Genomic DNA, 53,989 nt, shown 5'->3' with positions numbered 1-53,989 from the left:
GCAGTCCGGTCGAGGCGGCCAGCCGCTCGCGCAGCGCCACATCCTTCCAGCCGGTCATGGTGGTCGGCCCGACAAAGCTCATGGACTCCACGCCGAACGGTCCGGGCAGCGCCATGCCAATGCCGAGAACGCGGCCACCGGGCCGCAATGCCGTCAATTCGAGCACCATGGCGCCGATCAGCTCGAAAGCGTGGTCGGGCGTTGCATTTGGGGCTTCGCGGTAGGTGCTCTCGATAACATCGCCGCTTAGGTTGATCAGGGCGGCATTGATGCCCAGCGGGGTGACGTGGATGCCGACGGCATAGCCGCCTTCCGGATTGATGCGCAGCGTTGCCGGTGGCAGGCCGCGCCCCTTGGGCTCTTCGCGCAGCGACAACACGTAACCGTGCTCTTCCAGCTCGCGAACGATGGTCGACACCGTCTGCACGGTGAGTCCGACCCGCCTGGCAATGTCGCCGCGGGCGATCGGTCCGTGAAGGCGGATGGATTCGAGCACGATACGCCGGTTATACGGCCGCCCGAACTCCTGATTGGTCCCGCGCAATGCCATGTCTGGCGCCCTCTCGAGAGAGCAGAGGTTCGCACCGAATATTTATTAAGTCAAATGGAATTCAAAAATAATTCGCCTGTGGCCAAGGTCCTTCTAACGCCGGCGAATTCGCGCCCGCCGGCGGATGGGCCAACTCAGGCAATTTTCCAGCATGAAGCGCCAGCGGCTGGACGGACGCCAGGCATGACCTTGGCCGGCATTCCGATCAGCGCCCTGAAGCCCATTTCGGAACCGGTTGTGAGCCGGCCAAGGATCGGAGTTCGTTGACCTTTCCGTTGCAGGGAGCATACTTGCTCTCGCCGGTCTGCGGGAGGAGATGCGATGCCGAAGCTGACCCTCGACGGGATTGATCTCGGCTATGAGGTGCGGGGCGACGGGCCGCCGGTTCTGTTCGTCCACGGCAGCGTCACGAACGGCATGATGACATGGTCCGCGCAGCAACCGCTTGCGGAGCGCTGGAAGCTGGTTGTGGTCGACCGGCCCGGATACGGATCAAGTTCCCCTGCCGAACGCGAGGATTTCGTCGTCGACGCCAGACTGGTCGCCGGATTCCTCGATCGGACGCATGACCTCTGGGACGAAAGCCGCGTCCATCTGGTCGGGCATTCCTATGGCGGCGTCATCTCTCTTCTTGCAGCAGCGATGCGCCCGCGAGCAATCCGTTCGCTCACGGTGATCGAGCCGCCGGCCTTTGACCTTGCGCGCGGGGATGTTGCCGTCAATGAACTCGTGACGCGCCTGAAGGCCCACTGGCAAAGCGGACCCCGCGACGATCCCGCGCTTTTCTTGCGCCAGTTCCTCCATCTGGTCGGCTCGGTGACACAATTGCCAGACCCGCTGCCGCCCCCGCTCGCGCAAGGCGCGGCCATGCTCGTCGTCGAACGCGGGCCATGGGAGGCCGAAATTCCGCTTCGGCAACTTGCCGATGCGCCGTTCCCGAAACTGGTGGTATCCGGCGGGCACAGCGCAGCATTCGACGCCGTCTGCGACGTGCTCGAAAACGTGCTTGGTGCCGATCGTGCCGTGATCGCCGGCGCGGGGCACAGCGTTCAGCAGACCGGTGAGCCGTTCAACCGGCGGCTCGGCGCGTTCATGGCTGCTGCTGAGGGCTGAGGCGATCCATCCGTTTATTGCCTGGCGGGCGGTTGGCCGCGCGCCAGGCTTCACGCCGAGTGAATCGCCGGCTCTACAGGTACCGCTCGACTTTCTTGCCGACGGTCAAAAACCGCAGCGGGTCGATCGCCTCGCCGTTGTGGCGAACCTCATAGTGCAGGTGCGGGCCGGTCGAGCGGCCGCTGTTGCCGGTCTTGCCGATGATGTCTCCGGCATCGAGCTTCTGGCCGACGGCGACGTCGATTTCGCTGAGATGCCCGTAACGCGTTACAAAACCGTTGCCGTGGTCGACCTCGATCATGCGGCCGTAGCCGCCGTTCCAGCCGGCCTTGACGACGACGCCCCCTGCCGTGACCTTGGCCGGCATACCGACCGGCGCCCTGAAATCCATGCCGGAATGCAAGGCGGCCGTGCCGAGGATGGGGTCGGTGCGCACGCCGAATGGGCTGGTAACGCTGCGGCCGGGGGCGGGGTTGGCGAGCGGCAGCCGGCGCGCTTCCTTTTTAAGATGATCCAGCGCGTCAAGAGCCTCGTCCAACTCCTTGACCTTGCTGTCGAAGACCAACGAGCTGTCGAGTGGTATCAGCGGGCCACCGACGTCGCTCTTTTCGAATTCGCTATCGACGGGCAGGCCGGCGGCCTCGAGCGCCTGCGAGATCGCGTCGGCGCTCTTGTAGGCATTGTCGGCAAGTGTGGCGATACGGGTGAGCTGCTGGCTCTCGATGGCCTTCAGCGAATTGTTGATCGAAACGAAGAGCTTGTCTGCCCGGTCGGCCGCGCTTTCGCTCGGCAGCGGATCGGCGCGGGTCGACCACAGCGAGAACGGCCTGGTGTCGTCAACGCCCACAGGAGCGGCAAGGGGGGCGGCAAGGCTGGCGACAGTATACGCCGTCGGCTGGATGCTGCCGGTGGCGTCGGCATGTTCGTCCGGCTTTGCCGCCGGCACGGGCGGCGTTGCGACCTCGTTTTCGGCTCGTTCGAGGATCGGGCCGAGGCGGCCGTGACGCAGGCTGAGCTGGCTCTGCCGTTCCAGCAGCTCGCTGACCTTGGTTTCCATCAGCTGCTGATCGAGTAGCTGGCGGCTGGTGATGCGGTCGACCTGGCTGCGCAGTGCCGAGATGCGGTCTTCGTAGGCCTGCTGCATGCGCGCCTGCCGCGCCGTCGTGGCGCCGATCAGATCGTCGCGCAGCACCAGATAGGAGGTCGCCAGCAGGTAGCCAATGACGATCGCCGCCAGCGCCGAGCCGCAAAATGCAGCCAGCCACGGGCGTATGGTGAAATGCCTTATCTGGTCGCCCCGGGCGATGATGACCGTGTGGGGCTCTCTGCGTCTGCCGAAGACCGCTGACTGACTGGCTACGTTCACGGGACCAAGCTTTCGTTACGACACCAACGACGAGCCTGATTACACATTATTAGGGTTAACAAAGTTTTGCCGGATCGAACGACAGGCAAAGGTCTTCGCGCAAAACGGGTATCGAATTGCAGCGGCCTGGCGCAGCTCTCAAAGGGCGTGAACCGCCTCCAGCACCTCTTCGGCGTGCCCCTTGACGCGGACGTTGCGCCAGATCCTGGCGATGCGTCCGTCCCGGCCTATCAGGAACGTCGCCCGCTCGACGCCCATATAGGTGCGGCCGTAGAGCTTCTTTTCCACCCACAAATGGTAAGCCTCGATCACTTTGCGCTCTTCGTCGGCGACAAGGTTGACGCTCAGATCGTATTTCGCCTTGAATTTGTCGTGTTTCTTGACGCTGTCCGGCGAGAGCCCGATGACGACAGCGCCGGCCTTTTCGAACTCCGGCTTCAACTGCGAAAAGCCGATCGCTTCGTTGGTGCAGCTTGTGGTGTCGTCCTGTGGGTAGAAATAGAGTACGATGGGTTTTCCCAGCAATGCGGCGAGGCTGAGTGAACCGCCGCCGTCGCGCGGAAGATCGAACTGCGGCGCAACATCGCCCACGTCGAGGTCAGCCATATCGATGCCCTTGTTTGAGGTTACGCGCCAGGCTGCATCGATATAATGTCGAGCGGGGATTCGTCCACGATCGAATTCGTTTCAACGGAAGATTGCGTGGATCAGGAGCTACCGCAGCACGAGAAGATCAGGTTCAGGCGTGACGAGATCACCGACCTGGGAACCTTTCCGTCCGCGTGCCGCGTCCCGCCGCTCGGCCAGGCGTCGATCGGTCGCGGCGTCCGTATGATGGCGCGGCTGTTTGCCGGCCTTGTCGCCCTTGTGCTGCTGGCTGCCGCCGGCGTCTATGCGATCGGCGTGTCCGGCTTCGGCTCGGAGCGGCTTCGCGCGGAAGCCGAAACGGCAATCGAGAAATTGGCCGGCTTCGATGTCGACGTTGCCGTCGGGCCGGCACGGCTGACGCTTGACGGGTCGAGCTTCATTGCGCTGCAGGTCAGCGACGTCAGCCTCAAGACCGCCGACGGAAAACCAATGGCCGATGCAGGCCGGGTCCGCTTCGGCATCCGGCTGATCCCGTTGCTTTCGGGCGAGGTGCGGCTGACCAGCGCCCGGATTTCCGACGCGCACATCGTCATGGCGGCAATGCCGTCCGGCGGCGACTGGACGGCCGAGCTGCGCAACCAGGACGGCCTCATCGATCCGGAAAAACTTTCCGCCGCCGTCTTCGCCAACCTCAACCGCGCGCTCGATGCGGTGCGCGAGGATTCGATGCGCCAGATCGATCTGCGCAATGTCGAGCTGGCACTGCCCGAGACCGGACCGGTCAAGTCGGTCACCATCGCCGACGCCTCCGTCTCGCAGTCGGGACCGGGAAGCATGGAGTTTTCATCCGATACGGATGTCGACGGCAGGGCGCTTACCATCGCCGCTTCCGCCACCCGCGATCCGGCGACGCGACGCATCACCACGCTGGACGCCAGTATCCAGGCAGCGGACGCCGACACTGCGGCAGGTGGCAAATTGGGCGCGATCGCCTTGAAGCTGGCGGGGTCGGAAGGGACCGGCGACAACGGTTCGCGGCTGACCGCCGCCCTGTCACTGACCGGATCGGTGCTCGATCTCGGTTCGCGCGGCCTGCTTCCGGCCGACATCGATCTCGATGCAACACTCGTCGCCGGGTCGAACAAAATCCAGGTCGACAGTTTGCTGGTGAAAACCGGCCGCTCGACCTTCGATTTCGCCGGTTCGATCGGGCCGAAGCCGGCTACCGGCGCAGCGGGCGAGGAGCCATCCTATCGTTACGACCTGACCAGCGACGGTTCGACCCTGGCGCCTTCCGATTCGCCGGAGCCGGCACTCAGCTTCATTGCCCGTATCGCCGGCGTCTACCAGCCGACGAGCCAAAAGCTGGTGGCCGAGCAGATCGGCGTCCGGTCCGGACCGGGCAGCGAAGTGCTGGGCACGGCTTCGGTTTCATTCGTCGCCAACCAGGCGCCGGGCATATCGGTGGCGCTCAATGTCCACGACATGCCGGTCTCGCACGTCAAGCAATTATGGCCATGGTTTTCGGCGCGCAATGCCAGGCTGTGGGTGCTTAAGAACCTGTTCGGCGGCCGCGTGGTCGATGGCAGCCTGCAGTTCCAGGTCGTGCCCGGACGGCTCGGCAACGGCGTGCCGCTTTCCGCCGATGAAGTGTTCGGCCGATTCCAGGTCGAAGGATCGCGCTTCGACACGGCCGGCCGCATTCCGCCGATCCGCGATGCCGTTGGCGTCGTCGGCTTCCACGGCAATGACGTCGACGTCGCGCTGTCGTCGGGCAGCGTCTATATGCCGAGCGGCCGCACGGTGGCGGCGAGCAACGGCACGCTCACCGTCAAGGCGGCGAACCATCCGCCGGTGATCGGCGCGCTCGACATCGATGTCGCCGGCGAGGCGCCGGCAATCGCCGAGCTGGCATCCTTTGACCCGATCAATGCCATGCGCCATGTCGGCCTGCTGCCGGACGACCTGTCCGGCACGGTGATCGGCCACGTCAAGGCCGATATTCCGCTGCAGTCCGGTGTCGACTCTTCCAAACTCGATTGGCTGGTGGCGCTCGACTACAAGGACCTGTCGCTGGGCAAGCCGTTCGAGGGCCAGACGGTCAGCCATGCCGACGGCTCGATCACGGTCGCGCCCGACCGGGCGGTGATCTCGGCGAAGGCGCTGCTCAACGGCATTCCGGCCGAGCTCGACCTGATCGAGCCGCTCAGGGATGGCGGCCCGCCGCGCAGTCGTAAAGTGGCGCTGGTGCTCGACGACAAGACGCGCGCCACCGCCATGCCTGGCCTGTCGACCCTGCTTTCCGGAACCATCAAGGTGGCGATCGACAAGAGTGGCACCGGCAACCAGAACGTGTCGGCCGACCTGACCAATGCCAGGCTGGACATCCCCTGGGCCGGCTGGAGCAAGGGGCCTGGCATTCCCGCCAAGGTCGTCTTCGCCATGGCGAAGACCGGCGACACCACGACGCTCTCCAATTTCGAACTCGATGGCAAGACCTTTTCCATCGACGGCAGCGCGGTGCTGGTCAAGGGCGCCTTGTCCTCGGCCCGGTTCAGCAAGGTCACCTTGAACAGGGGCGACGACGTCGCCGTCTCGGTGAAGCGGTCGGGCAAGGCCTATGCGGTCGAGGTCAGCGGCAGCGCGCTGGACGCACGCTCGCTGATCAAGCAATTCACGTCCGATGTCGATACCGCCACCAAGACCACCGGCGTCGATGCGATCTCGGTCAGCGCCGACGTCAGCTCCCTGACCGGCTTCCACGACGAGGTGCTGTCGAATCTGAAACTCGACTACAGCGCCGCAGGGTCCCGGGTGAACGGGCTCAAGGTGAGCGCCACGGCAAGTTCGGGAGCCGCCATCACCATCAGCAACACGACCGGCGGCGGCCTGCGCACGCTCAACATGAAGTCGGCCGACGCTGGCGCCATACTGCGCTTCCTCAACATCTACGAGCATATGGAAGGCGGCTCGATCACGCTGGCGCTCACCGGGGCCGGCGACGGTCCGATGAAAGGCCAGGTCGACGCCAAGGACTTCTTTGTCGTCAACGAGCCGAAGCTCGCCTCGATCGTGTCGACGACGCCGGCCGGCGACAACCGCAGCCTCAACGAGGCGGTCAAAGGCAATCTCGACACGTCGAGGGTGAAGTTCGAGCGCGGTTTCAGCGAGATCGATAAGGGCAGCGGCTATCTCAAGCTGCGCAACGGCGTGCTGCGCGGCTCGCGCATCGGCACCACCTTCCAGGGCACGCTCTACGACCAGAACAACAATATGGACATGACCGGCACGTTCATGCCGGCCTACGGTGTAAACCGCATCTTCGGCGAACTGCCGCTGATCGGCGCGCTGCTCGGCAACGGCCGCGACCGCGGCCTGATCGGCGTCACCTACAGGCTCAAGGGCAACGCCAACAAGCCCAATCTAGAGGTCAATCCGCTATCGGTGATAGCGCCCGGGATTTTCAGGTCGATCTTCGAGTATCGCTGAGGCGGGCAGGGTAGGCGGGTGGCGCCAAAAAGGCCGGGTGAAGTGCTGTTCAGCGTAGCACCGCCTAGAGGTAACGGCATAAATCCTAGGGTCTCCGCGACGTCGCTTCGCTCCTGCTTCGCCCTAGGATGACGAAGCGAGGGGAGACTTCAGCCAATCTCGAAGGTCGCGTTTGCCATCGGCCGCCACGCGACCGCCTCGCTCTCCGACATCCGCGACTAGCCTTGAGCCACCATGCCTTCGTCATCCTAGGGCGCAGCAGGAGCGAAGCGACGTCGCGGAGACCCTAGGATCCACGCCGTTACAGTTGCCGAGGAATGCAGCGATCCATTGCTTGTGCCCGTCGCCGGCTCGGTCTCACCTGAGCCTCAGCAGAGGTCAGACCGGCCGTACCAGAATGACCTTCTTCTTTCCCAACTGAACTTTGAATGCTCCGGTGTTTTCGTACAGGTCGGTCCACAAGACAATTTCGTTCGGGTCGGTGACGACCCTGTCATTGATTCGTAGAGCACCTTCCGCCATCTTGCGCCGAGCTTCCGAATTGGACGGCACAAGTCCCGACGCGACGGCAATTGCTGCATTCGACCTGCCAAATTGCCATTTGTCATCCTGTCCTTTGTCGATGGTTACTGTCGGCAATGACTCGGTTGACTGACCTCTTTCGAAAAGCGCTTCTGCCGTCCTAGCTGCCTCCTCCGCCGCCTCGCGGCCATGCAGCATGGCGGTGATTTCGGTGGCGAGGATCTTCTTGGCTTCGTTGATCTCCGAGCCGCCGAGCCGTTCGAGGCGTGCGACCTCGGCGAGTGGCAGGGTCGTGTAGAGCTTCAGGAAACGGCCGACATCGGCATCGTCGGTGTTGCGCCAGTATTGCCAGAACTCGTACGGGCTCAGCATCTCCGCATCGAGCCAGACCGCGCCCGAGGCCGACTTGCCCATCTTGGCGCCGGACGAGGTGGTGAGCAGCGGCGTCGTCAGCGCATAAAGCTGCGCGCCTTCCATGCGATGGCCGAGATCGATGCCGTTGACGATGTTGCCCCACTGGTCGGAGCCGCCCATCTGCAGCCGGCAGCCGAGACGCTTGTAGAGCTCGACGAAGTCATAGGCCTGCAGGATCATGTAGTTGAATTCGAGGAACGACAGCGACTGCTCGCGGTCCAGCCGGAGCTTGACCGAATCGAAGGCCAGCATGCGGTTGACCGAAAAATGCCGGCCGACATCGCGCAGGAAATTGACGTAGTTGATGTCCATCAGCCAGTCGGCATTGTTGATCATGACGGCGTCGTTGGGGCCGCTGCCGAATTTGAGGTAGGGCGTGAAGTTGCGGCGGATGCCGGCGAGATTGTCCTCTATATCCTGCGGCGTCAAAAGCTTGCGCGCCTCGTCCTTGAACGACGGATCGCCGATCATCGAGGTGCCGCCGCCCATCAGCGCGATCGGCCGGTGGCCGGTCTGCTGCAGCCAATAAAGCATCATGATCTGGATCAGCGACCCGGCATGTAGGCTTCTGGCGGTGGCGTCGAAGCCGATATAGGCGCTCACCGTTTCCGTGGCGAAAAGCTGGTCGAGGCCGGCATCGTCCGAGGTCTGGTGGATGAAACCGCGCTCGCTCATCGTGCGCAGGAAATCGGATTTGAAGGCGGACATTTTCTTTCCCGAAAAGCTTCCGGCCGAACGCGGCTCGGCTATGCATGAAGGCGGGCGTTTAGCACTCAAGCGCGATCAGCAAAAGTGGAATCCGGTTTTGCGACACCCTCTTGCCTTCTCCCCTTGGGGGAGAAGGTGGATTGGCGCGCAGCGCCAAGACGGTTGAGGGGTGTTGGACGGAGTGCCGTCGTTGCCAAGCTGGAACACCCCTCATCCGACCGCGCTTCGCGCGGCCACCTTCTCCCACAAGGGGAGAAGGGAGAACCCCAAGCGTGCGGCCTGCTTGCGTCCTCGTTTCGGCTGGCGTAATGAGGCGCCGCCAACGGGTTTCATCCGCTGGACCGCGCGGCATCGATCGAATGCCATATCCTTTGACAGAGTCGAGATGCCGGAGATATCCATCGTCATTCCTTGCCGGAACGAGGCGGCGAACCTGCCGCTTCTGCTCGACGAGATCGGCACTGCCATGGCCGGGCGCGACTTCGAGGTCATCGTCGTCGACGATGGCTCGACCGACGACACGCCTTCGGTGCTTGCCGCACAAGCAGCGCTTCGCCGGTTTCCGCTGCGCCATCTCAGGCATCAGAAATCCGCTGGCCAGTCGCTCTCGGTGCGTTCGGGCGCCTGGGCGGCGCGCGGCGATATCGTCGCCACCATCGACGGCGACGGCCAGAACGACCCCGGTTATATCCCAGTGTTGATAGACGCGCTGCGGCAGGCTGGTCCCGATGTCGGGGCCGCGCAGGGACAGCGTCTGAAGCGCCGCGACAGCAAGATCAAGCAGCTGGCGTCGCGTTTCGCCAACGGGCTGAGAAAGGCCATCCTGCACGACGAGACGCGGGATACCGGCTGCGGCCTCAAGGCGATCCATACCGACATTTTGCGGAAATTGCCGTTCTTCGACGGCACCCACCGCTTTGTTCCGGCGCTGGTCATCCAGGAGGGCTACCGCGTCGTCCATTGCGACGTCGTCGACCGCTCCCGCCGTCACGGCAAATCGAATTACGGCATCTTCGATCGCGGCCTGCAGGGCGTGCTTGATCTTGCCGGCGTCTGGTGGCTGCGCCGCAGGCGCCGCAGAATGCCCAAAGTAGAGGAAATCAGGCATGGGTAACGTGCTTCAGGAATTGGCGACCTGGCTTCACGATGTTTTCGTCAAGCAATTCGATGCCTGGGTTCTGCTTGGCTTCGTCGCCCAGTTCTTCTTCACCATGCGCTTTCTGGTGCAGTGGGTGGCGTCGGAAAAGGCCAAGCGCAGCGTCGTGCCGATCGCCTTCTGGTTCTTTTCGCTGTTCGGCGGCGGCCTGCTGCTGATCTACGCGATCCAGCGTCAGGATCCGGTGTTCATCGCCGGCCAGGCCATGGGCCTGTTGATCTATATCCGCAATCTCTGGCTGATTGCCAACGAGCGCAAGGCGGCGATGACCAAGGTCGATTGAGCCCGCCACCGGCCTGAACCGGTCGAGCAAGCAACCCAGATTACTTGCCGTCCAGCCCGCCGTAGGACCTTACCAGCCGGACCATGTCGGCCGAGTTGGCGGTCTCGCTCTCGAGCCCCTCGGCGACACCGACGCGGTCGGCGGCCGGGCGGTTCTGGCTGACTTTCCACTTGCCGCTGATTTCGGTGATTTCGATCTCCAAGCCGACGATGCCCTTGATTTGTGACTGGATGAAGGGTGCCGGCGCGTCGGTCACCGCCCACGGCGCCGAGCGGCTGCCCTCCTGCGACATCGTCAGATCGGAAATCTGCTCGGCTAGCCAATCCTGGTCTTCGATCACCGTGACGCTGCCGCGCACCTGGACGATGGCGTAGTTCCAGGTCGGTACCACCTTGCCGGTTTCACGCTTGGTCTCGTACCAGGACGGCGTCACATAGGCATCGGCGCCCTGGAAGACGACCAGCACCCGCGCCAGGGGATTGTCGGCCAAAAGCCGCCATTGCGGATTGGCCTTGGCCAAATGGGCGCGCAGCCTGCCGTTCGGTGGCACATCCGCGTCTAGAAGAAAGGGAATCGCGTTGGCGACCGGCCCCTCGACGCCGTTCGACACCAGCAGGCCAAGCGGATGCGCCCGGATCAGCCCGTGCAGGACGTCCTGCCGTGTTTCCTGGAAGTGAGGCGGTTGGTACATCGCCGATTATCTCAGCCGCTTCGGCCGTGGGTCGGACAATTCCCCGGCCAGCCGGCGATCCAGGTAGTCCGCGCATTCCTCGATCAGAAGCTCCGCATGGTTGGCAAAGAAATGGTTGGCGCCGGGCAGGGTCTTCTGGGTGATGGTAATGCCCTTTTGCGTGTGCAGCTTGTCGACCAGGCCCTGCACGTCCTTGGGCGGCGCGACCTTGTCGGCGTCGCCGTGGATGATCAGGCCGGACGACGGGCATGGCGCCAGGAACGAGAAATCATAGGTATTGGGCTGCGGCGCGACCGAGATGAAGCCCTCGATCTCCGGCCGGCGCATCAGAAGCTGCATGCCGATCCACGAGCCGAACGAATAGCCGGCAACCCAGCAGCTCTTGGAATCCGGATGCAGCGACTGCACCCAGTCGAGCGCCGCGGCGGCGTCGGACAATTCGCCGGTGCCGTGGTCGAACTCGCCCTGGCTGCGGCCGATGCCGCGGAAATTGAAGCGCAGCGTGGTGAAATTGCGCTTCTGGAACATGTAGAAGAGGTCGTAGACGATCTTGTTGTTCATCGTCCCGCCGAACTGGGGGTGAGGGTGCAGGACGATGGCAATCGGCGCGCTCTTTTCCTTCGAGGGCTGATAGCGACCCTCCAGACGGCCGGCCGGACCGGTGAAAATGACCTCAGGCATGAAATACTCCACTTGGTATAAATTTGCGCGGCGCCCGGAACAACTCTTCCTCTGGCCCCAGTCTTCCCTAGGCCCCAGTCTTCCCTAGGCCTTGACGCAGGGCGAGCGTCTTTCTAGAAGCTAGTTTAGAATTGTTCAAAACTGGGCGGCCAAAAATTGTGGCTCGGCCACCCGCGCCGCAAGCCGCGTAAATAGGACGTCTTGCCTTGCAATTTCAAGGAAATAACGCGCTATCTTCGCGGAACGGCTTTTGAAGGGACCAGTTGGACGGAAATGGCCGGAGCACGCGCCTATCTCGACTACAACGCCAGCGTGCCGCTGCTTGCCGCCGCGCGCGCGGCCGTGGTCGCTGCGCTCGACGTCGCCGCCAACCCGTCCTCGGTCCATGCCGAGGGCCGCGTTGCACGGCGGCTGATTGAGGATGCCAGGCGCGACGTGGCTCGACTGGTCAGCGCCAAAGCCGAGCATGTCGTATTCACCTCCGGCGCGACGGAAGCGGCCTCGACGCTGCTGACGCCGGACTGGCAGATGGGGCGCGGTGCTGTCCGTATGAGCCGGCTCTATGTGTCCGAGGCCGATCATCCTTGCCTGCTGAACGGCGGGCGCTTCCCCACGGGGCAGGTAACGCGGATCGGCGTCGACGCCGACGGCGTCGTCAGGCTCGACGCCCTAGCGGCAGCACTCGGTGCGCATGACAAGGCCGAAGGCATGCCGCTGGTAGCGATCCACGCCGCCAACAACGAGACCGGCGTCATCCAGCCGGTTGGCCGCATTGCCGAAATCGTCAAGGCGGCGGGTGGCATCCTGGTGGTCGATGCCGTGCAGGCGACCGGCCGCATTCCGCTCGATATGTCAGCGGGTTACGCAGACTATCTGATTCTCTCCTCGCACAAGATCGGCGGACCCAAGGGCGTCGGCGCCATTGTCGCGGCGTCGGACCTGATGATGCCAAAACCGCTGGTCAGCGGCGGCGGCCAGGAAAAGGGCCATCGCGGCGGCACCGAAAACCTGGCGGCGATTGCCGGGTTTGGCGTGGCGGCGCGTGAGGCGCTTGCCGGCTTGCAAACGATCGAAGCGGTGCGGCAGCGTCGCGACGAAATCGAGGCGATCGTGAAAACGCTGGTTCCGGACGCGGAAATCTTCGGGACCGGCGCGCAAAGGCTTGCCAATACGACATTCTTCGCTATTGCCGGTATCAAGGCCGAGACGGCGCAGATCGCCTTCGACCTGGCCGGTGTGGCGCTGTCGGCGGGATCGGCCTGTTCGTCGGGCAAAGTAGGGCCGAGTCACGTGCTGAAAGCCATGGGTTATGGTGACGGCCTCGGCGCGTTGCGCGTGTCCGTCGGCCACGCGACCAGCGCTGAAGATATCGAGCTGTTCCGTTCGGCGCTGGCGACGATCGTCGCGCGCCAGGCCGGTAAGGAAAAGGCAAGCAGGGAACGAGCCGCCTGAGCGCGGCAGACGAAATGTAGGGCCTTGCGGCCTGGTAGAGCCGTGCGTTCGCATTTGGCCGGGTGAATTTCCGGCATGAACGCACTATATGAAACTTACGCCGCCTCCGGTGCCTGATGGGTGCTCGTTTGCGGTGCCATAGTTTGAAAACTGCCGGGCCTTGACCCCGGCGTGGATGGAGAACGCTGATGCCTGCTGTGCAGGAGACGATCGATCGAGTTCGAAAGATCGATGTCGACCAGTATAAATACGGATTCCAGACCGAAATCGCGATGGACAAGGCCCCCAAGGGCCTGAGCGAAGACATTATCCGCTTCATTTCGGCGAAGAAGGACGAGCCGTCCTGGATGCTGGAATGGCGCCTGGAAGCCTATCGCCGCTGGCTGACGCTGGACGAGCCGAAATGGGCGCGCGTCCACTATCCCAAAATCGATTTCCAGGACCTCCACTATTACGCCGCGCCCAAGAGCACGCCGGGGCCGACTTCGCTCAGCGAGGTCGATCCCGAACTGCTGAAGGTCTATGAGAAGCTCGGCATTCCGCTCAGGGAACAGGAAATCCTCGCCGGCGTGCAGAAGACCGATGCGTCGGAGCTCGAGGAAGCCAGCGACAACGTCTACAAGTCGGGCCGCGTCGCCGTCGATGCGGTGTTCGATTCCGTCTCCGTCGTCACCACTTTCAAGAAGGAACTGGCGCAGGCCGGCGTCATCTTCTGCTCGATCTCGGAAGCCATCCGCGAGCATCCGGAGCTGGTGAAGAAGTATCTCGGCTCGGTCGTGCCGACCTCCGACAATTTCTACGCGACGCTGAATTCGGCGGTGTTCACCGACGGTTCGTTCGTCTTCGTGCCCAAGGGCGTGCGCTGCCCGATGGAATTGTCGACCTATTTCCGCATGAACGAGAAGAACACCGGCCAGTTCGAGCGCACGCTGATCATCGCCGAGGAGGGGGCTTACGTCTCCTATCTCGAAGGCTGCACGGCGCCGCAACGCGACGAGAATCAGCTTCATGCCGCGGTGGTCGAGCTGATCGCGCTCGATGATGCCGAGATCAAATATTCGACGGTGCAGAACTGGTATCCCGGCGACGCCGAGGGCAAGGGCGGTATCTATAATTTCGTCACCAAGCGCGGCGACTGCCGCGGCCATCGCTCGAAGATTTCGTGGACGCAGGTCGAGACCGGTTCGGCCATCACCTGGAAATATCCGAGCTGCATCCTGCGCGGCGACGATTCCAGCGGCGAGTTCTATTCGATTGCCGTGTCGAACGGTTATCAGCAGGTCGACAGCGGCACCAAGATGATCCATCTCGGCAAGAACACGTCGAGCCGCATCATCTCCAAGGGCATTGCCGCCGGCTTCTCGCAGAACACCTATCGCGGCCAGGTCTCGGCGCACCGCAAGGCGACCAACGCCCGCAACTTCACCAATTGCGATTCCCTGCTGATCGGCGATCAGTGCGGCGCACACACCGTGCCCTACATGGAAGCCAAGAATTCGACCGCGCAGTTCGAGCACGAGGCCACCACCTCGAAGATTTCCGAGGACCAGAAGTTCTACGTCATGCAGCGCGGCATTCCGGAAGAAGAGGCGATCGCGCTGATCGTCAACGGCTTCGTCAAGGACGTCATCCAGCAACTGCCGATGGAGTTCGCGGTCGAGGCGCAGAAACTGATCGGGATTAGCCTTGAGGGAAGTGTGGGGTGAGTGACGATGAGGCAGAGGACGGTCCGCCGTTGGTCGCACGCGTTCACCAGTTTGACAGGCATTCTGGTGAGCTACCCGACAACTATCGGGCCGACCTCGATGAGCAGATTTGCGGAGAATTGGCAACGTCGCTCGGGAACTACCTTCGAAGCTTTGCTGCCGAAAGGAAAGTTGTCGTCAGGATCGAAGTCGAAGCCAACCGAATTAGCGCTGGGCGCGAAGACGGCACGGAGTTGATGATCACCGTCTACGGCCCTGAGATTTTTGAAATCACCAGGTGGCCGAATCCCGCCGACGCCGTCGAGGACGGAAGTATGCGATTTGACTTGGCACCTGAACTTGAAAGCGACGTCGCCATTGCCCTAGCTCGGCGATATGTAGTTAACGGAACGATAGAGCAAGAGAATGCTTGAAATCAGAAACCTCCATGCCCGTATCGTCGACGACGGCACCGAGATCATTCGCGGCCTGAATCTTTCGGTGAAGGCCGGTGAGGTCGCCGCCATCATGGGGCCGAACGGCTCGGGAAAATCGACGCTGTCCTATATCCTTGCCGGGCGCGAGGATTATGAGGTCACCGAGGGCGATATCCTCTACAACGGCCAGTCGATCCTCGAAATGGATCCGGCCGAGCGCGCCACCGCCGGCATCTTTCTCGCCTTCCAGTATCCGATGGAGATACCGGGCGTGGCGACGATGGAATTCCTGAAAGTGGCGATGAACGAGCAGCGCAAGGCGCGCGGCCAGGAACCGCTGAAGATCCCGGAATTTCTCAAGCGCGTGAAGGAAGCGGCGGCCTCGCTCAACATGGACATGGCGATGCTGAAGCGGCCGCTCAATGTCGGCTTCTCCGGCGGCGAGAAGAAGCGTGCCGAGATCCTGCAGATGAAGCTGCTCGAGCCAAAGCTCTGCGTGCTCGACGAGACCGATTCCGGTCTCGATATCGACGCGCTGAAGATCGTCGCGGACGGCGTCAACACGCTGCGCTCGCCGGACCGGGCCATCGTCGTCATCACCCATTACCAGCGCCTGCTCCAATACATCGTCCCGGATACGGTGCACGTGCTCTACAGGGGTCAGGTGATCAAGTCGGGCGACAAGTCGCTGGCGCTCGACCTCGAGGCCAATGGCTATGCCGGCGTGATCGGGCAAGCCGCGTGAGATGCCAGCAGGCCCGGAAGGCAAGCCAAATAAGGCGATACTGATGAATATGCACACGACACCCCAGCGAACATTGGCCGAAACGGCGCTGATCGACGCCTTTGGCGAGCGGCTGTCGCTGCTGCCCGGCGACGGCGCGGTGATGCTGAAGCGCGACGACGCCATCGAGGCGATCAAGGGCGGCCTGCCGACGCGGCGCGTCGAATCCTGGCATTATACGGACCTGCGCCGGCTGCTGACCTCGGTGCCGGACTTCGATCCGGCAGCGGTCGCGAAAGCCATTGCGCCGATCGTCGAAGGCTCCTCGGTTTTGCCGGTGCTGAACGGCGTTTCGAGCGCGAAATGGGCTGCTGTCGAGGGCGTCACGGTACAGCGCCTGTCGGAGAAGCTGACCGACGGCAGCGCAGCATCTGGGCTTGATTCTTATGGCAGCGACGATGCCATCGGCGCGCTCAACACCGCCTTTGTCGCCGACGGCTATTTCGTCGACATCGCCGACGGTGCCCAACTGGACAAGCCGGTCGAAATGCAGAATTTGCAGGCCGGTGGACAGACGCATGTACGCCTGGCCGTCCGCGTCGGTGCCGGCGCCAAGTCTGTTATCGTCGAGCGCCAGGCGGGCGAGGGGGCGGCGCTGGTCAGTTCGGTCAGCCAGCTTGTGCTTGGCGAGGGCGCCGAAGTGACATGGCTGGTCGTGCAGGAGCAGCCGGATACGGCGACGCATCTCGCCCAGTTCAAGGCGCATCTCGGCAAGAATTCGAAGCTGACGCTGTTCGTCATGAATGCCGGCGGCAAGCTGGTGCGCCAGGAGGTCGTCGTGAAGACGACCGGCGAGGGCGCCGAATTCACGCTGCGCGGCATCAATCTGCTCGCCGGCGACACCCATACCGACGTCACCATGGTGCTCGACCACGCCGTGCCGCATACCGCATCGACCGAAGTCATCCGCAATGTGGTGACCGGCAAGGCGCGCGGCGTCTTCCAGGGCCGCATCAACGTCCACCAATATGCGCAGAAGACCAACGCCAAGATGGCCTGCAACACGCTGCTTCTGTCGGACGACGGCGAGTTCTCGACCAAGCCGGAGCTCGAAATCTTCGCCGACGACGTCGTCTGCGGCCATGGCGCGACCGTTACCGAGATCGACCACAATCATCTGTTTTACCTGATGGCGCGTGGCGTCGACGAGAAGACCGCGCGCGGCCTGCTGGTCAAGGCCTTCGTCGCCGAAGTGATCGAGGAACTGGACGACGAGGCCATCGTCGAGGCGCTGGAAGCGAGACTCGACGATTGGTTTTTGACGCACGGGTAGAGGTGACTGAGGGGTTGGCGCCAACACCCCTCATCCGTCGCCTTCGGCGCCACCTTCTCCCACAAGGGGAGAAGGAGAGGCGCTCTTCCTTCTCCCCTTGTGGGAGAAGGTGGCCGAGCGAAGCTCGGTCGGATGAGGGGTGCTGGACGGAATGAGGCGGTGCCTCGAGAGAGCTTGTAATGGACCAGAAAGTCGAAAACATCCCCTACGACGTCGAGGCGATCCGCCGCGACTTCCCGATCCTGTCGCGGCAAGTCTACGGCAAACCGCTGGTCTATCTCGACAATGGCGCCTCGGCGCAGAAGCCGCAAGCGGTGCTCGACGCTATTCAGCACGCCTATTCCCAGGAATATGCAAACGTCCATCGCGGCCTGCATTTCCTGTCGAATGCCGCGACCGACGCCTATGAGAACGCGCGCAAGATAGTGCAGCGGTTTCTGAATGCGCCGAGCACCGACAACATCGTCTTCACTTCCAACACCACGGCGGCGATCAACACGGTCGCCTATGGTTTCGGCATGCCGAACATCGGCGAAGGCGACGAGATCGTGCTCTCGATCATGGAGCATCATTCCAACATCGTGCCGTGGCATTTCATCCGCGAGCGGCAGGGCGCCAAGCTGGTCTGGGTGCCGGTCGATGATCTCGGCGTCTTCCATATCGAGGAATTCGAGAAGCGGCTGACCGACCGCACCAGGCTGGTTGCCATCACCCATATGTCGAACGCGCTGGGCACGGTGACGCCGATCAAGGAGATCGTGCGCATCGCGCATGCCCGCGGCATTCCGGTGCTGGTCGACGGCAGCCAGAGCGCCGTGCATATGCCGATCGACGTGCAGGACCTCGACTGCGATTTCTTCGTCTTCACCGGCCACAAGGTTTATGGCCCGTCGGGCATCGGTGTGCTCTACGGCAAGAAGGATATTCTGGAGCGCATGCGCCCGTTCATGGGCGGCGGCGAGATGATCGAGGAGGTGACGCAAGACATCGTCACCTACAACGATCCGCCGCACCGTTTCGAGGCCGGCACGCCGCCGATCGTCCAGGCGATCGGGCTGGGTGCCGCGCTCGAATACATGGAAAACATCGGCCGCGAGCGCATCGCCGCGCACGAGGCCGATCTGAAGGATTATGCGCATCAAAAACTGCGCGCCATCAACTCGCTGCGCATCTTCGGCGATGCGCCCGGCAAGGGCGCCATCATCTCGTTCGAGCTGCAGGGCATCCACGCGCATGACGTGTCGATGGTCATCGACCGGCAGGGCGTGGCGGTGCGCGCCGGCACCCATTGCGCCCAGCCGCTGTTGAAACGCTTCGGCGTAACATCCACATGCAGGGCATCGTTCGGCATGTATAATACCAGGGCCGAAGTCGATGCTTTGGCCGATGCGCTGGAAAAGGCGCGAAAGTTCTTCGGGTGACGATCATGGATGATGCCAGCCACACCGCCGAAAGCACGGCAATGGATATGACCACCAATGCGGCGGTTTCCGGGTCAACGATTCCCGCCGACGAACTGGCGCGGCTGACCGACGACATCGTCTCGGCGCTGAAGACGGTCTATGACCCGGAAATCCCGGCCGACATCTATGAGCTCGGCCTGGTCTACAAGATCGACATCGAGGACGACCGCTCGGTCAAGATCGACATGACGCTGACCGCGCCGGGCTGCCCGGTGGCTGGCGAAATGCCGGGCTGGGTCGAAAACGCCGTCGGCGCCGTCGAAGGCGTCTCCGGCGTCGAGGTCAACATGACCTTCGACCCACCCTGGTCGCCCGACCGAATGTCGGAAGAGGCGCAGGTGGCGGTTGGGTGGTACTAGCATCCGACCAGCCAGAGGCTGGCGCACTTGCGCCGGGTACAAAACTTCACCATTTTAGGTGAGGAATCATTCGGCAGGCCTTGAACCTGCGCGCAATGGAGAAGGAAAACATGGGACGCTTTGCCGTCATCACGATGACCGAAAAGGCCGCCGACCGGGTTCGCGAGATCGTTGCGACCCGTGAGAATGCGCATGGCATTCGCCTTGGCATCAAGAAGGGCGGCTGCGCCGGCATGGAATATACGGTCGATCTGGTGACCGAGCCGAACACCAAGGACGATCATATCGAGCGCGATGGCGCCCATGTCTATGTCGCGCCGGAGGCAGCGCTTTTCCTGTTCGGAACCGAGATGGATTTCGAGCAGACGACTTTGCGCACCGGCTTCACCTTCCGCAACCCGAACCAGAGCTCGGCCTGCGGCTGCGGCGAATCGGTCGAGCTGAAGCCGGCCGATTTGAAGGCACTGGCCGAGGCGCGCGAAGCAAGCGCGGCTTAGCGTCTCTGGTGATGAGTGCCGAGGCATATCGCTGGCGGTGTGCCTGTTGCGGTCAGGAATATACCGGGCTTCCAACAGATATGGCGTTCGGTGCGCCCGTGGACACGGACACGCTTGACGATGCCGCTCGAGCGACCTTTCGTAAGAATGAAGATTTCTGCGAGGTGCGCCGTGCGTCGGGGGTAACAGATCGGTTTGTTCGTTGCTTGCTGCCTCTGCCAGTGCCTCAGCTCTCCAGCGAGTTCTGTTTCGGCGTATGGATGTCGGTCTCGGAAAAAAGCTGGGATCTATACCGAGATGGATATGACAGTGGCCAGTATGAAGAAGAACTCTGTTTTGGATATCTGATGCACAACATTCCTGAGTATCCAGGCTCGTTGCATCTGCATGCCAATGTTGTATTTCAGCCCGGTGATCAGCGTCCGAAGGTGTTTCTGCATGATGCAGATCATCCCTTGGTTGCGGCCCAACGCAGTGGGGTGGATGTGGCGCAGATAGAGCGCTGGGTGGCTCTCACGCACCGACCTAAGGCCGGGAGCAACTAATCCACCCACATCCCCGTTCGCTTGTGCCAGTCTGCGATCGACTGCTCCGGGTAGACATCGAAAACCTTGTCGCCCTTGCCGATATCCGGCTCGACCCAATTCGCCTTGTATTTCAGCATCAGATGCACCTTCTCCGGCGGTTTCGGCAGGTCGGTGTCGACAGCCGAGGCGAACGGATGCACCAGCTCCGGCCAGGTCGGATCGTAGAGCCAGAGTGCCGTCCCGCATTTCGTGCAGAAATTCCGTTCGCCCGTCGAGGTCTCGCGTTGCGGGTGCTCGTCGTCCTCGATCTCGGCGCGGTAGACGCCGAGATGGCGCTTGCCCTCGATTTTCAGCGTCTGGTAATCGGCGCCGAGATTGATGGCGAAACCGCCACCGCCCTGCTGCTTGCGGCAGATCGAGCAGTAGCACAGCATGAACGGCACCGGCGTGTGGCTTTCCACCTCGAAACGCACGGCATTGCACCGGCAGGACCCTTTGAGCAGAAGCGGCATGAAAAACTCCGACGAAATTGATTCTGAACTTGTCAGGATGGTGCCGGTTGCGTCGATGACAAGGGGAAATCCGGGTGACATGATCGCCGCATGGACAACGAGCGCATAGAAGAGCTTTTCGAAGGCCTCGGCCCGGTCAGCATCCGCAAGCTGTTCGGCGGCAAGGGCATCTATTTCGACGGCGTCATCGTCGCCATCGTCATCGGTGGCGAATTGATGCTGAAGGCCGACGCCGAAAGCGCCCCGGATTTCGAAGCGGCCGGCTGCCGGCAATGGACCTATACCGGCTCGCGCCACGGCAGGCTCGTGTCGATGCCCTATTGGAGCGTTCCCGACAGCGCCTTCGACGATCCCGACGAGATGGCGATCTGGGCACGCCGCGCCTACGAGGCAGGACGGCGCGCCGGCAAATAGGCTGCGTCATGCTTCGGCAATTCCGGGCCGCACTTCATGCCAGGTCCCGCGCCTCGGGCACGAGCGCCAGCGCTTCGGCAAAGCCAGCGCTGGTGAAGGCGGCGCGCGCGACGACGAGCATCGCGGCGGCAATGCCTTCGCGCAGTGCCGCGCGTAGCGTCAGGCCGCGCAGCAGGGCAGCGATCGTGGCGCCGGCCAATGCGTCGCCGGCGCCGGCAGCATCGGTCCGCTTTTGTAGCGGCGGTGGCGAGATCGAGAACGCGCTCAATTCGTCGAAACCGAGCACTGGTTCGTCGCCGGCGGTGATCACGCCGCTTTTCAGCCCGGCGCGTCTCAGGCCGTCGACGATGCCTTGATCGTCAGCATCGATGCCGACGCCGGCGAGCACGCCGGCCTCGTGCCGGTTCATGAAGGCCAGCGCCAGACGGTCGAGCACCGGCATCAGCCGCGCCGCCTTATTGGGCGAGACCGCAAGCGCAAACACCGGCTTGTCGGCGGCGAGTGCCGCCAGCCGCCCCAGCGCGGTCGACGGCAGGTTGGCGTCGCACAGCACCGCGTCGGCCGAACCGATCGCTTCCCGCACCTTGGCGCGGCGGATCTGCTTGGGAAGCGCCAGCTCGTAGAGCACCATGTCGGCAAGGCCGGCGATCAGCCCGCCGTCGCTATCGATCAGCATCGTATGGCTTGGCGTTGCTCGGTCGAGGAACACCGCCGACAGGTCGGCAATGCCGGCCTCGGTGACGGCGCGTAAAACCGTGTCGCCAAGGGCATCGCCGCCGCGCACCGAAAGCAGCGAGGCCGAGGCGCCGCGTCGCACCGCACAGCGCAAGGCGTTGAAGACGGCACCGCCGACATGCTCGCGCATCGTGCCGGGGTTGGAAGCGGCCGGCACGAAGGCGCCGGCAACCCGGCCGCGCCGCTCGATATAGGCGCCGCCCACGGCCAGGATCGTCGGGGATTTGATCATGCCGTCAAAATGCCCTTTTGCTGTTGCCCGGAGAGACTAGGTCGCCGGGCGGAACCCTGCAATCGCGGGTCCGATTCGGTTGGTGACGGCAACGGCGCCGCATGCGAGGCGAGACACATCGGAAGCAATAATTGCGAAACAAAAATAGAACAAATAGGGATATGCGTTATTTTTCAAACCCTTGGTGCTCATTGACAAATGAGAACAAATGAGGTACATTCTTTTAAGGATTGCGGGATTGTCCGGCCTCCATTGACGACCACGGGGTGATGTATCATGGCTCAGAATTCTTTGCGGCTTGTAGAGGACAAAGCGGTGGACAAATCAAAGGCTCTGGATGCGGCGCTGTCGCAAATCGAGCGTGCCTTCGGCAAGGGCTCGATCATGCGGCTCGGCGCGAACGAGCAGGTCGTCGAGATCGAAACGGTGCCGACCGGCTCGCTTGGACTGGACATCGCGCTTGGCGTCGGCGGCCTGCCGCGCGGCCGCATCGTCGAGATCTACGGGCCGGAAAGCTCGGGCAAGACGACGCTGGCGCTGCACACGGTGGCCGAAGCCCAGAAGAAGGGCGGCATCTGCGCCTTCGTCGATGCCGAGCACGCGCTCGACCCGGTCTATGCCCGCAAGCTCGGCGTCGATCTCGAAAACCTGCTGATCTCGCAGCCCGATACCGGCGAGCAGGCGCTGGAGATCTGCGACACGCTGGTGCGCTCCGGCGCCATCGACGTGCTGGTGGTCGATTCGGTGGCGGCGTTGACGCCGCGGGCGGAAATCGAAGGCGAGATGGGCGATTCGCTGCCCGGCCTGCAGGCCCGCCTGATGAGCCAGGCACTGCGCAAGCTCACCGCCTCGATCTCGCGCTCCAACACCATGGTCATCTTCATCAACCAGATCCGCATGAAGATCGGCGTCATGTTCGGTTCGCCCGAGACGACGACCGGCGGCAATGCGTTGAAATTCTATGCCTCGGTCCGCCTCGACATCCGCCGCATCGGCTCGGTCAAGGATCGCGACGAGGTCGTCGGCAACCAGACCCGCGTCAAGGTCGTCAAGAACAAGCTGGCGCCGCCCTTCAAGGTGGTCGAGTTCGACATCATGTATGGCGAGGGCGTCTCCAAGACCGGCGAGCTGGTCGATCTCGGCGTCAAGGCGGGCGTGGTCGAAAAGTCGGGCGCCTGGTTCTCCTACAATTCGCAGCGTCTTGGCCAGGGCCGCGAAAACGCAAAACTGTTCCTGCGCGACAATCCCGACACGGCGCGCGAGATCGAGCTGGCGCTACGGCAGAATGCCGGGCTGATCGCTGAGAAATTCCTTGAGAACGGCGGCTCCGAAAGCAGCGACGACGGTTTCGAGGACGACGCTGGGGTGATGTAGGGCAGGCGACGCCTCGCTGAGCCTCAGCCAGGTTTCGATTTGATGTTTTGATTTTGAGTTTGCGTAATCGATGCGTTTCGAACCGCCGGCCCCGTGCCGGCGGTTCGCGTTTGACGGCGAGGCAGACGCATTTCAAGGCGCTGGTGAAAGCCGGGATTTGAGCCCATTTGGTGTTTCTGGACAGGCTGCGGTGCGACCGCTAAAAGGCCATGTCTATTTTCCGCCGGCAGCCGGCGGTTCTCTCGAAAAGGCAGTATTCATGAGTGGCGTCAACGAGATCCGGTCGGCATTTCTCGACTATTTTCGCAAGGAAGGTCACGAGGTCGTCGCGTCAAGCCCGCTGGTGCCGCGCAACGACCCGACGCTGATGTTCACCAATGCCGGCATGGTGCAGTTCAAGAACGTTTTCACCGGTCTGGAGAAGCGGCCGTATTCGCGCGCCACGACTGCCCAGAAGAGTGTTCGCGCCGGCGGCAAGCACAACGACCTCGACAATGTCGGCTACACCGCGCGCCACCTGACCTTCTTCGAGATGCTCGGCAATTTCTCCTTCGGCGACTATTTCAAGGAGCGGGCCATAGAGCTTGCCTGGAACCTGATCACCAGGGAGTTCGGGCTGAAGAAGGACAAGCTGCTGGTCACCGTCTACCACACCGACGACGAGGCGGCCTCGTACTGGAAGAAGATCGCCGGCCTTTCGGATGATCGCATCATCCGCATCGCGACTTCGGACAATTTCTGGGCAATGGGCGACACCGGGCCTTGCGGGCCGTGTTCGGAGATATTCATCGACCGTGGCGAGCATATCTGGGGCGGCCCTCCCGGCAGCCCCGAGGAGGATGGCGACCGTTTCCTTGAATTCTGGAACCTAGTGTTCATGCAGTACGAACAGGTGACGAAGGACGAGCGCGTCGACCTGCCGCGTCCGTCGATCGACACGGGCATGGGCCTCGAGCGCATGGCATCCATCCTGCAAGGGGTTGAAAGCGTCTTCGAAACCGACCTGTTCCGCCACCTGATCGACGCTGCGTCGTCGGCGCTTGGCAAAGGTCCGGATGCGGGCACCGTCGCATCGTTCCGTGTCATCGCCGACCATTTGCGTTCGTCCTGCTTCCTGGTCGCCGACGGCGTGCTGCCGTCCAACGAAGGACGCGGCTACGTGCTTCGTCGCATCATGCGCCGCGCCATGCGCCACGCGCAGTTGCTCGGCGCCCGCGATCCGCTGATGTGGCGCCTGGTGCCGGCACTGGTCCGCGAGATGGGCCAAGCCTACCCGGAACTGGTGCGCGGCGAACAGATGATCACCGAAACGCTGAAGCTTGAGGAAACTCGTTTCCGCAAGACGCTGGTGCGCGGCTTGGGCTTGCTTTCGGAGGCGACGGAAAAGCTGGCCTCCGGCGACATGCTGGATGGCGAGACAGCGTTCAAGCTCTACGACACCTACGGCTTTCCGCTCGATCTGACGCAGGACGCGCTGCGCCAGCGCAACATCTCGGTCAACCTTGCCGGCTTCACCGAGGCGATGGAGCGGCAGAAAGCGGAGGCGCGCAAAAGCTGGGCCGGCTCCGGCGACGTGGCGACCGAGACGGTATGGTTTCCGGTGCGCGAGAACGCCGGCGCCACCGAGTTCCTCGGCTATGAGACCGAGCAGGCGGAAGGCCTCATCCAGGCGCTGGTCAGGGACGGCAAGACCGTCGACAGTGCCGGCAAAGGCGACGCCGTTGCCGTGGTTGTCAACCAGACGCCGTTCTATGGCGAGTCCGGTGGCCAGATGGGCGATACCGGCGTCATTTCAGGCGACGGGTTCTCGATCGAAATATCCGATACCCAGAAGAAGGCCGATGGGCTTTTCGTCCATCTCGGCAAGGTGGCCAACGGCACGGTCAAGACGGGCGCGACCGTCGAGCTGAAGGTGGACCACGCGCGCCGCACCAGACTGCGCGCGAACCATTCCGCCACGCATCTGATCCATGAGGCGCTGCGCGAGGTGCTGGGTACACATGTGGCGCAGAAGGGCTCGCTGGTCGCGCCCGAACGTCTGCGCTTCGACATCTCCCACAACAAGCCGATCTCGCCTGACGAGCTCGAAGAGGTCGAGCGCATGGCAAACGAGATCGTCGTTCAGAACGGCCCTGTAACCACGCGGCTGATGTCTGTCGACGACGCCATCGCCGAGGGCGCCATGGCGCTGTTTGGCGAGAAATATGGCGATGAAGTGCGCGTCGTTTCGATGGGCACGGGCTTGCATGGCGCCAAGGCCAACCGGCCCTATTCGGTCGAGCTATGCGGCGGTACCCATGTCAGGGCGACCGGCGATATCGGCCTGGTGCGCATCGTGTCCGACAGCGCGGTCGCTGCCGGCGTACGCCGCATCGAGGCGTTGACCGGCGAGGCGGCCAGAAAGCATCTCGACGAACAGGACAAGCGGTTGAAGGCGGCCGCCGCCGCGTTGAAGATTTCGCCGGCCGATGTGCCGGCCCGCGTCGAGGCGCTGCTCGACGAACGCAAGAAGCTCGAAAAGGAGCTGACCGAGGCGCGCAAGAAGCTGGCGCTGGGCGATCGATCGCCAGCCGGTGTGCCGGCGGAAAACGAAACCATTGCCGGTGTCGGTTTTCTCGGCAAGGCGGTATCGGGCGTCTCGCCAAAGGATCTTAAGCCGTTGGCCGATGCCGGCAAGAAGTCGCTCGGCTCCGGCATCGTCGTCTTTGTCGGCGCCGGCGAGGACAACAAGGCGAGTGTCGTCGTCGCCGTCACCGATGATCTGGCCGGCCGCTTCAACGCCATCGATCTGGTGCGCGTCGCGTCCGCGGCATTGGGCGGGCAGGGCGGCGGCGGGCGACCCGATATGGCTCAGGCCGGCGGCCCGGACGCCTCGAAGGCCGAAGACGCGATCGCTGCGGTGAAAGCGGCTCTCGAAGCGGCGTGAACCTGCACCGGGGGCGGCACGGCCGAAATGGCGCGCCGCCCAGCGGATATCTTTGAGGGCCGATATGCCGACGCTGACGATGTATCAGGTCGATGCCTTTGCCGAACGGGCCTTCCAGGGTAACCCTGCCGCCGTTCTCCTTTTAGAGGAGTGGCTGTCGGAGCAGGTAATGCAGGCCATCGCCAACGAAAACAATCTTGCTGAAACCGCGTTTGTGCGGCCGAATGGCAAAGGTTGGGATTTGCGCTGGTTCACGCCGGTCCATGAAGTCGACTTCTGCGGCCACGCCACTCTTGCGGCCGCCCATGTGCTGGCTACGGAATACAATGGTCAGGGCGAAATGGCCTTCGCCACCCGGGTCGGCGAGCTGCGGGTTTCCCGGTGGGAAGGGGGCTATCAGCTCGATCTGCCTTGTTTTCCGCCGCAGCCCGTCGAGGAAGAGCTGAACTCGGCGCTGCAAGCGATATTGCCTCAGCGGCCGGTTGCGAGCTTCCGCAATTTCGAGAACCTGTTTGTCGAGCTTGCCGACGAGACAACCGTGCGATCTTTCGTTCCCGATCTGCTCAGGATCGGACGTTTTCATCCTCTCGGCCTGGTTATTACCGCGCCTGGGCGAGCCCACGATTTCGTCTCCCGTTACTTCGTGCCCGGGGCGGGCATTCCCGAGGATCCGGTAACCGGCTCCATTCATGCGACGCTGGTGCCTTACTGGGCTGAAAAACTCGGCAAGACGCATCTGTCGGCATTCCAATGCTCGCAGCGCGGCGGGCATTTGCTATGCAAACTGGCCGGAGATCGCGTGCTGATCACAGGCCGTGCGAAGACCTTTATGAAGGCGGAGATCTACCTTCCCGATTGAGCGGCTTGCGAGGCAGAGAAGGCAAGGATCTGGGAGAATTTGTCGCCAGCCTCGGCGGGACAGCACCCCCCTCTGTCCTGCCGGACATCTCCCCCTCAAGGGGGGAGATTGGATGTCACGATTGCCTTCGCCACTTGTCAATGATTGAAGAAAAGCGGGGCAATGAACCTGCCAATCTCCCCCCTTGAGGGGGAGATGTCCGGCAGGACAGAGGGGGGTGCTGTCCCTCGGCCTCTCGTATCTTTGTCACCCTGCCTTTTCGGCTTTCGCAAAACTCGCGCGTTGAGTGATGCGCGCATACCAATCCCGAATATCGGCAAACTCGGCCAGCAGGGCTTGTCCCTCGGCGACCTTGACGAAATAGCCGATGATCGGTGCGGCGTGCAGGTCGGCCAGCGTCAGGTCCGTTCCCAACAGCCAAGGCCCTTCGGCTTTCAGCGAGGAGAGCGCCTGCAATGCCGTTCTTGCCTGCCGCAACCCGTTGGCGATCACGGCTTCGTCGGGCGGCGTTTTTTCCAGCCGCTCGACAGCGACATCCCAGACCATGGTCCTGTAGGCGTAGGCGTCGAGCAGGCCGGTGATCTGGTTCAGGCGTGCTCGAGGCCGGGCTTCGACCGGTTGCAGCGCCGGGCCGCCAAAGGCTTCGTCGACATAACGGGCAATCGCGCCGGTCTCGTAGAGGCGAAAGCCGTCATGCTCGAAGGCCGGGATGCGGCCGAACGGTTGGTGCTCGAAATACCAGCCGGGAATGCCGTCCGCGGCAAAGATGTCGACGGGCACGAGCTCGTAGCCGACGCCCTTTTCCTCCAGCACCAGCCGCACGATGCGCACATAGACGCTGTAGTCCGCGCCGTAGACGACGGGCTTGCCCATGCCGGTTGGGCTCAGGCCATCGCTTTCTGCAAATTCTCGTCGATCTTGTCGAGGAAGCCGGTGGTCGAAAGCCATGGCTGGTCGGGGCCGATCAGCAGCGACAGGTCCTTGGTCATGAAGCCGGACTCGACCGTCTGGATGCAGACCTTTTCCAGGGTCTCGGCAAAGCGCTTCAGTTCGGCATTGTCGTCGAGCTTGGCGCGATGCGCGAGGCCGCGCGTCCAGGCAAAGATCGAGGCGATCGAATTGGTCGAGGTCTCCTCGCCTTTCTGGTGCTGGCGATAGTGGCGGGTAACGGTGCCGTGCGCGGCTTCCGCCTCGACGGTCTTGCCGTCCGGCGTCATCAGCACCGAGGTCATCAGGCCGAGCGAGCCGAAGCCTTGCGCCACCGTGTCGGACTGCACGTCGCCGTCATAATTCTTGCAGGCCCAGACATAGCCGCCCGACCATTTCAGGCTGGAGGCCACCATGTCGTCGATCAGCCGGTGCTCGTACCAGAGTTTCTTCGCTTTGAATTCTGCTTCGAACTCCGCCTCGTAGACCTCCTGGAAGATGTCCTTGAAGCGTCCGTCATAGGCTTTGAGGATGGTGTTCTTGGTCGAGAGGTAGACGGGATAATTGCGCAGCAGGCCGTAGTTCAGTGAGGCGCGGGCGAATTCGCGGATCGATTCGTCGAGATTGTACATGGCCATGGCGACGCCGGCGCCGGGTGCGTCGAACACATCGTGCTCGATCACCTGGCCGTCCTCGCCGACGAATTTGATCGTCAGCTTGCCCTTGCCGGGGAAGCGGAAGTCGGTGGCGCGGTACTGGTCGCCGAAGGCGTGGCGGCCGACGATGATCGGCTTGGTCCAGCCGGGCACCAGCCGCGGCACGTTCTTCATGATGATCGGCTCGCGAAAGATGGTGCCGCCGAGGATGTTGCGGATGGTGCCGTTCGGCGACTTCCACATCTTCTTCAGCTTGAATTCCTCGACGCGCTGTTCGTCGGGCGTGATCGTCGCGCATTTCACGCCGACGCCGTATTTCTTGATGGCGTTGGCGGAATCGATGGTCACCTGGTCGTTGGTGGCGTCGCGGTGCTCGATGCCGAGGTCGTAATATTCGAGCTTGAGGTCGAGATAAGGGTGGATCAGCTTGTCCTTGATGAACTGCCAGATGATGCGGGTCATCTCGTCGCCGTCGAGTTCGACGACCGGGTTCGCCACCTTGATCTTCGCCATGGAAAGAATGCCTCGCTTTTGGGGAACGGAACGGCCTTGCCCGCACGGCTGCCGGCCCTGGGATGCGGCCCGTATATCAAAGGCTTTTTGGCCGCGCAAACGGCGAACCGCGCCGCAGTGTCCGCATTCCTTGCGAAAGCTTCATTTTCGCCGCCAAATGTGGCAGGGGACTGCGAAATGCCGCAAACAGCAGTTCACTGACAACCATGGCCGCTACCCAGGATCCCGACACCCCTCTTGCCTCCGGAACTCCAGCGTCCGGACCGGCGATCATCCTGGTCGAGCCGCAGCTCGGCGAGAATATCGGCATGGTTGCACGCGCCATGGCCAATTTCGGCCTTTCCGAGCTGCGGCTCGTCAATCCGCGCGACGGCTGGCCGAGCGAGAAGGCGCGTGCCGCCGCAAGCCGCGCCGATCACGTCATCGATGCCGTCAAGGTGTTCGATGACCTGGCCTCGGCGGTTGCCGATTTGAACTTCGTCTTCGCCACCACGGCGCGCGCGCGCGACAATTTCAAGCCAGTGCGCGGTCCGGTCGAGGCGGGCAGGGCGCTGCGGGCGCGGCAGCGGGCCGGCCAGCGCACCGGCATCCTGTTCGGCCGCGAGCGCTTCGGCCTCTATAATGACGAGGTCGGCCTCGCCGACGAGATCGTCACCTTCCCCGTCGATCCAGCCTTCTCCTCGCTCAACATTGCCCAGGCGGCCCTGCTGATGTCCTATGAATGGATGAAGTCCGGCCTGGAAGACGAGACCAGGACCAATTTCTCCGGCCCCGAAATGCCGCCGGCTGCCAAGGAAGAATTGCACGGCCTGTTTGCGTATCTGGAAGGTGCACTGGAGGCGCGCGGCTATTTCCGCCCGGCAGCGAAGAAACCGAAGATGGTCGACAATTTGCGTGCAGTGCTGACTCGCGCCGGCTTTGCCGAGCCGGAGCTCAAGGTGCTGCGCGGCATAATATCATCGCTGGACAGGTTCTCGCCGGCCATGCCGCGCGGCGACGGATCGCCCGGCGACGATCCAAGGCGGCTCCCGGCGGCCGCGGCACGCGCTGCGAGGGCGAAAGACAAAGACTAGCCTCGGAACGACCCATACCTCACCAGTAACCGAATGTTATTTGGTGTGATCCATTGTCTGGAAAACGATGGGTCCTTTCGATGTTCAATTCAAATATCGGGCGTCTTCGCTTTTTCTTCTATTCCGCGGCCTTGGGGTAAAGAGGGTGGCGCGGCGGGCCTCGGTCTCAGGAATCTCAACATAGTGCGCGCCAGGTCGTGGCGGCTGGCTCGTGATTGGAAAGAGCAGGGCCTGCTTGCGGCCATTCTTGCCGGCAACGATCAGCATAACGCAAGTCGGCCGCGCCTTGCGTCCGCTTTCCTCGCCCCGGTCATATTCCCTTGCCCACAAATAGGAATAGAGAATGATCTGTCCGTGGCCGGGTTCAGTCATCCCGAACATCATCTCGCGCGACTGCGTCGAGGCCGGTTAGAAGCCTGTCGCGTTCCTCGGCCGACAGATCCTCGACGCGGTGTGCCCGTTGCGCGCTGCGACTGGTGATGCGGTCGAACTGCTCTGCCGTCAGGAGAACGAACTTGCGCTTGCCGCGCTTGGTGATGTCAACAGGGCCGCGGAACGCGGCCTCAACAACCTCGCCGGATTTGTTGCCGAGATCTGTGAGGGTGAAACTTGCCACGGTCATCTCCTTCGTTATCCCCAAAATAAGGGAATTAGCTGTTTTCAGCAATACCCCTATTCACTGGAGACGTCGCGAGCGAATGCTGTGAGGGCACGAAGGAGGATGGTATCTCAGTGATGAAGAAGATCGCGTTGGTTCCGATGTCGATATTGACGCTCTCGTCTAACCGTCGATATGCCACGCGACGTTCGAGACGGAGCATCCGGCTGCTCTCAGTCCCAAAACGCCCTCAGCCCCTCACGATGGGCATCGCAACGCGAGATACCGATGTCCTTGAGCTGGTCGTCAGTCATCTCGAGCAGGACCAGCCGGCTGCGCCGGCGATCCATTAACCCGTCGATCCACCTCGCGAAGGATCTGAGCGTACGCACCAGCCGACTGACATAGGTTGGCCTGCCCGGCGGGCGCGCCACCTGCACCTGCAATTCAACTGCCGCGTAGCGGATTGTCTCTATTGTACCCATTTTCTTTCTGCCAAGATTGCAATTGTGCCCTTTTGTACAGCCCGCTTCATATGTATTGACTCTCATTTCGGTGCAATGTAAAAAATTGTCACCATGACAACTTGGCTTCCAGACCTTACAGCCGGCACTGGCCCGCTCTATCAGCGGCTTGCCGATTCCATCGAGACGGACATCGACCGCGGCCTGATCGGTGCAGGGGCAAAGCTGCCGCCGCAGCGCGATCTGGCATACGACATCGGCACGACTGTCGGCACGGTCGGCAGGGCCTATCAATTGCTGCGCGAGCGGGGATTGGTCAGCGGCGAGGTCGGCCGCGGAACCTATGTTATCGCTCAACAGTCGGAGAGCGCAAAGCCGGATTTCCTGGGGCCGGTCGAACAAGGCACGCGCTATATGGATGCGCCCGGCGACAAACTGCGCTTCGATAGCACGGCCGCACCGGATGTCGGCCAGGGTGCCATCGTCGCTGACGTGTTGACACGCACGGCGCAAGACCATCCGCATGAGATTTCAAGCTATACTCGTGATTTCCCGGACCGCTGGTTCGAAGCCGGCAGGCGCTGGCTGTCGCGCAATTCCTATCGCCCGGCGGCGGATGCAATCGTTCCCACGCTCGGCACCCACGCCGCGGTGATGGCAACCATTGCGGGGCTCACCGCCCCCGGCGACTATGTCGTCTTCGAACACCTCACCTATTCGCAGATCTCGCGCAGCGCCGGCCTGATCGGTCGCCGGACCGCACTGGTGGCGGCTGATGACGAGGGCATCGATCCCGAGGATTTCGAGCGCGTCTGCGCACAAAAGCATCCGAAGATGATGTTTTTGATGCCGACGGCCAAGAACCCGACGCTGACAACACTGTCGGCCGCGCGCCGCGAGGCAATCGCGTGTATCGCCCGTCAATATAACGTCGTCCTGATTGAGGACGATCTCTACGGCGGACTGACCGACGACCCGACACCTATATTGGCCGAATATGCTCCCGAACGGACCATCGTTGCCGGCGGCCTCTCGAAATCGGTCGCGGCGGGTGTTCGCGGCGGCTGGCTCGCTTGCCCGCCGGCCTATCGTCACCGCATCCGGGTCGCCCACAAGATGATGACGGGCGGCCTGCCCTTTCTGCTGGCGGAGGTGGGCAGCCGGCTGGTGCTGTCCGGTCAGGCCGCTGAGATGCGCAAACGCAGCATTGCCGAGATCGGTGCGCGCATCGCGATCGTGCGCGAGACACTCGACGGCTTCGACTTCAAGGCGCTGGATAATGTGCCGTTCGTCTGGCTCACTTTGCCCGACCCGTGGCTTTCCGGCACTTTCAAACAGGCCTGCCTCGAACATGGCGTGGTCATCGACGACGAGGATGAGTTCAAGGCAGGGCGTTCCGAACAGGCCTTTCACGGCGTGCGGTTTGGCATCTCGCAGCCGCGACAGCGGGACGATATCGCGCACGGCGTCGCGGTGATCCGGCGGCTTCTGGACGAGGGCCGCGCCGGCTACGACAGCTTTTCCTGAACCGGCTTGAAACCGGCGGGTCGAGTGGCGATCTTTCGCTACTTACCGTCAGCTGTTGCTTTCCATCGTTTTAGTCATCTAACGGGGTGTATCGGCTGCAAAGCTTGCGATAAGACGGGACTCGATCCCAAGGACATAAATTGCCGATCATGACCATTTCCAATTCCGTGCCGATCACTCCTGAACTCATTGCCGCGCACGGGCTGAAGCCCGACGAGTACCAGCGCATCCTCGACCTCGTCGGGCGCGAACCGAGCTTTACCGAACTTGGTATTTTTTCGGCGATGTGGAACGAGCATTGTTCCTACAAATCCTCGAAGAAGTGGCTGCGCACGCTGCCGACCACCGGGCCGCAAGTCATCCAGGGCCCGGGCGAGAATGCCGGCGTGGTCGACATCGGCGACGGCGACTGCGTCGTCTTCAAGATGGAGAGCCATAACCACCCCTCCTATATCGAGCCTTATCAGGGAGCTGCGACCGGCGTCGGTGGCATCCTGCGCGATGTCTTCACCATGGGCGCGCGGCCGATCGCGGCGATGAACGCGCTGCGCTTCGGTGCGCCGGACCATCCCAAGACCAAACACCTCGTTGCCGGCGTCGTTTCAGGCGTCGGTGGCTATGGCAATTCCTTCGGCGTGCCGACGGTCGGCGGCGAGGTCAATTTCGACGCCCGCTACAACGGCAATATCCTGGTCAATGCGTTTGCCGCGGGCCTCGCGAAGACGGACGCAATCTTTCTGTCCGAGGCCAAGGGCGTCGGCCTGCCGGTCGTCTATCTCGGCGCCAAGACCGGGCGCGACGGTGTCGGCGGCGCCACCATGGCCTCGGCCGAGTTCGACGACAAGATCGACGAGAAGCGGCCCACGGTCCAGGTTGGCGATCCCTTCACCGAAAAATGCCTGCTCGAAGCCTGCCTCGAACTGATGGCGTCCGGCGCCGTTATCGCCATCCAGGACATGGGTGCCGCTGGCCTCACCTGCTCGGCGGTCGAGATGGGCGCCAAGGGCGACCTCGGCATTGAGCTCGACCTCGACAAGGTGCCGGTGCGCGAAGAGCGCATGAGCGCCTATGAGATGATGCTGTCGGAGAGCCAGGAGCGCATGCTGATGGTGCTGCGCCCCGAAAAGGAAAAACAGGCCGAGGCGATCTTCCACAAATGGGGCCTCGACTTTGCCATCGTCGGCAAGACCACCGACGATCTGCGCTTTCGCGTGCTGCATCAGGGCGACGAGGTTGCCAATCTGCCGATCAAGGATCTCGGCGACCAGGCGCCGGAATATGACCGTCCCTGGGTCGAGCCGAAGAAGCCGGCGCCGCTGGCCGGCGATGCACCGCAAGCCGACGTGGCCGAGGCACTGCTCAAGCTGCTGGGCGGACCGGACCTCTCCTCGCGCCGCTGGGTGTGGGAGCAGTACGATACGCTGATCCAGGGCAATTCGTTGCAGCTTCCCGGCGGCGATGCCGGCGTCGTGCGCGTCGACGGTCATCCGACCAAGGCGCTCGCCTTCTCCTCCGACGTGACGCCGCGCTATTGCGAGGCCGATCCCTACGAGGGAGGCAAGCAGGCGGTCGCCGAATGCTGGCGCAATCTTACCGCCACCGGTGCCCTGCCGCTCGCGGCCACCGACAACCTCAATTTCGGCAATCCGGAACGGCCGGAGATCATGGGCCAGCTGGTTGGTGCCGTGAAAGGCATCGGCGATGCCTGCCGGGCGCTTGGCTTCCCGATCGTCTCCGGCAACGTCTCGCTCTACAATGAGACCAACGGCCAAGGCATCCTGCCGACACCGACCATTGGCGGCGTCGGGCTGATTGCCGACTGGTCGAAAATGGTGCGGATCGGCTTTGCCGCCGAAGGCCAGATGATCGTGCTGGTCGGCGCGCCGACCATGTGGGGCACGCATCTTGGCCAGTCCGCCTATATGCGCGACATTCATGGCCGCGCCGACGGCCCGCCGCCGCCGGTCGATCTCGACCACGAGAAGCGGGTCGGCGACCATGTGCGGGCGCTGATCGGCTCCGGTGTCGTTACCGCGGCGCATGACGTTTCCGACGGCGGCATCGCGGTGGCGCTGGCCGAGATGGCGATGGCCTCAGGCATCGGTGCGACCATCCCCGGCCTGATCGGTACAGATCCGATCCCGGTCTGGTTCGGCGAGGACCAGGGCCGTTATCTGCTGACACTGTCGATCGATCCGCAGAGCGAGGAATGGGACGCCATTCGCGAACAGCAAGCCAAACTCGGCGTCTTCGCACCATGGATCGGCTCGACCGGCGGCAGCGAATTGAAGCTGGGCGAGGCACGTGCGATACCGGTCAGCGAATTGACCGCCGCCCACGAATCCTGGTTCCCTCGCTTCATGGCAAATGAGGTCGTGGACCCGTGATGTGATCGAGCGGGGCCGTTTCGGTGTGGTTCATCCGCCTTTTCGACCATATCTATGAGATCACGACCTGAACAAGGAATCCTCATATGGCAATGGACGCCCACGACATCGAACGGCTGATCAAGGAAGGCATTCCCGACGCCAAGGTGACGATTCGCGACCTGGCCGGCGACGGCGACCATTATGCGGCTGAGGTGGTGGCCGAAAGCTTTCGCGGCAAAAGCCGCGTCCAGCAGCACCAGATGGTCTATGACGCGCTGAAGGGCAACATGGGCGGCGTACTGCACGCGCTTGCCCTGCAGACCAGCGTGCCGGACTGAGCTCTCTTGCAGTTACCGGCTCGCAAGCTTCTTACCGGTCACGGCAATGATCGGCCCCGCCGGATACTTTCCACCCACAATCATCCGCTCGCCGTTCGACAGCGCCGAAACGACCCCGTCGAAGAAAAGCGCGTTGGGACAATCGAGCGCATCCCGGAATAGCCGTGCGAAGCTGCCGAGGCTGACTTCAGAGCGCGAGATCGCCAGCACGACGGTGTTTTCGTCACGCACGCCGACGCCGTTGCGGATATAGCGCGACGTGCCGTTCTGCTCGAAACGGGGATGAAGCCCGCCGTCGATCACCAGCATCGGGCCGGATTGCGTGGCGAACATCACGTCCGGCCTGGCGGCGGCATAGGCGTTCGTCTCCATGACCGCCGCCTTGCCGTCCTTGCGGACCAGGAATACGCCATTCGGTTTCAGGAAGAAATTGCCTCCGCTGTCGGCGACGTTGATCGGCGCCTTCTCCTGGCCGTCTTCAACGAGAAGGCCGACTGGGGTCAGGTCTTGGTGGTACATGCCGGCGTTCATGGCGAGCAGCACCGTCCGGCCCTGATCCGCCATCGCCTTGTCGAATTTGTCCAGTGAACCGAAAGCCTTGCCGTCGAGGCCTGCGTGGAACACACCGACGTCATAGCGGCGCAGATCGATCTCGCAGGCGACATAGGCGACCGCCTCGAAGCTCGCATCGCGGCACGGCGCCGGCAATTCATCGCCGACGACCAGCGTTGGCTGTCTCGGCGACGTGGCCCACCAGATCAAGACCAATGCGGCGACCAGAACGGCGAGGAGGAACCCGGCGAGATATCGTCTTTTCATCGCGCCTCGGGAAAGATGGTGGCCAACGCTCTTGGCCCAAGATCAGACGTTCCTTTGCGCCATTTGCATGGCAAGGCGGCAAACATCTTGTTTCGCGCAACCCATGGGTTTATTTGAAGGGTAATGTTCGAGCCTGACTCCCACAGGCATGAAAGGGTATTCCATGAGCGGCATCAACGACTACATCGACAATGAAGTGAAGGGCAACGACGTCGTTCTCTTCATGAAGGGCACGCCCGGCTTCCCGCAATGCGGATTTTCCGGCCAGGTCGTGCAGATCCTCGACTATATCGGCGCCGACTATAAGGGCGTCGACGTGCTGACGTCGGCCGAACTGCGGCAAGGCATCAAGGACTACTCCAACTGGCCGACCATCCCGCAGCTCTACGTCAAGGGCGAGTTCGTCGGCGGCTGCGACATCATCCGCGAGATGTTCCAGGCGGGCGAACTGCAGACCTTCCTCGTCGAAAAGGGCGTCAGCGTCAAAGGCGCCGCCTGACTTCTGCTTCTGCGTATGACCTTCCGCCTGCGATTTTCGGGGGTCATGCGCTAAGCGCCGGGGCAGCCCCCACCTTGGCAAAAAGTTCTGCCCGCTATCGGGCAATCAACGAATGGATGCGTCGGCCAGCCGGCGCATTTTCGTTTGAGGATCGGACTGGCCGTGGATCAGCAAGCACAAGCGCAGCAAAAGGCAAGCACCTTGCCTATTCCGCGCTGGGAATTCATTGCGCTGTGCGCGGCGCTGATGGCGCTCAATTCGCTTGCCATCGACATTATTTTGCCGGCGCTGCAGCAGATCGGCGCTTCGCTTGGCATCGAAAATGAAAACCACCGGCAATATGTGGTCACGGCCTATATCCTTGGCTTTGGCGGCGGACAGCTGTTCTTCGGGCCGATCTCGGACCGTTTCGGGCGCCGCGCGCCTCTTGTCGCAGGGCTGGTGATCTACGTCGTGGCGGCCGGCGCTGCGGCAATAGCCCCGTCATTCACCACGCTTCTGCTATGCCGGGCCGTGCAAGGCATCGGTGCGGCGGCGACGCGCGTCATTGCCGTCTCGATCGTGCGCGATACGTTCGACGGAAGGCGCATGGCCGAAGTCATGTCCTTGATCTTCATGGTGTTCATGGCCATTCCGGTGGTGGCGCCCGGTATCGGCCAGTTCATCATGCTGTTTGCGACCTGGCATGTGATCTTCGTCACCATGGCAGCCGGCGCGCTGATCGTGTCCGCCTGGTCGCTGCTGCGCCTGCCCGAGACACTACACCCCGAATATCGCCGGCCGCTGACGTTGTCCTCCATCATCGGCGGCTTCCGCATCGTTCTCACCAACCGCATCGCGCTCTGCTACGCCTTCGCCAGCACCTTCATCTTCGGCGCCATGTTCGGCTTCATCGCCTCGGCCCAGCAGATCTATGTCAGCGTGTTCAATGTCGGCGAGATGTTCCCCGTCATCTTCGCGGGGGTTGCCGGCGTACTTGCTTTTTCGAACTACCTCAACTCGCGCCTCGTCGGCCGCATCGGCATGCGCCGTCTGTCGCAAAGCGCGCTGCTGCTGTTTCTGGCCATCAGCCTTGCCTGGCTGGTCGTTTCCATCGAAATAAAGATGCCGCTCTGGCTCTTCATTACCGTCTTTGCCTGCGCCATGGTCCCGTTCGGCGCGCTCGGCGCGAACTTCAACGCGCTCGCTATGGAGCCGCTGGGGCACCTGGCCGGCACTGCGTCGTCGATCCTTGGGTTCATGCAGACATTTCTTGGCGGCATTCTCGGCACGCTGATCGGCCAAGCCTTCAACGGCACGGTGACGCCGCTGGCCGCCGGGTTCTGCAGCGTGTCGGTGGCGGCGCTGCTGATGATCCTGCTGGCCGAGCGCGGCAGACTGTTCCAGCCGCATAACCCGCCGGTTTAATGCCCATTGCGCGTGCGCCTAGGATGCACCCTCACTGACCGCGGTGAAGCGAGGGAACAGCGTACGTCCTGCGATTGCTCCACCCATACTGTCCGAAACGGGCAGTGGAAGAGCCTTGTCGAGCGCCTCGAGGACGGAAGCCACGAAGGCCCGGTTGAGCGGACCATCGTCCCCTAGATGTGAGTAGGTGGCGCGCGGCTTGCCGATAAGCGTGCCGTTTCGGCGAATTGAGAACTGCAGCGTCAGGGTCATGCCCGCGCTTCCGCGCGGCGGCTTCCAACAGGCGAAGATCGCGGAGAACATCTCGTCTATGGTGTCGACGGAGTCGGGACTGCGACATGCGCGTTCCCCAGCTCTTGTTTCATGGACACCGGCAACCAAGGCAAGGGCAAAGGCCGTTGCAACAATTGCGGACCGAGGTTTCATTCGAGATCTCCGGTTTCGCACAAGATTGGACAACTTTGGCAGCGAAGAGCTATTCCGCCCAGAGCTCACGGCGCAGCTCCCGCCAGCTCTCCCGGTCCGGTGCGACCAGCAGGCCACCCCCGACATGCGACGGCAGATAGGCGCTGCCGTCGAAGCGCGCGGCATGGCCGCCGGCCTCCGCATGGATCAGCACGCCGGCCAGGTGGTCCCAAGGCATCAGCTTGTTGTAGACGACGAAATGGCCGTGGCCGCTGGCCAGCAGGCGGTATTCATGGGCGGCGCAGCGATAATTGAACTGCGATAGCGACTTGGTCTGGTTGCGCGCCAAACGTGAGCGGTCCGGCTCGGGCACATAGTGCCATGAGACCGCACCGGTCATTTCCGACATCGGCGCCGGTTTGGCGACATGGACCTTTTCCAGATCGCCATGGGCATGGCGGATATGGCTGCCGGCGCCACTAACGCCGATCAGCCAATCCTTGCCGACGGGATCGTGAATGATGCCGGCGACCGTCTCGCCCTTGATCACGACGCCAAGCATGACGCCGAACAGCGGCACGCCGGAGGCGAAGTTGAAGGTGCCGTCGACCGGGTCGATGACGAAGGCGAGTTCGGCATCGCCGAGACCGTCGAGCAGCGTCGGGTCGTCGGAGCAGGCCTCCTCGCCGACGATCATTGCGTGGGGATAACGCTGGCGCAGCCTGGCGGTGATGAGCCGTTCGGCATTGACGTCGGCCTCGGTGACGAGATCGGCGGCCGAGGTCTTGCGACGGACGTCGCCCTCGCTCAACCGTCGAAAGCGTGGCATGATCTCGGCGACGGCGGCTTCCGACAGAAGGTCGGCAAGCCAGTCGATCGCGCTATCGTCAAATGTCATCGGGACGCCTGGTGGTGAGGGTTTCGTTGAGGGCGGCGAAATCGAACAGCTTCCTGTCGAGCAGATGCGAACGCCGCACATTGGTCATGGCGTGGATCATCGTGTCCTTGCGGCCGGGCATGCGCTTCTCGATGTCGTCGAGCATCGCCTTCATGGCGTTGCGCTGCAGGCCTTCCTGGCTACCGCACAGATCGCACGGAATGATCGGGAATTTCATGGCGCCGGCGAATTTCTCGAGATCGGCTTCCGCACAATAGGCGAGCGGCCGCAGCACCATGACATCGCCTTCGTCATTGAGCAGCTTCGGCGGCATGGCGGCCAGGCGCCCGCCATGGAACAGGTTCATGAAGAAGGTTTCCAGTATGTCCTCGCGGTGGTGGCCGAGCACCAGCGCCGAGCAGCCCTCCTCGCGGGCAATGCGATAGAGATGGCCGCGCCGTAGCCGCGAGCACAGCGAGCAATAGGTGCTGCCCTCGGCCAGCTTGTCGGTGACCACCGAATAGGTGTCCTGATATTCGATGCGATGCGGAATGGCATATCTATCGAGATAATCGGGCAATATGTGCTTGGGAAAGTTCGGCTGGCCCTGGTCGAGATTGCAGGCTAACAGCTCGACCGGCAGCAGCCCGCGCCATTTGAGATCGAGCAGAACGGCAAGCAGGCCGTAGGAATCCTTGCCGCCCGACAGAGCGACCAGCCAACGGTCGCCGGGCCTCACCATGGAGAAATCGTCGATCGCCTGGCGGGCAAGCCGCAACAGCCGCTTGCGCAGCTTGTTGAACTCGACGGAGGACGGCACATCGGCAAACAGAGGATGAAAGCCGCCTTCGGCGTCGGCGACCGGTTCGAGCGTTTCGGCGTCTGGCAGCATATTCATGGCGCGTCGGCCCCAAGATCCTGTTGCCGCCCGCAGTAGCGCATCGGACCGAAAACCGAAATCGATTTCGGAATCACGCTGCGGAAAAGGAACGAAAAAAGAAAAGGCCGCCTCGACGGGCGGCCTTCGATTGTATCGTGACGAACGCGCCGATCAGCGCGAATAGAACTCGACGACCAGGTTCGGTTCCATCTGCACGGCAAACGGAACGTCCGCCAGGCCGGGGATGCGCGTGAAAGCCGCGGTCATCTTGTTGTGATCGGCCTCGATGTAATCGGGCACGTCGCGCTCGGCCAGGCCCACCGATTCCAGCACGATGACCAGCTGCTTCGACTTCTCGCGCACTTCGATGACATCGCCCGGCTTGCAGCGGTACGAGCCGATGTTGACGCGCTTGCCGTTGACGTTGACGTGGCCATGATTGACGAACTGGCGCGCCGCAAAGATGGTCGGCACAAACTTGGCGCGATAGACGACTGCGTCGAGGCGCGATTCGAGCAGGCCGATCAGGTTCTCCGAGGTGTCGCCCTTGCGGCGGTCCGCCTCTTCATAGACCTTGCGGAACTGCTTTTCCGAAACGTCGCCATAGTGGCCCTTCAGCTTCTGCTTGGCGCGCAGCTGCAGGCCGAAATCGGAAAGCTTGCCCTTGCGGCGCTGGCCATGCTGGCCGGGGCCGTATTCACGCTTGTTGACCGGGGACTTCGGGCGGCCCCAGATGTTTTCGCCAAGACGGCGGTCGATCTTGTACTTCGCGGATTCGCGCTTGCTCATCGCATTCCCTTTCAAAACAACATACCCGGAACCTCATGGTCCGGGTGAAGGAAACGCGCCCTCCTCTGGCCTCCGTTTTCGAGACCTGACAGGGTTTTCCACGCAACGCGACGGAAAACCCACGGGACACGTCATTTCAAACAAGACATAGGGAAAGTAAAACCGGCTTCCCAAACGTCTTGCACACATAAAGAAAACCACCGGGCATTGCGGCCCGGTGTTGGTGGGCTGGTTAAACGGAGATTTAACCGCTGTCAAGCTTCTGGCTGGCGCGAATCGCCGAACCGGATAGTGTTACGGTTGTAGAATGTGCCGGATGTGGCGGGAGGTTGCGCCAGCGGCATCAGGAAGGGACTGAAGTCAGAGGAGCTGGAATTCGCATGAAGAAGTTCTTCCTTACGTTGGTAGGCGCCGCGGTGATGGCCGGCACGATGGCGGTCGCGCCCGAGCCGGCGCAGGCCCGGCATTGGCATGGGCACAGGCATCACCAGGTCTGCCGCATCGTGGTCAAGAAGAAGGTGGTGTGGCGCCACGGTCATCGCAAGGTCATCCGCTACAAAGTGCGGCGCTGCGGGTGGGGCTGGAACTGGTAATTTTCGTCCTCGCCCGTTGAGACTTCATGGCCCGCGGCTCAGCCGCGGGCCTTTTATTGACCGGCATCCGCCGTCAGAATGGCCAGTCGATCAGTGTTTCGACTTCTTTTCCGGCAGGCCCTTGCGCTTGGTCTCGGCGAATTCCTCGAGCTGTTTTTCGCTCATGGATTTATACATTCCCTTCGACGCGCCTTTGAGCGCGCCCTTCTTGGTCTCGCCGCGCTTGGCTGACAATGCCGCGCCGGCCGCTTTCTGCTGGGCTTTTGAGGTGGCTGGCATGATGGTTTCTCCCGTTTCCGATGAGAGGAAAACGCATTGTCTGGTGTGATGTTCCCAAAGCGAAAATTGCTTGCGGTCAGGATACCGCCAAGCCAAAACCCTGCATCAGCCGGCGCGTCGGAAAATCGGCGCTGTTTGAGGTGAAGAATGCAAGGTCGGCGCCTTCGGGCAGTGCCTTTCTGCGATAACAGGCCCCGGTATCGGCGAGCAGCGACAGCGCGCGGCGTGCGATCGCCTCGGCCGGGTCGAGCCAGTCGACCGGCCAAGGTGCTGTCTTGCGCATGCGGTTGGCCAAAAACGGATAATGGGTGCAGGCAAGCACGACGATGTCGGTGCGCAGCCCGTCATGCTCAACGAAGCACGGCGCGATCTCGGCGCGCACGGCGTCCTCGTCGACAAAACCATCGCGCATATAGGCTTCGGCCAATCCAGCCAGCCTGTCGCTGCCGACCAGGCGGACATGGCATTTCTGCGCCCATTTGCTGATCAGGTCGCGCGTGTACTGGCGCTTGACGGTGCCGGGCGTAGCCAGCACCGAAACCAGGCCTGAGCGCGTGCGTTCCGCCGCCGGCTTGATGGCCGGCACGGTGCCGACGAAAGGATGGCCGGGAAACCTCTCGCGCAAGGCATCGATGACCAGTGTCGAGGCGGTGTTGCAGGCGATGACCGAAATGGCCGGCGAAAACCGGTCGAGCAGCCTGGCGAATAACTCCAAGATATGTGTTCTCAGCGCCGGTTCCTCCCAGGCGCCGAAGGGGAACGCCGCGTCGTCGGCGACATAGACGAAGCGGCGGTCAGGCATCAGCACGCGCGCCTCACGCAGCACGGTGAGGCCGCCAATGCCGGAATCGAACATCAGGATCGGACGGGCGCTCGATGGATCGGTCATTGTCATTGAGTCACTAAGGGCTGGGAGTCACTAAGGGCTGGGAATCACAAACGAGATCACGAGGAGGGGCCCGGCCCATGCTTTCTGCTTCGGCCAATGATGCTTTATCCCGGCCGCTTCTATGTGGAACCATCATGGCCTTGATGCGGCGAGCCGGTCACACAAGGCCGCGCTTGCCGAAGCCGCCGGGCCGCGGCCGGCCGTTCGCCGGAGATGCAGGTTGAGATGCAGGGTGGTTCGACGGCACCGGCGCGGCCCGCGTGGTGTAGGCTGGAGCCAGGGCCGTCGCGCCGGCGGCTGACGCTGAATGGAGCGCCGCGGCGCCGCGCAGCGGCCCGGGCGGGTCGAAATCGTCGAAACTCAGGGATGACGCCATATCCGCAGAGCCGCCGCCCGCAGGCTTGCCCGCCAAGATGACGGCCCACAGCCCGACAAGAGCTAATCCCAGCAGGTTAAGGCCGGAATGCGAATCTTCGCCGTCGAATTTCACGACAAGAACAGTGCCGGCCTGCAGGATCGCGAACAGCGTCGAGAACACGATATACGACCAACGGATCCAACCCGACCCTTGCGCGTCGCGGCTTCGACGCCAGGCGAAATTCGCGCGGAACAGAACGATCACCAGCGAGGTAACGAGAACAGCCGCGGCCAGCCCTTCCCTGGAAGGACCGGGTTTCGAATTGGCCAAACCCTCGAAGCCGACGGTCCCCACGACGCACAGCACAAAGGTCACGATTTCCGCAACCAGAGCCTGGGTTATCGTCGACGAATTCAACACCGATGATCTCGCGACGAGCTGGGCGCTCGAAGATACCAAGCCGCTCGGCCAATTCACGCGCAAGTTCATGTCACGGATCGCTGGCGAAGCTGCTGCGGCGATCCGTGCAGGCGCCGCGCGAACCGTGCCAAGACGCTAAAGGCTGCCGCGGCGGGAGAGCATCATCGCGGATGAACGCCCGCCGCCCTGATCCGCGTGACACCGTGGTCCACAAGCACCGCCACGATGCACAGCATCAGAAAGAGCCCGGTGATGGCCAGAGCCGAGACGGCGACGCTGGTCGCGCCGTTCTTGGCGAGATCGAGGAACGGGTAGGGCACTTCACCGGCAATCGGCGCCCGCAGCAGCGCGTAGGCCAGATAGGCGATCGGATAGATCATCCACCAGGAGATGTCGCGCCACCGCGTCGAGCCGTCGGCGCCTGCCACAAGCCACCACAGCACGAACAACACCGGCGTCACATAGTGCAGGAGCACATCGCAGAGCAGGAACAGCCCTTGCGGCTGCCAAAGCTGCGCCAGGACCGTTGCATAAACGATGAGGACCAGCGTTATGGCGACGGCTACGCCCGCCCGCATCCGTGGCGCGGAAAAGGCCGGAAACCAGGCATAACCCGTCGACGACAGCAACGAGGCATGGACGAGCACCGCGCCGATGTTGGTCAGGATGGTGAAGAAGCTGAAATAGAAGACCAGCGAGCCGGCAAAGCCGCGGCCGGCTTCCATTGATGCCGGGACGGTGATGCAGAGCTGCAGGACGAGCCCGGCCAGGCCGACGACCAGACCGGTGATCTGCAGCACGCGACCCATTGGGCTAGGCAGCAGCGCCGCAGGCCGGATTGCCCGCCTGCCAGCGGGCAATGTCCGAGCCGATGCGGGCGCCGAGCGGTTCCGCCATCAATGGGCCGAACACGTCGACGCGGCTCGAATTGCCTTGCGCCTGCACGACCAGCAACGGCTTTCCACCATAATGTTTGGCCGGCACCAGCAGGAAGCGCGGCGTGCCGCTGAACGAATTCAGCTCGTTGGCCATCTGGTAAGATTTGAAGGCAGGGTCCTTGCTGGCGATCCAGCATTTGTGGGCAGCTATTGCCACCTGCTCCATGGCAAGCAGTGACGCACTCTTGCCCGCCGGCGCCGGCGCGCTCTTCGGGCCTGACTGGCAGGAGGCGAGTACAAGCCCGGCGGCAGTAGCGACGGCGAGGCGCGTGGTCGTCGGTCTCATGTTCAAGCGGCGCCCATCTCGAGTTCGGACAGAAAGATCTTCAGACCGTCTGTCATCTCACCCCAGACGCGCGACAGCGCCGGATGCTGCAAGGCTATTTGCTCGTAGGCATCGAATTTCGGATAGGCGTCAAGCAAATCGGGGCGGCCCATCGTTGTCCTGAAATTGTTGAAGACGAAGCGGGTCGGCGTCAACCACGCATCGGCAAAGGAGATGTCGTCGCCGAGCGCGAACGGGCCATGCGCCATGCGGGCCTCGATTGCCGCAAGCCCGTGATGCAATCGGGCGAACTGTGCCTTGATCTCCGCCTCGTTGCGCTGCGGCACGAAATGGAGCTCGAACAGCTTCATCGTCGGGGCGAGCACGTCGAGGTCGGTGATGCGGGCGAACATGCGCACCAGCGCCCGGTCCTTCGAGTCCCTCGGCAGCAGCGCCGGCTCGGGAAAGCGCTCCTCCAGATATTCGGCGATGACCACCGATTCGACGATCGTTTCGCCGGAGCCGGTGATCAGCACCGGAATCCGGTTCAACGGCGAGATGGCACGAAACGCCTCCGGGATGGGAAACCCCGGCGGCGGTGCAATGAGCTTGAGCGGCACGTTCTTGATGTAGGCCAACGCCCGCACGATCGACGAATAGGGCGACAACGGCCGCGAATAGAGTTTCATGACCGTGGCTCCAGGAGGAAAATTGAAGGCATCAAGCAGCGATGCCCAGCGCGCTTTCGAACAGCGCCCGGCCGTCGCTGCCGCCATGCGCCGCTTCGATCAGGTTCTCGGGATGCGGCATCAGGCCGAGCACGTTGCCGCGGCCGTTGACGATGCCGGCAATGTCGTTGATCGAGCCGTTGGGATTGGTGCCTTCGGCATAGCGGAACACCACCTGGCCTTCGCCTTCGAGGCGGGCCAGCGTTTCGGCATCGGCAAAATAATTGCCGTCATGGTGCGCCACCGGCGCGCGGATGATCTGGCCCGGCTGGTAGCGACGGGTGAACATCGTGTTGGCATTGGCGATCTGCAGCTTCACCTGACGGCAGACGAATTTCAGCGAGGTATTGCGCATCAATGCGCCCGGCAGCAAGCCGGCCTCGACCAGGATTTGGAAGCCGTTGCAGACGCCGATGACCGTGACGCCCTTGGCCGCCTTTTCGGCCACAGCCCGCATTACCGGCATGCGCGCGGCAATGGCGCCGCAGCGCAGATAATCGCCGAACGAAAAGCCGCCGGGAATGGCGATCAGGTCGACATCGGGAATTTCGGTGTCGGTCTGCCAGACGGTGACCGGCGGCGTGCCGGAAATCTTGGTCAGCGCCGCGATCATGTCGCGGTCGCGATTGAGGCCTGGGAGCAGGACGACGGCTGATTTCACCTCAGGCGATCTCCACCGCGTAATTCTCAATCACTGTATTCGCCAGAAGCTTGTCGCACATGGCTTTCAGATCGGCCTCGGCCTTGGCGCTGTCGCTCTCGGCCAATTCGACGTCGAAAACCTTGCCTTGCCGCACCTGGCCGACGCCGCCGAAACCCATTCCGGACAGCGCGTGCTCGATTGCCTTGCCTTGTGGGTCTAGCACGCCGTTCTTGAGGGTTACGGTAATGCGGGCCTTGATCACGCTGGACATGCTCCTGTTCACCTGTTGAGCGGGCAAGCCGTCAGTGCGGCTTACCTTTGACACCGTCGGTCGATGCGACGAGCACCGGCCCGGCCGGACGCGGTGGCTCGTTCTCGTTCATGATGCCGAGACGGCGGGCAACTTCCTGATAAGCCTCGACCAGCCCGCCCATGTCGCGGCGGAAGCGGTCCTTGTCGAGCTTGTCCTGCGTCGCCACGTCCCACAGCCGGCAGGAATCCGGCGAGATCTCATCGGCAACGACGATGCGCATCATATCGCCTTCGAACAGGCGGCCGCATTCGATTTTGAAATCGACCAGCTGGATGCCGACGCCCATGAACAGGCCGGAAAGGAAGTCGTTGACGCGAATGGCCAGCGCCATGACATCGTCGATCTCCTGAGGGCTCGCCCAACCGAAGGCGGTGATGTGCTCTTCCGATACCATCGGATCGTCGAGCGCATCGGCCTTGTAATAGAATTCGATGATCGAGCGCGGCAGCACGGTGCCTTCCTCGATGCCCAGGCGCTTGGCCAGCGAGCCGGCGGCGACGTTGCGCACCACCACTTCGAGCGGGATGATCTCGACTTCCTTGATCAACTGCTCGCGCATGTTGAGCCGGCGGATGAAGTGGGTCGGAATGCCCATCCGGTTGAGATGATTGAAGATGTGCTCGGAAATGCGGTTGTTGAGCACGCCTTTGCCATCGACGATTTCATGCTTCTTCTTGTTGAAAGCGGTAGCGTCGTCCTTGAAGAACTGGATCAGCGTGCCAGGCTCCGGTCCCTCATAAAGGATCTTGGCCTTGCCTTCATAAATGCGGCGGCGATTTTTCATCTGATTTTTCTCTGGATTTGCGGGCAGGCGGCAAGCGACCAGTTCCTGTCCGTCTGCCTAAAATAAGATGGCGACGGTGGGGTTCAATGCCGGTGTCTATCCCAATCGCACTGTTTGCTCAATCGGCAAATCCTTTCAATCAACCGCTTTCGGGCACCGAAATGCCGCAGCGCAGCAAGCAATGTAGCATATTGACCGGCCGGCGCCCTTTTGGTTTGTGCTCCGGCAACACATATTGGCACAACGAATCGGATTTCACGGAGGGATGCCATGAGCAGCATGAAAGACCGCGAAGAGGGCTTTGAGCGCAAATTCGCATTCGACGAGGAACTTCGGTTCAAGGCTGCGGCACGCCGCAACAGAGCGCTCGGCCTGTGGGCTGCCGAAAAGCTCGGCAAGTCCGGCGCCGATGCCGACGCTTATGCCAGGGAAGTGGTCGTCAGCGACATCGAGGAAGCCGGCGATCACGACGTTTTCCGCAAGATACGCAAGGATTTCGATGCGGCCGGCATCGACCAGTCGGACCATCAGATCCGCCGCACCATGGATGAATTGATGGCGCAGGCGATCGAGCAGATCAAGAACACCTGATCCCCATCGATACTCTTGGAATGCTGGACCAATCGACCGCCCGGCCTCACCGGGCGGTTTTTCTTTGCCTTTGCGGTCATTTCCGGCTGAATTGCTGCAAGCAAAGAGGAAATCGCCAATGTCCCTGAAGTCACGCCTTGCGGCCGACGAGACGCTGTTCACCGCCTGGTCCGGCGTGCCGGATGCTTTGACGGTCGAGATACTGGCCCGGCAAGGGTTCGACGCGGTTACGCTCGATATGCAGCATGGTGGCCATCACGAGGACAGCGTGCTGCGCGGGCTTGTGCCGGTGCTGGCCGCCAACAAGCCGGCTTTGGTACGCATCCCGGTCGGCCGCTTCGACATGGCCAGCCGTGCGCTTGACTTCGGCGCCGAGGCGGTGATCGCCCCGATGGTGAATTCGGTGGCGGACGCAAAGCTGTTTGCTGCCGCAATGAAATACCCGCCACTCGGCGAGCGCTCCTGGGGCCCGACCTATGCTTTTCCGCGCCATGGCAAGGGCGACTATGCCGACTGGCTGCGCGACAGCAACCAGCGCACCATGGCGTTCGCCATGGTCGAAACGCGGGCCGCGCTTGATGCACTCGACGGCATCCTCGACACGCCGGGCATCGACGGGATATTCCTTGGCCCGTCGGATTTCTCGATCGCCTGGTCGAAGGGCACCACCGTCAGTTCGACGCTGGAGAGCATGATGGGGACCGTCGCCTCGATCGCCGAGCGCACCCGCAAAGCCGGCAAGCATGCGGCGATCTATGTGATGGAACCGGCCATCGCCGGTCGCGTGGTGTCGATGGGTTACCGGCTGCTGGCGATGGGTTCCGAGCATTCGCTGATTTCGCTTGGGGCAAAGACCCTGCTGAACAGCGTCAGGGATTCGATCGCTTCCTAGAGATCCGTCAGGAATTTCGCGAACGTCATCGAGCCTTCAGGCCAGGGGCCGAAGCCGGAATCCGCGTTGAGATGACCGGCATCCCCGGCGTCGATGAAAAGCGAGCCCCACGCCCCGGCAATGTCCTCGGCGACGCCGAAGGCGCAGAACGGGTCGTTGCGGCTGGCGATCACCACCGACGGAAACGGCAGCGGGTCGCGCGGATAGGGGCCGAAGGTCATCAGGTGCCTCGGCTTTATCTCTGGATTGGCGACATCGGGCGGCGCCACGAAGAAAGCGCCGGCGACCGGCCTCTCGAACCGAGGCAACGCTTGAATGACCGCCGCGACGCCAAGCGAATGGGCGACGATGACGACCGGCCGCTCGGCCTCGTTAACCGCCTTGGCGACACCGGCCGTCCAATCCTCGCGCACCGGCTTCGACCATTCCGCCTGTTCGACGCGGCGCGCTGTCGATAGTTTCGACTGCCAGCGGCTCTGCCAATGATCGGGGCCGGAATTGGTGTAGCCCGGCACGATGAGAATATCTGCTTCCCTGACTTTCATGGCGCGCATGTAGCGAGAGGCGCTGTCGGGTGCAACCGGGTATGAACTCAACAGCGACACGCAAACGGCCGCTCACGAGCCCGGTTCTGCTCGCTATTGTGAACACCCTGTTCGCTTCTTGCGCTCTTGTGTGAACGATCGCGATCAACGATCTGTCGCCAGGAAAGAATGGCTGTTCCGAGATTTTGGCACGGACATGGCGTAGAATGATTGATGGCGCCGGATTACTCTGTTGGAAGCTTGTCGAGCGCCGCCTGAACGGAGCACTTTGATGAGCGAACTGCCTTTTGCCGCGACGACCCCGGTCAGCGTTGCCCGCGTCGGCTTGCGGGCGCGCGATGCAGACAATCTCGCTGCCTACTATCGCAAAGTCGTCGGTTTGCAGGAACTGAGCCGCGCCGGCGGCACGATTACGCTCGGCGCAGTCAATCGCCCTTTGCTCGACATCGAAGCGGATCCGGCCGCGAAATCCGATGACCCGCGCAGCGCCGGTCTTTTCCACACCGCCTTCCTGCTACCCAGCCGGGCCGATCTCGGCCGCTGGATCAATCACGCCATCGCCGGCAAGATCGGCATCGAGGGCGCATCCGATCATCTGGTCAGCGAGGCTCTTTACCTAACCGATCCGGAAGGCAACGGCATCGAGATCTATGCCGACCGCCGTCCGCAGGACTGGAAATGGAACGGTGACAAGATAGCGATGGCGACGGAGCGGCTGAACATTCCGTCGGTCGTTGCCGAGGTGCCGGCCGGCGACACCGGCTGGCAGGGCGCGCCGGAAAACAGCATTATCGGCCACGTCCATTTGCGGGTCGGCAGGCCGGAGGAAGCCGAAGCATGGTGGCATCAGGAGTTCGGTTTCGACACAGTGGCAAAGTACGGTGGCGCGGCGGTGTTCCTGTCGTCCGGCGGCTATCATCACCACATTGGCGCAAATGCGTGGCAGAGCGCGGGCGCCGGTCGCCGCGATCCCGCCCGCTCCGGCCTGGCCTGGGTCGAGATGCGCTCGGACAATGCCGCAAGCGAGACCACCCGCGAGGATCCGTGGGGCACGGTAATAAGGACGGTTCCCGGTAAGGCGTAGGTTAGAGGTTCGCTTTTTCGAGCAAGCGGCCAAGCATGAGCAGGCCCGCCGGCCATACGCCGAGGCGGGCCTCGTTTCCCATATGGCCGAGATCGCCGGCATCGGCGATATCCGCGCCCCAGGCTGCGGCAAAAGCGGTCGCCTTGTCGAAAGTGACGCGTGGGTCGCTGCGGCTCGCCACCACCAATGTCGGGAAGGGCAGGCGCTTCAGCGGCATCGGCGCGAACGGGCGCACCGCGTCGAATGAGGGATCGGTATGGTCGACATTGGTCGCGGCAACCAGGAATGCCGCCGCGACCTTGTCGAGTTGGCTTTGACTGGCGCTAGCAGCCCACTTCACCGCCGTCGCCACCGCCAGCGAATGCGCAAGCAGCACGACGCGGCGCGGTGCGGCGGCCACCGCGGCATCCACCTGGCCGATCCAGTCTTCAGGCTTTGGCCGGTCCCACTCGGCCTGCAGCACGCGGCTCGAATTGGGGAACACCCGGCACCAATGCGACATCCAATGATCCGGCCCGGAATTGCCGCGCCCGGGCAGGGCAAGGAAATCGAAATCTCCGGCCGACGAAATCATCAGGCTTCTCCGAACACTCGGCTAAAGATCGTATCGACGTGCTTGGTATGATAGCCCAAGTCGAATTTCTCGCGGATCTCGGCCTCGGGCAAGGCTGTGACAACGTCCTTGTCGGCCAGAAGTTCCTCAAGAAAATCAGCGCCTTGCTCCCACACCTTCATGGCGTTGCGCTGCACCAGCCGGTAGGCGTCCTCGCGCGAAACGCCGGCTTGCGTCAGCGCCAGCAGCACGCGCTGCGAATGCACGAGGCCGCGGAATTTGTTCATGTTCTTCAGCATGTTGTCGGGGTAGACTAGCAGTTTGTCGACGACGCTGGTCAGGCGTGAGAGCGCGAAATCGAGCGTCACCGTCGCGTCGGGCCCGATCATGCGCTCGACCGAGGAATGCGAGATGTCGCGCTCGTGCCACAGCGCCACATTCTCCATTGCCGGCAATGCGAAGGAGCGCACCATGCGGGCAAGGCCGGTGAGGTTCTCGGTCAGCACCGGGTTGCGCTTGTGCGGCATCGCCGACGAGCCCTTCTGTCCGGGTGAAAAGTACTCTTCTGCTTCAAGTACCTCGGTGCGCTGCAGATGGCGCACCTCGATCGCCAGCCGCTCGATCGACGAGGCGATCACGCCGAGCGTGGCGAAGAACATCGCGTGGCGGTCGCGCGGGATCACCTGCGTCGACACCGGCTCCGGCTTCAGTCCGAGTTTCTTGGCCACGTATTCTTCGACATAAGGGTCGATATTGGCGAAGGTGCCGACCGCACCAGAGATGGCGCAGGTGGCGATGTCCTCGCGTGCATGCACCAGCCTCTCGCGGCAACGCGAGAATTCGGCATAGGCCTGCGCCAGCTTGACGCCGAAGGTGGTCGGCTCGGCATGGATGCCGTGGCTGCGGCCGATGGTGATGGTGTCCTTGTGCTCGAAGGCGCGGCGCTTGAGCGCCGCAAGCAGCCCGTCAATGTCGGCCAGCAGGATGTCGCTGGCGCGGGTGAGCTGCACGGCAAAACAGGTGTCGAGAACGTCGGAGGATGTCATGCCCTGGTGGATGAAGCGGGCATCCGGCCCGACGAATTCGGCAAGATGGGTGAGAAAGGCGATGACGTCATGCTTGGTGACCCGCTCGATCTCGTCGATGGCGTCGACGTCGAACTTCGCCGCTCCGCCTTTCTCCCAGATGGTCTTGGCGGCCTCCTTCGGGATGACGCCGAGCTCGGCCAATGCGTCGCAGGCGTAGGCCTCGATCTCGAACCAGATGCGGAACCGGGTTTCGGGCGACCAGATGGCCACCATTTCCGGCCGGGAGTAGCGAGGGATCATCAGTCGGTCCTGACTTGCGAGAGCATTTGCCCGCGTCCTATCAGAGGCAGGCAAAATGCTCAACGTTGCTGGCGCGCAAACCAGACGCTGGCGACAGCGAGCGCAATGAAACCGAGCGGAAAATACAGCCGGATGCCGAGGACGACGAACTGGTAGAGCGCCGTCAACATCGTGAACACGAACTGGAAAACCCAGGTGATGGTGAGCGCGGGTGCATGCCATTGGACGTAGTAGGAGCGGTATTGCAGCCCAAAGAGGCCGCCGGTGAAGGTAATTGTCGCGGCGAGAAGGCAGACGAAGGCGGCGGCGAGGGCGATTTCCCAGTGGCGTCCGAGCGAGACGAGCCGCGCCAGAAACAGCCCAACCGGGAAGGCCAGCGCGCCGCCGGCAGCATAAAGCAGCGAGACGAAGCGGACCTTCGCCGGGGTCTCCCAATCGTACAACAGCAGATTGAGCAGCGCGCTGGCGCCCATCGCCATGGCCCACAGCAAGGCACCGGCAAATACGGTGCGCAGCGACGGCAGAGCACGGCGGAGACGGCGCAGAGCGCGATAGCGCATGGCGGGGAACTTCACAGGCGACCGGTTACCGCGATCCAGCGATAGTCCGGCCCTTCGAAGCCGTATTGGCGCACCGCGATCAGCACGGCATAGGCGCTGAGGCTATCCAGAGAAAATGTCTGAACCGCGCCGATCTGGTAGCCATTCGGACAGCCTCTGCTTTGCGGGATCGATTTGTCCTCGTGAATGATCCTCGTCTGGCCGCCATCCTTCGCCTCGATGCGCAGCAGGCGAAAGCCATTGATCTCGCCCTGGCTCTGGCAGCGTTCGGTGTCATTCATGCCGATCTGGTCGAGCCGGAACTCGAGCGGATCGTCGACCGGCGAGAAGATCGGGCGCGGATTGACCACCATGCGGAAGGGATCGGCAGAAAGCTCGGTCACCGGGTTGAAGCCGGCGGTGATGCCGCGATTTGCCGTGAGTTCCGCCTGACTGACGATCGCTTCGCCCCTTTGCCGGGCCTGCAGCCGCGCTGCGGCCACCGTGGCATTCTCGTCGTCGAGCCGGACACGTATCGGCGAGCCCTTCAGGAAACTGTCGTCGGCCGTGTCGATATAATAGCGGGTCGCATAGGGAAATCCCGATCCGTCCTGGACGCCGTATTCCTCGAAGGCAAAGACCCCGCCATCACTGCTGAAGCCGAGGATCTCAAGCTCGGCGACATCGCCTGCGTGGGCGGCGGCCAAAGTTGCAAGCGGGGCAAGCAGGCAGACTGCAAACAGGGCAAGATTTCGCATGGGGCTTTCCATTCCGGCGGTCGACGCCGTTAAATTCCCTATCACGATGCTGTCAAAAGATCGTGCTGACTGAAACACAAAGTCGATGCATCCAATCCGGCCGCCGTTTGTTATTGTCGGCAGCTTCACCGCATCGTGGCGTACCCAAATAAGAATAGGGTTTTGGGAGGGCCCGTGGATTTTTTAAAAAATTTTTTATGGTGGTTTTGGCGGGCAAAAGGGCGCGCGGCGCGGTAAGGGGGGCCCCCCAGAAAGAAT

General features: G+C 62.6%; 60 protein-coding genes (1 of these 60 cut by a window edge). 27 read left to right on the top strand and 33 right to left on the bottom strand.

All coding sequences use genetic code 11. The features are described 5' to 3' along the window. Positions 1-550, bottom strand: partial view of an ROK family transcriptional regulator gene (locus NKI18_RS14850; RefSeq protein ID WP_352619162.1) — the beginning only. 617 nt of this gene lie to the left of the window's left edge; the window shows 550 of its 1,167 coding nt (coding positions 1-550); it begins with the start codon at positions 548-550; its stop codon lies off the left edge, out of view. Between the two features lie 321 nt (positions 551-871). Between NKI18_RS14850 and NKI18_RS14845 the strand changes: the two genes are divergently transcribed. Beyond that, positions 872-1,663 carry an alpha/beta fold hydrolase gene (locus tag NKI18_RS14845; protein WP_352619160.1) on the top strand — a complete coding sequence of 264 codons (792 nt, stop codon included), beginning with the start codon at positions 872-874 and terminating at the stop codon, positions 1,661-1,663. A gap of 73 nt (positions 1,664-1,736) precedes the next feature. Here the strand turns inward: NKI18_RS14845 and NKI18_RS14840 are convergent, their stop codons facing one another. Continuing rightward, the gene (locus NKI18_RS14840; protein ID WP_352619158.1) at positions 1,737-3,029 is read right to left on the bottom strand and encodes a M23 family metallopeptidase; all 1,293 of its coding nucleotides are present in this window, start codon (positions 3,027-3,029) and stop codon (positions 1,737-1,739) included. A 138-nt stretch (positions 3,030-3,167) separates the two neighbouring features. Beyond that, on the bottom strand, positions 3,168-3,635 hold the full coding sequence (locus NKI18_RS14835) for a peroxiredoxin (RefSeq protein WP_352619156.1): 468 nt from the start codon (positions 3,633-3,635) through the stop codon (positions 3,168-3,170). A 96-nt stretch (positions 3,636-3,731) separates the two neighbouring features. Between NKI18_RS14835 and NKI18_RS14830 the strand changes: the two genes are divergently transcribed. Beyond that, a complete protein-coding gene (locus NKI18_RS14830) occupies positions 3,732-7,106 on the top strand; it encodes a hypothetical protein (RefSeq protein ID WP_352619154.1) in 3,375 nt (1,124 codons plus the stop codon). A gap of 378 nt (positions 7,107-7,484) precedes the next feature. On the opposite strand, the gene tyrS is transcribed toward NKI18_RS14830, so the two are convergent. Beyond that, positions 7,485-8,750, bottom strand: a complete 1,266-nt coding sequence (gene tyrS, locus NKI18_RS14825; protein WP_352619152.1) for a tyrosine--tRNA ligase — start codon at positions 8,748-8,750, stop codon at positions 7,485-7,487. A 385-nt stretch (positions 8,751-9,135) separates the two neighbouring features. Here tyrS and NKI18_RS14820 point away from each other — a divergent pair, with 385 nt between their 5' ends. Both NKI18_RS14820 and NKI18_RS14815 read left to right on the top strand, forming a co-directional pair. Next, positions 9,136-9,864, top strand: coding sequence for a glycosyltransferase family 2 protein (locus NKI18_RS14820; protein ID WP_352619150.1), 729 nt, complete (start codon positions 9,136-9,138; stop codon positions 9,862-9,864). Next, on the top strand, positions 9,857-10,189 hold the full coding sequence (locus NKI18_RS14815) for a lipid-A-disaccharide synthase N-terminal domain-containing protein (RefSeq protein WP_023674681.1): 333 nt from the start codon (positions 9,857-9,859) through the stop codon (positions 10,187-10,189). The genes NKI18_RS14820 and NKI18_RS14815 overlap by 8 nt, the downstream gene beginning before the upstream one ends. A 40-nt stretch (positions 10,190-10,229) precedes the next feature. Here NKI18_RS14815 and NKI18_RS14810 read toward each other — a convergent pair whose 3' ends face one another. Next, positions 10,230-10,880 carry an FMN-binding negative transcriptional regulator gene (locus NKI18_RS14810; RefSeq protein ID WP_352619148.1) on the bottom strand — a complete coding sequence of 217 codons (651 nt, stop codon included), beginning with the start codon at positions 10,878-10,880 and terminating at the stop codon, positions 10,230-10,232. A gap of 6 nt (positions 10,881-10,886) precedes the next feature. Continuing rightward, the gene (locus NKI18_RS14805) at positions 10,887-11,561 is read right to left on the bottom strand and encodes an alpha/beta hydrolase (protein WP_023674683.1); all 675 of its coding nucleotides are present in this window, start codon (positions 11,559-11,561) and stop codon (positions 10,887-10,889) included. Between the two features lie 273 nt (positions 11,562-11,834). On the opposite strand from NKI18_RS14805, the gene NKI18_RS14800 reads away from it, so the two are divergent. The 9 genes from NKI18_RS14800 to NKI18_RS14760 all read left to right on the top strand — a co-directional run bounded on the left by NKI18_RS14800 (position 11,835) and on the right by NKI18_RS14760 (position 20,056). Continuing rightward, positions 11,835-13,013 carry a cysteine desulfurase family protein gene (locus NKI18_RS14800; RefSeq protein WP_353019946.1) on the top strand — a complete coding sequence of 393 codons (1,179 nt, stop codon included), beginning with the start codon at positions 11,835-11,837 and terminating at the stop codon, positions 13,011-13,013. Positions 13,014-13,201: 188 nt separating this feature from the next. Then, positions 13,202-14,719: a Fe-S cluster assembly protein SufB gene (gene sufB / locus NKI18_RS14795; RefSeq protein ID WP_023674685.1), complete on the top strand. Its 1,518-nt coding sequence runs from the start codon at positions 13,202-13,204 to the stop codon at positions 14,717-14,719. Next, positions 14,716-15,132, top strand: a complete 417-nt coding sequence (locus NKI18_RS14790; protein ID WP_352619143.1) for a hypothetical protein — start codon at positions 14,716-14,718, stop codon at positions 15,130-15,132. Before sufB ends, NKI18_RS14790 begins: the two co-directional genes overlap by 4 nt. Continuing rightward, positions 15,125-15,880 (top strand): Fe-S cluster assembly ATPase SufC, encoded by a 756-nt coding sequence (sufC, locus tag NKI18_RS14785; RefSeq protein ID WP_352458427.1) that lies wholly within the window; start codon positions 15,125-15,127, stop codon positions 15,878-15,880. The genes NKI18_RS14790 and sufC overlap by 8 nt, the downstream gene beginning before the upstream one ends. Before the next feature lie 43 nt (positions 15,881-15,923). After that, the gene (sufD, locus tag NKI18_RS14780; protein ID WP_352619141.1) at positions 15,924-17,192 is read left to right on the top strand and encodes a Fe-S cluster assembly protein SufD; all 1,269 of its coding nucleotides are present in this window, start codon (positions 15,924-15,926) and stop codon (positions 17,190-17,192) included. Positions 17,193-17,371: 179 nt separating this feature from the next. Then, positions 17,372-18,613 carry a cysteine desulfurase gene (locus NKI18_RS14775; RefSeq protein WP_352619139.1) on the top strand — a complete coding sequence of 414 codons (1,242 nt, stop codon included), beginning with the start codon at positions 17,372-17,374 and terminating at the stop codon, positions 18,611-18,613. A gap of 5 nt (positions 18,614-18,618) precedes the next feature. Continuing rightward, on the top strand, positions 18,619-19,014 hold the full coding sequence (locus NKI18_RS14770) for an SUF system Fe-S cluster assembly protein (protein ID WP_352619137.1): 396 nt from the start codon (positions 18,619-18,621) through the stop codon (positions 19,012-19,014). A 110-nt stretch (positions 19,015-19,124) separates the two neighbouring features. Next, a complete protein-coding gene (gene sufA, locus NKI18_RS14765) occupies positions 19,125-19,511 on the top strand; it encodes a Fe-S cluster assembly scaffold SufA (RefSeq protein ID WP_352474720.1) in 387 nt (128 codons plus the stop codon). Positions 19,512-19,522: 11 nt separating this feature from the next. After that, positions 19,523-20,056 carry a DUF2199 domain-containing protein gene (locus tag NKI18_RS14760; RefSeq protein ID WP_352474721.1) on the top strand — a complete coding sequence of 178 codons (534 nt, stop codon included), beginning with the start codon at positions 19,523-19,525 and terminating at the stop codon, positions 20,054-20,056. Here the strand turns inward: NKI18_RS14760 and NKI18_RS14755 are convergent. Beyond that, positions 20,053-20,550, bottom strand: a complete 498-nt coding sequence (locus NKI18_RS14755; protein WP_352619134.1) for a GFA family protein — start codon at positions 20,548-20,550, stop codon at positions 20,053-20,055. The two genes, NKI18_RS14760 and NKI18_RS14755, sit on opposite strands and share 4 nt — an antisense overlap. 90 nt (positions 20,551-20,640) lie before the next feature. Between NKI18_RS14755 and NKI18_RS14750 the strand changes: the two genes are divergently transcribed. Next, on the top strand, positions 20,641-20,964 hold the full coding sequence (locus NKI18_RS14750; protein WP_352619132.1) for a TfoX/Sxy family protein: 324 nt from the start codon (positions 20,641-20,643) through the stop codon (positions 20,962-20,964). 34 nt (positions 20,965-20,998) lie between these two features. Here NKI18_RS14750 and NKI18_RS14745 read toward each other — a convergent pair whose 3' ends face one another. Then, complete coding sequence (locus NKI18_RS14745) at positions 20,999-21,931, bottom strand: PfkB family carbohydrate kinase (RefSeq protein WP_352619130.1); 933 nt, start codon at positions 21,929-21,931, stop codon at positions 20,999-21,001. Between the two features lie 276 nt (positions 21,932-22,207). Between NKI18_RS14745 and recA the strand changes: the two genes are divergently transcribed. The 3 genes from recA to NKI18_RS14730 all read left to right on the top strand — a co-directional run bounded on the left by recA (position 22,208) and on the right by NKI18_RS14730 (position 27,090). Continuing rightward, positions 22,208-23,305, top strand: a complete 1,098-nt coding sequence (recA, locus tag NKI18_RS14740) for a recombinase RecA (RefSeq protein WP_023674696.1) — start codon at positions 22,208-22,210, stop codon at positions 23,303-23,305. A 259-nt stretch (positions 23,306-23,564) separates the two neighbouring features. Beyond that, positions 23,565-26,231, top strand: a complete 2,667-nt coding sequence (gene alaS, locus NKI18_RS14735) for an alanine--tRNA ligase (RefSeq protein WP_352619126.1) — start codon at positions 23,565-23,567, stop codon at positions 26,229-26,231. A 64-nt stretch (positions 26,232-26,295) separates the two neighbouring features. After that, positions 26,296-27,090, top strand: a complete 795-nt coding sequence (locus NKI18_RS14730; RefSeq protein ID WP_352619124.1) for a PhzF family phenazine biosynthesis protein — start codon at positions 26,296-26,298, stop codon at positions 27,088-27,090. Between the two features lie 246 nt (positions 27,091-27,336). Here the strand turns inward: NKI18_RS14730 and NKI18_RS14725 are convergent, their stop codons facing one another. Further along, positions 27,337-27,963 carry a glutathione S-transferase family protein gene (locus NKI18_RS14725; protein ID WP_352619122.1) on the bottom strand — a complete coding sequence of 209 codons (627 nt, stop codon included), beginning with the start codon at positions 27,961-27,963 and terminating at the stop codon, positions 27,337-27,339. An 11-nt stretch (positions 27,964-27,974) separates the two neighbouring features. Continuing rightward, positions 27,975-29,186, bottom strand: coding sequence for an NADP-dependent isocitrate dehydrogenase (locus tag NKI18_RS14720; protein ID WP_096445278.1), 1,212 nt, complete (start codon positions 29,184-29,186; stop codon positions 27,975-27,977). A 206-nt stretch (positions 29,187-29,392) separates the two neighbouring features. Here NKI18_RS14720 and NKI18_RS14715 point away from each other — a divergent pair, with 206 nt between their 5' ends. Beyond that, complete coding sequence (locus NKI18_RS14715; RefSeq protein ID WP_352619120.1) at positions 29,393-30,259, top strand: RNA methyltransferase; 867 nt, start codon at positions 29,393-29,395, stop codon at positions 30,257-30,259. Positions 30,260-30,343: 84 nt separating this feature from the next. On the opposite strand, the gene NKI18_RS14710 is transcribed toward NKI18_RS14715, so the two are convergent. The 3 genes from NKI18_RS14710 to NKI18_RS14700 all read right to left on the bottom strand — a co-directional run bounded on the left by NKI18_RS14710 (position 30,344) and on the right by NKI18_RS14700 (position 31,342). After that, positions 30,344-30,631: a hypothetical protein gene (locus NKI18_RS14710; protein WP_353019942.1), complete on the bottom strand. Its 288-nt coding sequence runs from the start codon at positions 30,629-30,631 to the stop codon at positions 30,344-30,346. Next, positions 30,624-30,926, bottom strand: coding sequence for a type II toxin-antitoxin system prevent-host-death family antitoxin (locus NKI18_RS14705; protein ID WP_352570851.1), 303 nt, complete (start codon positions 30,924-30,926; stop codon positions 30,624-30,626). The genes NKI18_RS14710 and NKI18_RS14705 overlap by 8 nt, the downstream gene beginning before the upstream one ends. Before the next feature lie 164 nt (positions 30,927-31,090). Further along, positions 31,091-31,342 carry a DUF1127 domain-containing protein gene (locus tag NKI18_RS14700; RefSeq protein WP_023674717.1) on the bottom strand — a complete coding sequence of 84 codons (252 nt, stop codon included), beginning with the start codon at positions 31,340-31,342 and terminating at the stop codon, positions 31,091-31,093. Between the two features lie 93 nt (positions 31,343-31,435). Here NKI18_RS14700 and NKI18_RS14695 point away from each other — a divergent pair, with 93 nt between their 5' ends. From NKI18_RS14695 to NKI18_RS14685, 3 genes are all read left to right on the top strand, one after another. Continuing rightward, complete coding sequence (locus tag NKI18_RS14695) at positions 31,436-32,848, top strand: aminotransferase-like domain-containing protein (protein WP_352619106.1); 1,413 nt, start codon at positions 31,436-31,438, stop codon at positions 32,846-32,848. Between the two features lie 149 nt (positions 32,849-32,997). Further along, positions 32,998-35,235 carry a phosphoribosylformylglycinamidine synthase subunit PurL gene (gene purL, locus NKI18_RS14690; RefSeq protein WP_352619241.1) on the top strand — a complete coding sequence of 746 codons (2,238 nt, stop codon included), beginning with the start codon at positions 32,998-33,000 and terminating at the stop codon, positions 35,233-35,235. 86 nt (positions 35,236-35,321) lie between these two features. Continuing rightward, positions 35,322-35,555, top strand: coding sequence for a BolA/IbaG family iron-sulfur metabolism protein (locus NKI18_RS14685; protein WP_023674714.1), 234 nt, complete (start codon positions 35,322-35,324; stop codon positions 35,553-35,555). 12 nt (positions 35,556-35,567) lie between these two features. On the opposite strand, the gene NKI18_RS14680 is transcribed toward NKI18_RS14685, so the two are convergent. Next, positions 35,568-36,374 (bottom strand): phosphodiester glycosidase family protein, encoded by an 807-nt coding sequence (locus NKI18_RS14680; protein ID WP_352619108.1) that lies wholly within the window; start codon positions 36,372-36,374, stop codon positions 35,568-35,570. 163 nt (positions 36,375-36,537) lie between these two features. On the opposite strand from NKI18_RS14680, the gene grxD reads away from it, so the two are divergent. Next, a complete protein-coding gene (gene grxD, locus NKI18_RS14675) occupies positions 36,538-36,873 on the top strand; it encodes a Grx4 family monothiol glutaredoxin (protein ID WP_023674712.1) in 336 nt (111 codons plus the stop codon). A 207-nt stretch (positions 36,874-37,080) separates the two neighbouring features. Further along, entirely contained in the window at positions 37,081-38,280 is a 1,200-nt protein-coding gene (locus NKI18_RS14670; protein WP_502900704.1) for a multidrug effflux MFS transporter, read from the top strand. 18 nt (positions 38,281-38,298) lie between these two features. Here the strand turns inward: NKI18_RS14670 and NKI18_RS33390 are convergent, their stop codons facing one another. From NKI18_RS33390 to rpsD, 4 genes are all read right to left on the bottom strand, one after another. Then, positions 38,299-38,706 carry a UCP034077 family protein gene (locus NKI18_RS33390; protein WP_352646825.1) on the bottom strand — a complete coding sequence of 136 codons (408 nt, stop codon included), beginning with the start codon at positions 38,704-38,706 and terminating at the stop codon, positions 38,299-38,301. A gap of 49 nt (positions 38,707-38,755) precedes the next feature. Next, positions 38,756-39,583, bottom strand: coding sequence for an inositol monophosphatase family protein (locus tag NKI18_RS14660; protein ID WP_352576004.1), 828 nt, complete (start codon positions 39,581-39,583; stop codon positions 38,756-38,758). Further along, complete coding sequence (gene ttcA, locus NKI18_RS14655; protein ID WP_352619113.1) at positions 39,573-40,460, bottom strand: tRNA 2-thiocytidine(32) synthetase TtcA; 888 nt, start codon at positions 40,458-40,460, stop codon at positions 39,573-39,575. Before ttcA ends, NKI18_RS14660 begins: the two co-directional genes overlap by 11 nt. 153 nt (positions 40,461-40,613) lie before the next feature. Continuing rightward, on the bottom strand, positions 40,614-41,231 hold the full coding sequence (rpsD, locus tag NKI18_RS14650; protein ID WP_023717376.1) for a 30S ribosomal protein S4: 618 nt from the start codon (positions 41,229-41,231) through the stop codon (positions 40,614-40,616). A 380-nt stretch (positions 41,232-41,611) separates the two neighbouring features. Between rpsD and NKI18_RS14645 the strand changes: the two genes are divergently transcribed. Beyond that, positions 41,612-41,824, top strand: a complete 213-nt coding sequence (locus NKI18_RS14645) for a hypothetical protein (RefSeq protein WP_023674706.1) — start codon at positions 41,612-41,614, stop codon at positions 41,822-41,824. 90 nt (positions 41,825-41,914) lie between these two features. Here NKI18_RS14645 and NKI18_RS14640 read toward each other — a convergent pair whose 3' ends face one another. The 9 genes from NKI18_RS14640 to purC form a co-directional block, all read right to left on the bottom strand. Next, on the bottom strand, positions 41,915-42,103 hold the full coding sequence (locus NKI18_RS14640) for a DUF3008 family protein (protein WP_023674705.1): 189 nt from the start codon (positions 42,101-42,103) through the stop codon (positions 41,915-41,917). 76 nt (positions 42,104-42,179) lie between these two features. Then, positions 42,180-42,992, bottom strand: a complete 813-nt coding sequence (gene murI / locus NKI18_RS14635; protein ID WP_352619116.1) for a glutamate racemase — start codon at positions 42,990-42,992, stop codon at positions 42,180-42,182. Between the two features lie 157 nt (positions 42,993-43,149). Next, a complete protein-coding gene (locus NKI18_RS14630; RefSeq protein WP_352619118.1) occupies positions 43,150-43,725 on the bottom strand; it encodes a hypothetical protein in 576 nt (191 codons plus the stop codon). Between the two features lie 206 nt (positions 43,726-43,931). Further along, on the bottom strand, positions 43,932-44,579 hold the full coding sequence (locus tag NKI18_RS14625) for a Pr6Pr family membrane protein (RefSeq protein ID WP_352457782.1): 648 nt from the start codon (positions 44,577-44,579) through the stop codon (positions 43,932-43,934). Positions 44,580-44,583: 4 nt separating this feature from the next. Continuing rightward, the gene (locus NKI18_RS14620; RefSeq protein ID WP_352457781.1) at positions 44,584-44,994 is read right to left on the bottom strand and encodes a hypothetical protein; all 411 of its coding nucleotides are present in this window, start codon (positions 44,992-44,994) and stop codon (positions 44,584-44,586) included. Positions 44,995-44,996: 2 nt separating this feature from the next. Next, on the bottom strand, positions 44,997-45,662 hold the full coding sequence (locus NKI18_RS14615; RefSeq protein ID WP_352457780.1) for a glutathione S-transferase family protein: 666 nt from the start codon (positions 45,660-45,662) through the stop codon (positions 44,997-44,999). A 31-nt stretch (positions 45,663-45,693) separates the two neighbouring features. Then, positions 45,694-46,362 carry a phosphoribosylformylglycinamidine synthase subunit PurQ gene (gene purQ / locus NKI18_RS14610; protein WP_023674723.1) on the bottom strand — a complete coding sequence of 223 codons (669 nt, stop codon included), beginning with the start codon at positions 46,360-46,362 and terminating at the stop codon, positions 45,694-45,696. A gap of 1 nt (position 46,363) precedes the next feature. Next, positions 46,364-46,606, bottom strand: coding sequence for a phosphoribosylformylglycinamidine synthase subunit PurS (gene purS / locus NKI18_RS14605; protein WP_023674724.1), 243 nt, complete (start codon positions 46,604-46,606; stop codon positions 46,364-46,366). A gap of 40 nt (positions 46,607-46,646) precedes the next feature. Then, on the bottom strand, positions 46,647-47,441 hold the full coding sequence (gene purC, locus NKI18_RS14600) for a phosphoribosylaminoimidazolesuccinocarboxamide synthase (protein ID WP_023674725.1): 795 nt from the start codon (positions 47,439-47,441) through the stop codon (positions 46,647-46,649). 270 nt (positions 47,442-47,711) lie between these two features. On the opposite strand from purC, the gene NKI18_RS14595 reads away from it, so the two are divergent. Both NKI18_RS14595 and NKI18_RS14590 read left to right on the top strand, forming a co-directional pair. After that, positions 47,712-48,032, top strand: coding sequence for a DUF1476 domain-containing protein (locus NKI18_RS14595; RefSeq protein WP_023674726.1), 321 nt, complete (start codon positions 47,712-47,714; stop codon positions 48,030-48,032). A 118-nt stretch (positions 48,033-48,150) separates the two neighbouring features. After that, positions 48,151-48,924 carry an HpcH/HpaI aldolase family protein gene (locus tag NKI18_RS14590; protein WP_352576016.1) on the top strand — a complete coding sequence of 258 codons (774 nt, stop codon included), beginning with the start codon at positions 48,151-48,153 and terminating at the stop codon, positions 48,922-48,924. On the opposite strand, the gene NKI18_RS14585 is transcribed toward NKI18_RS14590, so the two are convergent. Beyond that, entirely contained in the window at positions 48,921-49,469 is a 549-nt protein-coding gene (locus NKI18_RS14585; protein WP_023674728.1) for an RBBP9/YdeN family alpha/beta hydrolase, read from the bottom strand. The genes NKI18_RS14590 and NKI18_RS14585 overlap by 4 nt on opposite strands. Before the next feature lie 271 nt (positions 49,470-49,740). Here NKI18_RS14585 and NKI18_RS14580 point away from each other — a divergent pair, with 271 nt between their 5' ends. Next, a complete protein-coding gene (locus tag NKI18_RS14580; RefSeq protein ID WP_352619104.1) occupies positions 49,741-50,553 on the top strand; it encodes a VOC family protein in 813 nt (270 codons plus the stop codon). Between the two features lies 1 nt (position 50,554). Here NKI18_RS14580 and NKI18_RS14575 read toward each other — a convergent pair whose 3' ends face one another. The 5 genes from NKI18_RS14575 to NKI18_RS14555 form a co-directional block, all read right to left on the bottom strand. Next, positions 50,555-51,127: an RBBP9/YdeN family alpha/beta hydrolase gene (locus NKI18_RS14575; protein WP_352619102.1), complete on the bottom strand. Its 573-nt coding sequence runs from the start codon at positions 51,125-51,127 to the stop codon at positions 50,555-50,557. Continuing rightward, complete coding sequence (gene purB, locus NKI18_RS14570) at positions 51,127-52,434, bottom strand: adenylosuccinate lyase (RefSeq protein ID WP_353019936.1); 1,308 nt, start codon at positions 52,432-52,434, stop codon at positions 51,127-51,129. The genes NKI18_RS14575 and purB overlap by 1 nt, the downstream gene beginning before the upstream one ends. Before the next feature lie 59 nt (positions 52,435-52,493). Beyond that, positions 52,494-52,994 carry a hypothetical protein gene (locus tag NKI18_RS14565; RefSeq protein ID WP_352457775.1) on the bottom strand — a complete coding sequence of 167 codons (501 nt, stop codon included), beginning with the start codon at positions 52,992-52,994 and terminating at the stop codon, positions 52,494-52,496. Positions 52,995-53,005: 11 nt separating this feature from the next. After that, positions 53,006-53,731, bottom strand: coding sequence for a DUF2259 domain-containing protein (locus tag NKI18_RS14560; protein ID WP_352619098.1), 726 nt, complete (start codon positions 53,729-53,731; stop codon positions 53,006-53,008). Between the two features lie 52 nt (positions 53,732-53,783). Beyond that, positions 53,784-53,989 (bottom strand): hypothetical protein (locus tag NKI18_RS14555; protein ID WP_353019933.1); only part of this gene is annotated, 206 nt, incomplete at its 5' end.

This window comes from Mesorhizobium sp. M0800, assembly GCF_040320095.1.
GTDB lineage: Bacteria > Pseudomonadota > Alphaproteobacteria > Rhizobiales > Rhizobiaceae > Mesorhizobium.
The sequence above is the reverse complement of the archived record's forward strand: the minus strand, read 5'-3'. Positions and strand labels throughout refer to the sequence as shown.

Excerpts from the sequence above, each read along its gene's own strand:
- ttcA (WP_352619113.1), bottom strand. The coding sequence starts at position 40,460 with ATGAATATGCTGCCAGACGCCGAAACGCTCGAACCGGTCGCCGACGCC.
- NKI18_RS14685 (WP_023674714.1), top strand. The coding sequence starts at position 35,322 with ATGGCAATGGACGCCCACGACATCGAACGGCTGATCAAGGAAGGCATT.
- NKI18_RS14620 (WP_352457781.1), bottom strand. The coding sequence starts at position 44,994 with ATGAGACCGACGACCACGCGCCTCGCCGTCGCTACTGCCGCCGGGCTT.
- NKI18_RS14725 (WP_352619122.1), bottom strand. The coding sequence starts at position 27,963 with ATGGGCAAGCCCGTCGTCTACGGCGCGGACTACAGCGTCTATGTGCGC.
- NKI18_RS14770 (WP_352619137.1), top strand. The coding sequence starts at position 18,619 with ATGGATGATGCCAGCCACACCGCCGAAAGCACGGCAATGGATATGACC.
- NKI18_RS14580 (WP_352619104.1), top strand. The coding sequence starts at position 49,741 with ATGAGCGAACTGCCTTTTGCCGCGACGACCCCGGTCAGCGTTGCCCGC.
- NKI18_RS14565 (WP_352457775.1), bottom strand. The coding sequence starts at position 52,994 with ATGCGCTATCGCGCTCTGCGCCGTCTCCGCCGTGCTCTGCCGTCGCTG.
- sufD (WP_352619141.1), top strand. The coding sequence starts at position 15,924 with ATGAATATGCACACGACACCCCAGCGAACATTGGCCGAAACGGCGCTG.
- NKI18_RS14615 (WP_352457780.1), bottom strand. The coding sequence starts at position 45,662 with ATGAAACTCTATTCGCGGCCGTTGTCGCCCTATTCGTCGATCGTGCGG.
- alaS (WP_352619126.1), top strand. The coding sequence starts at position 23,565 with ATGAGTGGCGTCAACGAGATCCGGTCGGCATTTCTCGACTATTTTCGC.
- NKI18_RS14575 (WP_352619102.1), bottom strand. The coding sequence starts at position 51,127 with ATGATTTCGTCGGCCGGAGATTTCGATTTCCTTGCCCTGCCCGGGCGC.
- NKI18_RS14730 (WP_352619124.1), top strand. The coding sequence starts at position 26,296 with ATGCCGACGCTGACGATGTATCAGGTCGATGCCTTTGCCGAACGGGCC.
- sufA (WP_352474720.1), top strand. The coding sequence starts at position 19,125 with ATGGGACGCTTTGCCGTCATCACGATGACCGAAAAGGCCGCCGACCGG.
- murI (WP_352619116.1), bottom strand. The coding sequence starts at position 42,992 with ATGACCGATCCATCGAGCGCCCGTCCGATCCTGATGTTCGATTCCGGC.
- NKI18_RS33390 (WP_352646825.1), bottom strand. The coding sequence starts at position 38,706 with ATGAAACCTCGGTCCGCAATTGTTGCAACGGCCTTTGCCCTTGCCTTG.
- grxD (WP_023674712.1), top strand. The coding sequence starts at position 36,538 with ATGAGCGGCATCAACGACTACATCGACAATGAAGTGAAGGGCAACGAC.
- NKI18_RS14750 (WP_352619132.1), top strand. The coding sequence starts at position 20,641 with ATGGACAACGAGCGCATAGAAGAGCTTTTCGAAGGCCTCGGCCCGGTC.
- NKI18_RS14715 (WP_352619120.1), top strand. The coding sequence starts at position 29,393 with ATGGCCGCTACCCAGGATCCCGACACCCCTCTTGCCTCCGGAACTCCA.
- NKI18_RS14680 (WP_352619108.1), bottom strand. The coding sequence starts at position 36,374 with ATGAAAAGACGATATCTCGCCGGGTTCCTCCTCGCCGTTCTGGTCGCC.
- NKI18_RS14595 (WP_023674726.1), top strand. The coding sequence starts at position 47,712 with ATGAGCAGCATGAAAGACCGCGAAGAGGGCTTTGAGCGCAAATTCGCA.
- purB (WP_353019936.1), bottom strand. The coding sequence starts at position 52,434 with ATGATCCCTCGCTACTCCCGGCCGGAAATGGTGGCCATCTGGTCGCCC.
- NKI18_RS14745 (WP_352619130.1), bottom strand. The coding sequence starts at position 21,931 with ATGATCAAATCCCCGACGATCCTGGCCGTGGGCGGCGCCTATATCGAG.
- NKI18_RS14585 (WP_023674728.1), bottom strand. The coding sequence starts at position 49,469 with ATGAAAGTCAGGGAAGCAGATATTCTCATCGTGCCGGGCTACACCAAT.
- NKI18_RS14800 (WP_353019946.1), top strand. The coding sequence starts at position 11,835 with ATGGCCGGAGCACGCGCCTATCTCGACTACAACGCCAGCGTGCCGCTG.
- sufB (WP_023674685.1), top strand. The coding sequence starts at position 13,202 with ATGCCTGCTGTGCAGGAGACGATCGATCGAGTTCGAAAGATCGATGTC.
- NKI18_RS14560 (WP_352619098.1), bottom strand. The coding sequence starts at position 53,731 with ATGCGAAATCTTGCCCTGTTTGCAGTCTGCCTGCTTGCCCCGCTTGCA.
- sufC (WP_352458427.1), top strand. The coding sequence starts at position 15,125 with ATGCTTGAAATCAGAAACCTCCATGCCCGTATCGTCGACGACGGCACC.
- NKI18_RS14645 (WP_023674706.1), top strand. The coding sequence starts at position 41,612 with ATGAAGAAGTTCTTCCTTACGTTGGTAGGCGCCGCGGTGATGGCCGGC.
- rpsD (WP_023717376.1), bottom strand. The coding sequence starts at position 41,231 with ATGAGCAAGCGCGAATCCGCGAAGTACAAGATCGACCGCCGTCTTGGC.
- NKI18_RS14720 (WP_096445278.1), bottom strand. The coding sequence starts at position 29,186 with ATGGCGAAGATCAAGGTGGCGAACCCGGTCGTCGAACTCGACGGCGAC.
- purC (WP_023674725.1), bottom strand. The coding sequence starts at position 47,441 with ATGAAAAATCGCCGCCGCATTTATGAAGGCAAGGCCAAGATCCTTTAT.
- tyrS (WP_352619152.1), bottom strand. The coding sequence starts at position 8,750 with ATGTCCGCCTTCAAATCCGATTTCCTGCGCACGATGAGCGAGCGCGGT.
- NKI18_RS14755 (WP_352619134.1), bottom strand. The coding sequence starts at position 20,550 with ATGCCGCTTCTGCTCAAAGGGTCCTGCCGGTGCAATGCCGTGCGTTTC.
- NKI18_RS14710 (WP_353019942.1), bottom strand. The coding sequence starts at position 30,631 with ATGACTGAACCCGGCCACGGACAGATCATTCTCTATTCCTATTTGTGG.
- NKI18_RS14845 (WP_352619160.1), top strand. The coding sequence starts at position 872 with ATGCCGAAGCTGACCCTCGACGGGATTGATCTCGGCTATGAGGTGCGG.
- NKI18_RS14775 (WP_352619139.1), top strand. The coding sequence starts at position 17,372 with ATGGACCAGAAAGTCGAAAACATCCCCTACGACGTCGAGGCGATCCGC.
- NKI18_RS14815 (WP_023674681.1), top strand. The coding sequence starts at position 9,857 with ATGGGTAACGTGCTTCAGGAATTGGCGACCTGGCTTCACGATGTTTTC.
- purL (WP_352619241.1), top strand. The coding sequence starts at position 32,998 with ATGACCATTTCCAATTCCGTGCCGATCACTCCTGAACTCATTGCCGCG.
- NKI18_RS14810 (WP_352619148.1), bottom strand. The coding sequence starts at position 10,880 with ATGTACCAACCGCCTCACTTCCAGGAAACACGGCAGGACGTCCTGCAC.
- NKI18_RS14640 (WP_023674705.1), bottom strand. The coding sequence starts at position 42,103 with ATGCCAGCCACCTCAAAAGCCCAGCAGAAAGCGGCCGGCGCGGCATTG.
- NKI18_RS14820 (WP_352619150.1), top strand. The coding sequence starts at position 9,136 with ATGCCGGAGATATCCATCGTCATTCCTTGCCGGAACGAGGCGGCGAAC.
- NKI18_RS14835 (WP_352619156.1), bottom strand. The coding sequence starts at position 3,635 with ATGGCTGACCTCGACGTGGGCGATGTTGCGCCGCAGTTCGATCTTCCG.
- NKI18_RS14695 (WP_352619106.1), top strand. The coding sequence starts at position 31,436 with ATGACAACTTGGCTTCCAGACCTTACAGCCGGCACTGGCCCGCTCTAT.
- NKI18_RS14625 (WP_352457782.1), bottom strand. The coding sequence starts at position 44,579 with ATGGGTCGCGTGCTGCAGATCACCGGTCTGGTCGTCGGCCTGGCCGGG.
- NKI18_RS14660 (WP_352576004.1), bottom strand. The coding sequence starts at position 39,583 with ATGACATTTGACGATAGCGCGATCGACTGGCTTGCCGACCTTCTGTCG.
- NKI18_RS14805 (WP_023674683.1), bottom strand. The coding sequence starts at position 11,561 with ATGCCTGAGGTCATTTTCACCGGTCCGGCCGGCCGTCTGGAGGGTCGC.
- NKI18_RS14590 (WP_352576016.1), top strand. The coding sequence starts at position 48,151 with ATGTCCCTGAAGTCACGCCTTGCGGCCGACGAGACGCTGTTCACCGCC.
- NKI18_RS14760 (WP_352474721.1), top strand. The coding sequence starts at position 19,523 with ATGAGTGCCGAGGCATATCGCTGGCGGTGTGCCTGTTGCGGTCAGGAA.
- recA (WP_023674696.1), top strand. The coding sequence starts at position 22,208 with ATGGCTCAGAATTCTTTGCGGCTTGTAGAGGACAAAGCGGTGGACAAA.
- NKI18_RS14700 (WP_023674717.1), bottom strand. The coding sequence starts at position 31,342 with ATGGGTACAATAGAGACAATCCGCTACGCGGCAGTTGAATTGCAGGTG.